Below are 54825 nucleotides of genomic sequence, written 5' to 3'. Positions count from 1 at the left end.
TATAACGTCGAGCCGGACGGCTCCTACCGCAAGGATCTTCCGATCTTCGGCGGCGAGGCGATCCTGACCCAAGAGGGCAAGGAAGGTCCGGCAAACGTCAGCAACATCAAGCAACTGGCCTATGCCGGTGCGCTGCTGGCCAAGGGCAAGATCAAGCATAGCTATCCCCATAGCTGGCGTTCCAAAGCGCCGGTGATCTATCGCAACACGCCCCAGTGGTTTGCCGCGATCGACAAGGATCTGAACGACGGCATGGATGCGCAGGGCAAGACCATCCGCGCCCGCGCGCTGTCCTCGATCGACGAGCTGGTGAAATGGACACCGCAGACCGGCCGCAACCGCATCCATTCGATGGTGGAAAACCGTCCCGACTGGGTGCTGTCGCGCCAACGCGCCTGGGGCGTGCCGCTGACCTGCTATGTCAAGAAAGGCGCCAAACACGACGCGCCCGATTTCCTGCTGCGCGACCAGCGCGTCAACGACCGCATCATCGCCGCTTTCGAGGCCGATGGCGCCGATGTCTGGTACACCGAGGGCTTCAAGGAGCGCATGCTTGACGGCATCGCGAACCCCGCCGACTACGACCAGATCATGGACGTGCTCGACGTCTGGTTCGACAGCGGCTCGACCCATGCTTTCGTGCTGCGCGACCGCGCCGACGGCGCGCCGGACGGAATCGCGGATCTCTATCTCGAAGGCACCGACCAGCACCGCGGCTGGTTCCAGTCGTCATTGCTGCAGGCCTGCGCGACCAAGGGCCGCGCGCCCTATCGCGGCGTGCTGACCCATGGTTTCACGCTGGACGAGAAGGGCATGAAAATGTCCAAATCGCTTGGCAACACCATCGTTCCGGCCGAAATCATCAAGGAATATGGTGCCGATATCCTGCGTCTGTGGGTGGCTCAGGCCGATTATACGGCCGACCAGCGCATCGGTAAGGAAATCCTCAAAGGCACCGCCGACAGCTATCGCCGCCTGCGCAACACCATGCGCTTCCTGCTGGGCAGCCTCGACGGTTTCGGCGATGCCGAAAAACTCGCGCCGGCCGAGATGCCCGAGCTGGAGCAATGGGTGCTGCACCGTCTTGCGCAGATCGACGCGCAGGTCCGCGAGGGCTATGACGCCTATGATTTCCAAGGCGTCTTCCAGACCCTCTTCCAGTTCGCGACGGTGGATCTCTCGGCCTATTACTTCGACATCCGCAAGGATGCGCTTTACTGCGACGCGCCCGCCAGCCTGCGCCGCCGCGCGGCGCGGACGGTGCTCGACATCCTCTTCCACCGTCTGACGGCCTGGCTCGCACCGATCCTGCCCTTCACGATGGAAGATGTCTGGCTGAGCCGTTTCCCCGGCGAGGACAGCTCGATCCACCTGCAGGACTTTGCCGAAACGCCCGCCGATTGGCTGAACGAGACGCTCGCCCAGAAATGGGAAACCGTGCGCCGCGCCCGCCGTGTCGTGACGGCCGCGCTGGAGATCAAGCGCACCGACAAGACGATCGGTGCCAGCCTCGAGGCCGCGCCCGTGGTCCATGTCGAGGATCAGGCGACACTGACCGCGCTGCAAACCAGCGATTTCGAGGATGTCTGCATCACTTCGGCCCTGACCCTGACCGCGGCAACCGCACCGGCCGACGCCTTCCGTTTGCCGGAAATCCAAGGGCTTGCCGTCGTCTTTGAACTGGCCGAAGGTGAGAAATGCGGGCGTTGCTGGAAGATCCTTCCCGACGTCGGTACGCATTTCCATCCGGGCACCTGCGCCCGCTGCAACGAGGTTCTTGGATAATGGCCCAACGTCCCCAAGCGAAGCCGCAAGTGCAATGGCGACCCGATCCCGAACGTCACGATCGGATGGTCTACCGGCGCTGCGGCCGCTCGGGGCTGATGCTGCCGGCCGTCTCGCTCGGCCTGTGGCACAATTTCGGCGAGGATACGCCCCATCAGGTCAAGCGCGCCATTTGCCGTGCCGCGCTTGACCAGGGCATCACCCATTTCGATCTGGCCAACAACTACGGCCCGCCTCCGGGCAGCGCCGAAGAGGCGTTCGGCCAGATCCTCGCCACCGATTTCGCGGGTCTGCGCGATCAGCTGATCATCAGCTCGAAAGCCGGCTACCGCATGTGGGAAGGCCCCTATGGCGAATGGGGCAGCCGCAAATATCTGATCGCGTCCTGTGACGCCTCGCTCAAGCGCATGGGGCTCGATTACGTCGATATCTTCTATTCGCACCGCTTCGATCCCGACACGCCGCTGGAAGAAACCATGGGCGCGCTGGATCATATCGTGCGCTCGGGCCGTGCGCTTTATGTCGGCATTTCGAGCTATAATACCCACCGCATGGCCGAGGCCGTGGCGATCCTCAAGGATCTGGGCACGCCCTGCATCATTCACCAGCCGAGCTACAATATGCTCAACCGTTGGGTCGAACGCGACGGGCTGCTCGATGCTCTTACCGAACGCGGCATCGGCTCGATCGCCTTCACGCCTTTGGCGCAGGGTATGCTGAGCGCGAAGTACCTCAAGGGCATCCCCGAGGGAAGCCGCGCCGCACAGGGGAAATCCATGTTCCCCGAATGGCTGACCGACGAGACGCTGGCGGCTTTGCGCGGGCTCAACGATCTGGCGGGCGCACGCGGGCAGACGCTGGCGCAAATGGCGGTGGCCTGGGTTTTGCGCAAAGGCGGCGTCACCTCGGCGCTGATCGGCGCATCCAAGCCCGAGCAGGTCGTCGATTGCGCGGGCGCGGTGCGCAACCTCGACTTCTCCGAGGCGGAGCTTGCGCGCATCGACGCTTTGGTCGCCCGTACCAGCAGCATCAACCTCTGGGCACAATCCTCGGAGGATGCGGGCGACTAAGCCCCGCAACCACGAACGGACATGAAAAAACCGCCAGCGCTTTGCGTCTGGCGGTTTTTTTCCGGTCCGGCGGGGCCTATTCGGCCATCCAGAGCTCGGCTTTTTTCAGGATATGGCGCACGGCCTTTTCCGCAAGCGGACGCCCGTCCGCGAACAGCGGCTTGATCTTGCTCCGCCCCTCTCCGCCGATCACGAAGCGCTGGAATGCCTTGTCCTTGACGAAAAGCGCCGCAATCTCGGGTCTGGTGGCGATAGCCTCGTAGGTCGCGATCGCCGCATCGGATTCGCAGGCATATAGCAACGCCAGACGCCGGTAGTGGCAAGTCATATCCCCGTCGAGCCCGTCCAGCTCCGGCCCGGGACGCCCGCCGCCAAGCGAATGGATCACCAAAGGCAACACCGCCTGATCCAGCCAAGGATCGAGGCTTTGGCAGGCCAGCGTCTCGCCCGGATCGTTGCGCACGCTCACCGCGGCATCAAGGAAGCGCTTGCCGAATTCGGCAGGATCGGCACCGAAGAACCAACCCGCGTTGAAATAGAGATAATGCTCCCAATGGTCGGCCGCGAAACTGTGATCGACCGAACCCGCGATCTTGAGACCGAAGCGGCTGTAAAGCGTGCCCCAGATATCGGCGAAATCGGGACCGTAGAGCGGCGGCTCGGGCCATGTTCCCTCGCGCTTCATCGAGGCCGAAGGACGGCGGAAGCGGAAGGCCACCTCGTCGATCGGGCCCAGCACCAGCGTATCGCTGTCGAAGAAGATGAAGGGCTGTTTGGCGGGCAAAATCGACAAAGCCTCGATCTTGTTGCCATAAGGATAGGCGCGGCCGAAGTGGCGGGCCGTGAAGGGGATGATCTCGGCGCCGTAGCCGGTCAGCAACGCGCGCTCGGCATCGGGGATGCGGGTATCCACACCGGCCCAAGCGCCTTCGGGCAAGGGCTCCGCGACGACCAGACGGCCCGCGAAATCGGGGGCGTTGCGGCGAAGGCTCGCCGCGAAGATCACCGCCTGCCGCGCAAGCCGTCCGGCCTGCGCCACGATCAGAATGGTGAAGGGCGGCACTTTGGCCGCGGCAGCTGGAGCTGGAGCCGGAGCTGGAGCCGGAGCCGGAGCCGGAGCGGCCTTTTCGCGCGGTGGCGCAAGCGCAACCGAATCGGTCAGAACGGGACGGCCGCCCTCTTTGGCAGGGCCCTTGGCGGGCGCAACTTGTGCCACGGGCGCGGCAGAAGCCGCTGCCGGCTTCCCTGCGGGCTTTGCGGCGACGGCTGCCGTCTTTTCGGGAGCTGCCTGACGTGCCACCGGCGCGCTGCCTGCCGAAGCCGCAGACGACGAAGCTGTCCAGGTCGGCGCGGGCTTGGACACACCCTGCCCCTTGCCCTCTTGGTCTTTCTGGCGGCCCTGCTGGCCGGTCTTGTCATTACCCTGCTGGCGCTGCGCCTTGCGCTCTTGCTGGCGTGCGAGGCGCTCTGCGGCTTTGCTGTCAGCGGTCGCGGGCCGACCTTCGGCCTGACGCTGCTTCCCCGCGCCCCGGGCTTTCGCCGCGCCGTCTCCGCCAACCTTTTTATCCGGATTCCCGCCGCCTTTACCCTCGGGCTTTCCTGCGGCATTGCCGCCCTGCTTTGCAGCCCCCTTGTCGGCGGGCTGGGCTTTGCGTTCGGCCTGACGGGCAGCCTTGCGCGCCTCGCGCTCGGCTATATTCGCGGCTTTGCGCGCAGCGCGCTCTTCGCTGCTCTTTCCTTTACCCGCTGCTTGCGCCTCGGGGGTCTTGTTCTTATCGCCTGCTGGCATCGCGCTTCTCCGCAAGAAACAATGGCCGTTGGCGTGACCCTAACGTCAAGGAAGGCCGAAAGGAACCGCGATTAGCAGCCGGACGCCATGTGAACGGGGGCAAGGAAGGGCAGAAAAATCAATGCGGTCGACGGCAAAAATTAATGCGACTTATTTTAATTAATCGGCATATTCGCGATTGGCATAGAGCGTCAAAAGCGCCCCTCTGGCCATTTCCGGCGTAACACGGCCTTCAACGCCCGAGCGGGTGATTGTTTCAAGCTTGGCCTGAATGGATTCGAGGCTCACGCTTTCTCCACGTTTTTGCAAAGCGAGCATCACCAACCCAATTGTGAAGGCGGCCATATCGGGATTTTTCATATGCGGCATATAATTTTCTCAACCTCGACGGGAAAGCGGAGACAGCCCCATTTCCCGAGAGCCTCCGTCCCAAACCCGAGGCTTTCATTGCGAAGGCCTAGCTTCAAGTGCAGATTATGATTGTTAAATTTTCGACATTTCTTCAGAGTTCTGCATTCGATTACAGCAACCGAGGGACGCCCGATGAAATCCGCCAGCACCGATCCCCTTTTGCTCGAAATTTTCCACCGCTCGGGATGGTTGTCCGAGCGCAAGGCCGGCTTTCGCGACGCCCTTTTGACCTCGGGCTATAGCCAGAGTTATCAGACCGGCCAATTCACCAATCATCTCGGCGATGAACTCGGCGGAATTTTCGGGGTTATTCAGGGGAGCTTCGGGGTTATCGGGCAAAGCCCATCGGTCGGCGTGGTGCTCGGCCATATTTACCGCAGCGCCGGCTGGTTCGGAGAGGGCCCGCTGATCACGCGCCGGCCGCGCATGCTGTCTTTCAAGGCGATGGAGCCGTCGCTTGTCCATTACATCCCGCTCAACGAGCTCGACCACCTGCTCCGCCATTTCCCCGGAGCCGAGACCGAACTGATGTCGCTGGTCGCCTATAGTTCGCAGATCGCGGTGGATGCGATGGCGGATCTGTTGATTCGCCGCGCCGACCGCCGCATCGCCGCCGTGTTGTTGCGCGTGACCGATGCGCAAAGCGCCGTTCCGACCGGCAGTGGACAGAGCGGTCCCTCGGGCTGTTTCGTCACGCAATCCGATCTTGCCGAGATGGCCAATGTCTCGCGCCATACGATCAACGCTGTGCTGAAGAAGTTCGAGGCCGAAGGCTGGATCAAGACGGGTTACGGCCGGATTTCTGTCTGTAGCGCGGCCGATCTGCGCAATTTTCTGGTCGACGACGGCTGAAGTGACGAAACCCGCGCACGGTTTTTTGCCGTGCACGGGTTCCGGTGGATGCCACCAGCGGGCCGCAACGGCCCGAAGCGGATAGGAAAACAGCACCCCGCCCGATGCGTCGATGCGCGGGCTTGGGGCAACAGCCTTCGTGATGCGGATTACGCCGGAACGGCGCTTTCATCGCGCGGCTTGCTATGGTCGATCACGTCGTAGTCAGCGGCTTTCGCGGCTGCCGCGAAGGCGGCACGGGCCGCTTGGACCGGCGTCATACATTCCATGGCGCCGTTGATCATCGCCAAGGCACGTTCGCGCGCCTCGTCGACCACGGGCCACCGTTTGATCAACCAATATTTCGCTTGCTCGATGGTGGAGATTTTATGGAAATCGCCGCTTTCCGCGGCAACGAGTGTCAGGGGTTTTCCCCAAATTATTTCTATCATGGTATCTATCTGGGCATTCTAACAGGTTGTTTCAAGAAGGGGTTCGGCAGGATACGGGCCTGGATCTAGCGCTCGCGGATTAAAATATCATTAAAATCCATAGAGTTGTTTGCGCACCGATCGGTTCGGCCCTGCCCCGAAGTCCGGTTTCCGTCTCTTGTGCGATCCCTGCGATCGCCACCGGCAGACGGTCCCTTCCTGCGAAACTGACTTTTGTACAGCTATTCAAAACCTATACAAAGACAGTATTCTGACTGGGTAACGATTGTTCACTTGTTCAACATTGCCTTGGTATCGATTCGTTGCTTTCCTTCTGACCAGCCACCGAAAGCGCGCTCTCTGGCTGGTCAGCCAATAGCGAAGCAAAGTGACAAAGACATAACGCTCCAAAACGGCGAAGGTTTCCTGCACATCTTGGAGGGGCGGTTTTCAGCCGGTCCCCCTACGGCCGGAAGCTCCACGAAACGCTCACGCCACCGACAAACCGCAACAACAGGCGCATTCAGTCGTCTGAACGAGGGTTTCAGTCCCGCAGCCGCAAAAGCTCGCGCTCCAGCTGGTCCAGAGCCTCTGCAAAGGCTTCGCGCGGGTCACAGGCGTCTTCGCCCAACCCGTCGCGGCACAGACGATCGCGCGATTCGGCCAAAGCCCCGAAGATCCGCGACCAAGCGGGGTGGTCATCCGCAATCAGGCGCCCATCGAGATGGGCCACACCCAACGCATGCAGATAGACAGGCCGGTAGGACGGCCTGCGGATCGCCTCGTCGCGCATGTCGCGTAGTCGCTTGTGGATGGCGATCTTGGTCATGACGTCTATTTAGGAACGTTCGACGCGGTTCCAAGGGCTGCCACGACGTCCGCAGAGCCGATCATCGTAATCCGTGAAGCCGCAATTTCCGGTGCAGAACCCGCAGTCAAAATCTGGCGGAATTCCGGTTCATGACCATCGGATAAAGCATCGTTCAAGGGATGTTCGGGAAGGTCCGCTTGCGGTGATCCTTGCCCTTTCGGGCCACCACATCCTTGATTTCATTGAGAAAAGAAGGAAGTGGTGGGCGACCCTGGAATCGAACCAGGCATGGGTCTCCCCGGCGGAGTTACAGTCCGCTTTTTCCATTCACTCACAACCCCTAAGACACCCTAACTGACACCTAACTATCTGAGAAATATAGGACAGATCCGCGTTTCGACTACTACCAGCCCTCCCTACTTCTGATTACAGTGCTTACAAATTGCTTACATAGCGGGGTTGTTATGGCTGAAAACAGGATGAAGCTCACCAAGGCCAGCGTTGCGACCATCGAGGCCGACCCACTCCGGCAAGTTCTCGTTTGGGACACCGAAATCCGAGGCTTCGGCCTGCGTGTTTCACCTGGCGGAGCGAAGGCCTATGTCATGCAGCGGCGCGTTGGCAGAACCTCACGGCGTGTCACGATCGGTCGAGCCGACGATATGAGTGCAGAGGCCGCGCGCAAGAAAGCCACACTACTGGCCGCCGAGTTCGCCGAAGGCGTCGACCCGATCGCAGTCAAGAAAGAGCGCGCGCGGCGCGGCACAACCCTCAGGCAGGCTGTAGAAGCGTACATAGCTGCACCAAAGAAAAAGGGAGTGGGCAAAGGCGGCGAAAAGAAGGCCCGCACACAGCGCGATATTCGTCTCGTTATGGGCCGCAAATTCGGCGACTGGCTGGACCGGCCCGTTACCGACTTCACCGAGAGCATGGTGAAAGAGCGTCACGCCGCGCTCGCCAAGGAAAGCCCCGCCCAAGCCAACCTCGCCTTCCGCTACTTCCGGGCGACGATCAACCACTTGATCGCCGACACCGACGAAGGTGCAGCCCCCATCATCAAGTCCAATCCCGTGACCCGCCTCAACCGGACCAACCAATGGGCCGACGTGCGGCCGGCAAAAGGCCGGATCCCCGATCGCGGAATTCCCGAATGGGTGGCCGCCGTGAAGTCCGGCCTCGGCGAATTGACGCTGGGCTCGGAGATGCGAGACGCGCTGCTGTTCATGCTTCTGACCGGCGCCAGGGTCGGCGAGCTGTTTGGATCAGCCAAAGACGGCTACCCCGCCCTGCGGTGGTCCTCCGTAGATCTACGGCACGACAAAGTGACATTCCCCGACACAAAGAACCGCCTCGACCACGAGCTGCCCTTGCCGGTTCAGCTAAAGGCGCTGCTCCTCGACAGAAAGAAGCGCGCCGGGACCGAGTTCGTGTTTAGCGATGCGAGTGGGCGTCTGCCCTCCGACCTGCGCCCCGCGCTCCGGCGCCTCGAGGAGATCACCGGGATAGGCATTACGGCTCACGACCTGCGCCGCACCTTTGCAAGCGTTGCCAGCAAGTTGGACATATCCACTTACAAGGTGAAGCGCCTCACGAATCATATTAGCGGCAATGACGTGACCGCCGATTATGTCGATGTCGAGTTCGACGACCTGCGCGAGGCGATGCAACGAATCGAGAACCATATGCTGCGCACCGTGTGAAAAAATTCCCCAACTACAAAAAGGTTCATTCAAGAAATGAAGCTCCTTACGGAACCAGAAGTCGCAGAGCTTTTGCGCTGCTCGACAACAAAGATTAAGCGACTGCGCTTAAGCGGCGCGCTAGCTTACTACGTGGGACGGCCAACTTTAATCGCCGAGACCGATCTTCTGGCCTATTTGGAAACCATCAGGCGAAACGCTGAACCACCCCCACCCCCAACATCCGAACAGAAAGCGAGAGCAGACCTTCAGAGCGCCCGCGAGTGGGCAATAAAGGCGAAGCTCAAGCGGAGTTGGGGAACCAAGCGAGGGAGCGGCCCCAAAAAATAACGCGCTGCCTTTATCGGCCTCGATACGCGACCTCGCTTCGGTAAGGCGATCAGCACCGGCCGCAGCGCTGCAAGAAAAGGCGATATACAACTGACATACACACATTAACGTTTTTCAGCGCAATTAAGAACACTTAGCTTTACCTCGGCGCATCGACCGGAAAACACCCCGCTCCGGACAAGCGACATACAATAGACATACACTTTAAAATCAATCACTTAGATCAAAACAGCATTGACTAGAGGGCCCTCGACGGTGTAACGTAAACCTTAGTGGGGTTGCGAGTTTTTCAACTTTGCGCGGACTAGGTACACGGCTAACAGGATGCAACATGATTTAATTTACTCGCCGAAAAGCGAGTGACCGCACCGCCCCATCTAGAATATCCCGCCGCTTATCAGCGCATAGATGGAGCAAAGCCCGTGAACAAAACCCTCATCCCTGAAAACATGACAGTTGCAAGGCTTCTCACCCAGAAAGAAGTAGCCGAAATTCTTGGCGTTTCGGAAAAGTGGATCGAGCGCGACCGTTGGGTGGAACGACGTATTCCTTTTACCAAGATCGGCAGGTCTGTCCGGTATCGCGCCGCGGACCTTAACGCTTACATCGACGCCAACACGCGAATCTTCGATTAAAAAACACCGCCACTCCGGGACGGGAGCGGCGGCGCTATTAAATCTGGTGGTGACCTAGAAAAACAATAGCGACACACGCTCTTGCCCGCAAGTAAAGAGGCAAGAATGAAAAATCCTAACGCAGAGGCGCAAGCCAGATACCGCGCCAGAAGCACGCTGAAGTTGTCGTTTTTCGACCGCATGGATTCCCAACGGATTGCGCAGCTCCGGCTGACGTTTTCCGACGCGCCCGTCTCCACCGAGCAAAGCTTGATCCGCACCTATCTCGAAAATCATCCCTGCTGCTACGCCGGCATCGCTGACGTTTGGATGCCGGCCTCGCCTCTCGCGGCTGGCGAGCCGCGTCCGTGGATCGTCAGCTATGACGGCGACGAAGAGAACGGCCGCTTTTGCGCCGCCGTTGCTCTGGCCGCGCTGTCCAGCGTCACGAGCCTGCCTGTGGCGGCGCACGTCTCCGGGACGCCTCTTTCGGCTCCCGCGAAGCTCATGACCGCCGCCGACCCGCTTGTCGCGCAGGTGTCGGCCGAGATCGCCGACTTGAAGCGTCTCGGGCTTTGGGGGCGTCACGCATGACCTCCGTGACGTTTGAGAAAAAGGAAAACGCGCCGCCTTCGGCTGGGTATATTGGCGCCGAATTCTTGACATGGCTTGACCCCAGCGGGACCCACAATCTTGTAGCCATGGATCCGGAGGCCGGCCCTGTCGAAGCGCACACGTTCGTCAAGGCCGACCCTGTCGAATTGGCGCAGTGGATCGACGCCAGAGCGGGGCGTCTGAACATCTACTATACGGTGAATGAGGTCAGAGAGAGCCTCGGGTCTCGCAAGCCGACAAAAGCGGATATCATCGCTGTGCGCGCGCTGTGCGCGGATATCGACCCGGCTTCTGGCGTCGACCTCGACACAGAGCGCGCCCGCATTCTCGAGGGCTTGCAAGGCTCAACTGTGCCCTTTGGTGTCATCGTCGATAGCGGGGGAGGCTTCCAGGCGCTGGCCGTGCTGTCGAACAAAATGCCGATGACGCCCGACACGCAGGAATGGGCGGAGAGTCACGGCCGCGGTCTGGCGGTAGCGCTGGGCGGAGATAATGTGCAAAACGTTGATCGTCTTCTGCGACTGCCTGGCCCTGATAATATCCCTAGCCCAGCGAAGCGCGCTAAAGGGCGGCAACAGCGAAAGGCGCAGATCGCAATGCGGAGCGATCTGCGCGCCAGCGCTGCAGAAATCGAGGCCGCGATTCGGCCCGTGCAAAAGCCATCATCGGACAATGACGCATCTATAACCGCAGCCATTGCCGAAATTGAGTGCTCTGGGTTTGATCATGGCGACGAATACCTCGACCTCCCCAGCGAACTGCGTGAACGCTTCGAAGCAGATCAACAGGCAGACGGGCGTCTGGCGCGTCTTTGGAATAGCGGAGAGATCAATCACCATAACCCGTCTGGCTCGGAATACCGGATCAAACTCGCTGGCCTTCTCAAGGCTCAAGGGGGCTACAACGCCGAAGACTATGCGTCGTTGGCGCGAATTTGGCGCTTCGCGAACATGCACCGTTACGGCCGAGAAAAAGTCGTGCGCGAGCTTGGCCGCGATTGGGGCAAGGCAGAGTCGGCCGCCACTGTAATGGACCCGTCTGTCTGGTTCTCCGTTGTCGATAAGGCCGACGAGACGTTGGACGAGCCGGCTTCGGGACGGCGCCGCCTGTCTGTTATGACGTTTGCCGAAGCCGTAGCCTGCGCACTAGACGACAGCGTAGAGCCTTTGGTGGACGGATGGCTCGATGTCGGCGCGGTTTCGGTGTTCTACGGTCCAAGCAACGTGGGGAAAACCTTCGTGGTCCTGGATCTAGCGTTCTCCGTCGCGAACGGCTCGCCTTGGGCCGGAAACCAAACAAAGCGCAGTGGCGCGCTGTATGTTGCGGCGGAGGGAGGCAATGGAATTTTGAAGCGCCTCGCCGCCCTTGAAAAAACGCGCGGCAGGCTTCTGCCGAACAGAACGGCACCTTCGCCTAAGAAGATGCGCACGCGCAAAAGTTTTAGAAATCTCTGAATGAACTGTCGCAGGAGCGCCGACAGTAGTATTATGATACCTCAACGCTCCATTACTCATTTCAGGCTTAGCGGGACGCACAGTTGTGGCTATTCAAGGAAAACGCAGGACATCGCCGGTGACCATTGAGGCCGGCAGGCGGGCCCTTCGCGCTTACAACGCGCGTCGGCACCTCCTTCCCAAATGCGGCGCTACGACAAAGAGAGCCGGCCTCCCGTGCGCTCAGACAGCAATGGAAAACGGCCGCTGTCGCTATCACGGCGGGAAGACCCCGAAGGGCAAGGATTGGCACCGGATCACGAGGCCGGCGAACGCAGACAAGGCAACCGCGAAAATGGGAACGCTCGAAAGGCGCGCAAAGCAGCGCGCCCAGCGCCTCGCAAAGATGACGGCCGAGGAACAGGCGCAGTATCGAGCTTGGCGTCAGAGCCACACTCCTGGCCCGCCAGAGGCCCGAGAGGCGCGCAAGCAGCAGCGGAAGCAGAACGCCGAGATCCGGGCGCGAGGGGCCGCACACGCCCGCTCTGAGCCCTCTGCCGAAATGCGGGCGCTTCTCGACCGGATCACCGATCTAAAGGCCATGCAGAAAGAGTTGACGAAGCAAACCGAACAAATGGTCGAGGACGGCCGCGAGGAATGCGAGATTTTTAGATGACGAACGATCGAAACCCGCGCGACCGGATGATGGACGAGCTAGTTCCTCTTTCGATCGATGGACTGCGCAACATTCTGACCGATCCCAGCGCTAAAAATGCCGACAAGATCAGCGCGATAAAAGTCACGTTGTTGCACACGTTGGGCGCGGGAGCCGCGGGGGTCGTCAAGAACCCCGAAGACATGACGCGGCAAGAATTAGACGACCGCATCTTGGAGTTGCGCGCGAGGCAGGTTTATTTGGCGCAAGGGGCAAAGCTCGTCGAGCATATGCCCTCCGCGCTTCCCGACATTTTTGAATGAGGTCGCACATGGAAACCAAAGATTCCGCTCTGTCAAAAAGCATCGACACCTTGGAGCAGGTCCTTGTCGATGAAAACGCTACCAATGCGGAAAAGCTCAGAGCTGCCGAGGCGGTGTTACAGCTCACCTTGCTGTCTCCCTCCGAAATCCTCGAGCGATGCGCGCAAGAGCTGACAGACGGGGAAACAGTGGCGCTCATATCCAGGCTTCGTGGGCGCCTCGCCGAGACGGGGAACGGCCCCCGCCTAGCATCGGTCACAGCGGGGCAGACTTAAATCTCCGGCGGGCATCACCGCTCCCAAGCTTGCAATATCGCATCCGAAGCCGAGGGGTCGCCTTTGATGCGCCATATGACCGCGCGGGAGAGGCCGGTAGCTTTGGAGATTTCAGACAGCCCCGCCCCCGAGCTGATCATATCGAGAACCGTGTCGAACTGTGACCGGTTAAAACTTGGCTTGCGGCCTCGGTACTTCTGTTTTGCGTCCGGCTGCGCCTTCGCATGGCCCCCGGCGCGGCCGGCGTGCGTCGCTAACGCAATACGGCAGCGGTCGGCGACTTCATCCGGAACTTGGTGCCTGACGGCGACGGCGCGACTTTCCTGTCCTCGGTCCGCAATGCAGCTAACGACGCGATCGACACCGCACAGACAGCGGCGCGCACTGCGCGAGGTCGGCTGGACGAAGCCCTCGACATCGTGCGCCCGCGCATGCAGCCGGTCGACCGCGGCCAGCAGATCCGCGATGATCTTGGCGCGCTGTTTGAGGATCGCTCTGCCGAGTACCGTCGAGCTTATGACGCGAGAGACGCGGCCATGGCGGGCGACCGCATCGAAGCGGGGGCGCCTCATGAAGCCTTGCAGAAGAAAGCGGCCGAGCTGACGACCTACGAACGCGAAGCCTATGTCCCCGCCGACATTATGGACAGCGCGCGCAAATTGGCGCCGGAGACGGCCTCCGCGCCCCAAGAAACGGGGTTGGTGGATATGTTCGGCGCCCCCATCCTGCGCCCCCAAGATGCCCCGCCGACCGAGATCCCGCTATCCGAGGCACTGGCGTTGCGGCACGGCCTCACGACCCGCCAGCGCGAAGCCCTGGCCGCCGGCCGCGCGCCCGAGCACCGCACGCTGTCGCAACTGTCCGACGAGCTTCGCAGCACGATCGACGACGCAATGTCTCCCGAAACGCGGGCGTTGGACGCTCAGGCCCGCGAACTGCGGCGCGGAGTGGCGGCCGATTTCGAGGACGGCAACCTGCCGTCGCGCATCCTTGGCACAACCGCCCGCGGGCGCGACCGGCTTCCGGCCGAGACGATCGGCCCGCGCGTCACCGGAGGCGAGACACCCTATCGCGACACGATGCGGTTGGTCGGCGACCGCGAAGGAACCCGCGCCGCCGTGCGCGACCAGATATTGGCCGATGCCCAGAACGCTGGCGCGATGCGAAATCAAGATTCTCTTAACCGCTTCTTTGCCGATCGGGCCTATGCTGTGGGTGATTTTCCGGACGTACGCGCCGGGCTGGAGGCCGCCGGCGCCAGCAAGACAGCATTGGATCAAGCCGAGGACTTTGCCCGTGTGCAGAAGGCGCGCTACGGGCAAGGCACCAATACGCCGGTGGGTAAGTTCACCCGTCATGATGACACCGGCGTCGCGGATGCGATGCGCGGCGTCTGGAAATCGGCGCGCCCCGGCGACGACATCAAAGAAATTCTCGATACCGCGGGCCGATCGCCCGAGAACCTTCGGAATGCGCGCGCCGCGTTCTTTGAGGACTTGGCACGCACAACGACGAACAGCGCGCACGACGCCGCCGGCAACACCGTGTGGAATGGCCGCGTGCTCGACGGCTTCCTGACGAACAAGAAAGTTCAATCGGTGATGGACGAACTATGGTCCGGTCCCAAGCAGAGGGAGCACCTAGAGCAACTGCGCGAAATCGGCGCGGCGCTGATAGACAGTGAAAGTGCGCTGCGGGCAAAGCCGCCGGCGTCCTCCGGAACCGCGTCTATCAGCTTGCAGGGCAAAACCGATCCGGCATTGACCGCCACGTCTGTCGCCTCGACGCTGCGCAGCGTGTCGCGGGGGCAGATCTCCAAGCCGATCGCGGGAATCCATCTTCTCTCGGGCTGGATCCGGGGCCGGTCCTCGAAGGTTCAAGCCGCGGCAGTCAACGAGCTGATGACCAAGGCCATGGACGACCCCTCCTTGGCCGCTAGCCTGCTGCGCAAATACAACCCGCGGGACGCCGAGCTTATGGGCCGCCGACTGCTCCGGAAATGGGGTTTGCGAATTCCGCATCTGGCCAACATCGTCAACGAGCAAATCGGCGGCTACGGGGACGCGGAACAAGCTTTCGACAACTTCATAGAAGCTGATTGAAGGTACCCTACTGGCGGGGATCCAGGTCCTTAAAGAGGGACTTCACTACGATGAAGGCCAGACCAATAATTTGGCCGAGGTTTTGGACAAGAAGAATGGGGAGCAACCATTGGTATTCAGTAAAATCCCAAGCCCCAGCGCCCACTCTCCAGAGCAGAATCCATTGGAACACAATCATTCCGCCAAGAACCCGCATAAGAAACTTGGACCAAGTGCCCTTGTATCTGTAATGGTCTTGCAGGCCTTTAAGGTGCGCCCAAGCTCGCTCAGAATCTGCCGCGCGAACCTCAAAATCGTTCGCATAAGCTGCCTCATCTTCCCATCTGTCCTTAACCTCGTCAGGGGTTGCGTGCTCAAACTGCTTAAGCAGCTCGTCAAGCGTCGGAAGCTTCACGTCGAAATGAGAATCTGCACCAAGAGAGTCGAAGTCTATCACGTTGTCAGAGGCCGCCGTGGACGGCTCGCTGTGCTGGCTAGTCTCGTGCTCGTTAGACATTCCTGATGCGGTATCCCATCATGGTTGGGGAGACCCCAAACGCTCGAGCTAGATCTTGAACGGGAGCTTTCTTGATCGGCGCAAGCAGTCTTTCCGGCACCAGTAGGTTGGCCGCAAAACAGTTGGCTTCTTTTTCATACACGTTGTCGCGATCTGGGTGAGCGAACCTTGGAAGCACGGGGTAACGCGCCGGGTCTGTTAGGAAAAGTTCCTTGTGCAGCAACCAATGTCCGAGCTCGTGGGCGATCGTAAACTGCTGCCTCTCGGACCGATCGTCGCGATTGACGTAGAGCTTCGCGTTCTCAAAATCACAAAAGCCGGCGACAGTCGCCGCATGGGGGCCGAAGTCTGCAAACACAACATCGACGCCGGATTGCTCGGCGATCTGATAAACGGGAACAGGCGGAGACTTCAGCTTACCCGTTAGATTATTTGCCGTTTCAGCTGCCAACTGCCACCGCGGGCGGGCAGCGCGCTCCTCAACCATGAACCCCCTCCTTGTTGGCTCGAGACGATCGCAGACGGTTTCGATCGAGTAAATCCATGCTAGCGCGCAAATGCTAGCAAAATATGAATGTGTCAAGACGCGAGCTTGCGAAGTGCAGACGGCTTGCCTCTAGTGAACCGCGATCAGCTCCGTGATGACGTGAAAAACGCGAGTTTCACACGGAGCCATACGGCTAGGCCGCCGCCAGTCCCGCTCAAGCGTCCAACTGAGCTTCTATCTACGGTGGTTACTTATTGCTTACACGTCGGGACTTCACGCTCCCCTTGAGCTTGAAGATCACCAGCTAACCTATTGAAAGGAAAGTGGTGGGCGACCCTGGAATCGAACCAGGCATGGGTCTCCCCGGCGGAGTTACAGTCCGCTGCCGCACCTTGCAGCACGTCGCCCGACGCTGGGGGGTAAGTAGCCGCAGCCACTGGGGGGGTCAAGGGCCGAATTCCATTTTTAGTTGCGAACTTTGCCCCTTCGTCGCAGGAAGGGGCAAAGTGTAAGGAATATTGCCATGAGCCACCCCCCGCAGAAGGCGAAAAAGCCGACCTGGGTCATTGATAAGGAGCGCGCAAAGCGTGCCGCAGCCGCCGAAACGGTCTGGTTGTTCGGTCTGCATGCGGTTCGGGACGCTTTGGCGAATCCCAAGCGCGAAAAGATTCGCCTCGTCGTGACGCAAAATGCGCTCGACCGTCTGGGAGAGATCCCTGCCGAAGCGGCCGCTGCCGTCTCGCCCGAGATCGTCGATGCCCGCACCTTCGACAAACATGTCCCCCTGCCGCCCGAAAGCGTGCATCAGGGCGCCGCGCTCGAGGTCAAGCCGCTCAAATGGGGCTCCTTGGCCGATCTGGCGCTCGAGGGTGCAGGCAAGCCGCTGCTGGTCGCGCTGGACCGCGTGACCGATCCCCATAACATCGGGGCGATTCTGCGCTCGGCCGAGGTTTTCGGCGCGCGGGCCGTCATCGCACCTGCCCGTCACTCCGCGCCCGAAACCGGCGCTCTGGCCAAAACCGCCTCGGGCGCGCTCGAGCGCCAGCCCTATCTGCGCGTGGTCAACCTTGCCGATGCGCTGATCGAACTGCAGGGCATGGGCTATATCGTCATCGGCCTCGACGGTACCGCGACCGAAGACCTCTCGGAGGTGCTGGAGCCGATCAAGGGCCGCGCCATCTGTCTGGTACTGGGCGCCGAAGGCCCCGGCCTGCGCGAACGCACGCTCGAGACCTGCGACAAGCTGGCGCGCATTCCCTATGCCAGCGATTTCGGCTCGCTCAACGTCTCGAATGCGGCGGCAATCGCGCTTTATTCCGCATCACGCGGCTGAGGCCGATTGTCACTTCAACGGCATTGGCAGGCCGCGCGTGTTGAGAATCGCCGCGCGGCATGCCACTTGCGTGAAAGCGGGAGAGCGGCGCCGACGGCGCGGCCTCCCCTCCCCTTCTAGTGGTCCACCCAAGCTCCGACGCTATAGCCCGTCCAAGGATTGCCATGATTCGTCGTCGTCGTTTCGCGATTCCCCTTGCCGCCGCATCCTGCCTGCTGCCCGTGACGGCATCGGCGCAGGATTGGGCGCTCAACGGCATGGATCCGGTCGCCTACCGCGCCAAAGGCGAGGCCGTGCCCGGTCAGGGCAATATCGTCACGCTATGGCACGGCATGGCCTGGCACTTTTCGTCGGAAGAGAATCGCGCCTCATTCGAGGCCGATCCGCGCGCCTATGCGCCTGCCCTCGACGGCAATTGCGTCATCGCCATGGCCGAAGGACGCGCCGAACCGGGGGATCCGCGTTTCTTCGTCATCATCGAACAGCGCACCTATCTGACGCGTTCGGCGGCTGCCCGCGACCGGCTGCGCCGCGATCCCAAACAGCTCTTGCGGGCTGCGGAAGCAACCTATGCTGGTGAATCGCGATAAATTCTCACTTTCTCGCGAGTGCTATGGAACTTTTACGCAACAGTTCTAATTTAATTAGTGAGCATGACCACGGAACGGTCTTGCTCTGATCACTGTCCCTCGTTCCGCGACTGCGCCCGGCGATTTACTCGACCGGGCGCTTTTTCTATGCGACAGAGCGTCCACCAGAAATGGGAGGAGATCTTATGAGCGACCCAAACAGCGATGCGGATATCGCAAGCGTGCTGAAGCAGGCGCGCACCATTGCCATTGTCGGCATGTCACCCAAGGAGGACCGGCCGAGCTGGGGCGTCGCACGTTTCCTCAAATCACAGGGCTACCGAATCATCCCGATCAACCCCGGCCATGCCGGAACGACGATGCTCGACGAGCCGGTCTATGCCGATCTCAAATCGATTCCCGCGGAAATTTCGGTTGATATGGTGGATATTTTCCGCCGCGCCGAGGCTGTGCCTGCGGTGGTCGACGAGGCCCTGACGCATTTGCCGGGCCTCCATTCGATCTGGATGCAGCTCGGCATTACCCATGCCGAAGCCGCCGCCAAAGCGCGCAAGGCGGGGCTCAAGGTGATCGAGGACCGTTGTCCCAAGATCGAGCTGCCCCGCCTCGGCAATACGCCTCAATCGGCGTGATAAAGGCCTTCGTAGATCGGGCCGAGGGTCTCTAGCTCGAAGAGCGAGCTGACCGAAGTGCCGTTCCAGATATTGAGGATGGCCTGGGCAAACATCGGGGCGGTGGGGACGATGCGGATATTGCGCGCATTCTTCACCGCTTCGGTCGGCTCGATCGAATCGGTGATCACCAGCGATTTCATCACAGAGGATTCGACGCGCTGGATTGCCGGGCCCGACAGAACGCCGTGAGTGATATAGGCGTGAACCTCGGTCGCGCCGCCGTCGATCAGGGTCTGGGCGGCTTTGCACAGCGTCCCTGCCGTGTCGCAGATGTCGTCGACGATAATGCAGGTCTTGCCGGTCACGTCGCCGATCACGGTCATCTCGGCGACTTCACCGGCTTTCTCGCGGCGTTTGTCGACGATCGCGAGCGGCGCGCCGATGCGCTGCGCGATCTCGCGGGCGCGGGCCACACCGCCGACGTCGGGCGAAACCACCATGACGTCGTTCAGCTTGTCGCGGAAGTGGTGGAGGATATCGAGCGAGAAGATCGGCGCGGCGTAAAGGTTGTCCACCGGAATATCGAAGAAGCCCTGAATCTGGGCTGCGTGCAGATCCAGCGTCAGAACGCGGTCGACACCGGCTTCGGTCAGCAGGTTCGCGACCAGCTTGGCCGAGATCGGCGTACGGGCTTTGGCGCGGCGGTCCTGACGGGCATAGCCGAAATAGGGGATGACGGCGGTGATGCGGGCAGCCGACGAACGCTTGAGCGCGTCGGTCATGATCAGCAGCTCCATCAGGTTGTCGTTGGCCGGATTCGAGGTCGACTGGATGATGTACATATCCTCGCCGCGAACGTTCTCGTAGACCTCGACGAAGATCTCCTGATCGTTGAACCGTTCGACCCGAGCTTCGATCGGCGCGACATTCATGCCGCGATGCATCGACATGCGACGGGAGATGGAATTGGCAAGCGATCGGTTGGCATTGCCCGCGATCAGCTTGGGTTCGGTCATAGCCGGCATGGCAGACTCCGTTGGGTTTGGCGCGATTGCGCTCCGCTTATCACCCGAGTAGCTTGCCCGCAAACCCTGGAGGCCTGAGAATGCCGCATATCGACTATTACTTCGCTGTCCATAGCCCCTGGAGCTACCTCGCCGGACGCCGCCTCGACGAAATCGCGGCAAAACACGGCGCGAGCGTGACCTACAAGCCCCTCGATATCGCGCAGCTCTTCGACCGGACCGGCGGCACGCGCCGCGAGAATCGGGTTGCGGCACGGCTGGAATACGGCGTGCAGAACCTCAAACGCTGGAGCGAGCGGCTCGGCGTGCCGATGCTGGGATCCCCGCTCTTTCGCGGCGCCAACATGGCGCCGGCCTCCTATGCGATCATCGCGGCGCAGCTTGCGGGCGGCGGGGACCTTGCGGGGCTGGTGGACGGATTCATGTCCGCGATCTGGGTCGAGGACCGCGACATCAGCGACGACGCCACCATCCGCGACATTCTGGGCAAGCACGGCTTTGATCCCGAGCTCGCCAACAGCGGCCTGCTGACCGGCGCCGAAGTCTATAGCCGCAACCTCCAGCAGGCCGTCGATGCAGGCGTCTTCGGCTCGCCCTTCTATATCGTGACAGAGACCGACCAGCGTTTCTGGGGGCAGGACCACCTGTCTTTCCTCGACGACCACCTCGCGACCCTCGCATGAGCCAGGAGACGGCAAACTCCTCCCTGCCCCTGCGGCATTGGGAGGGCGATCCCGACCGGCCCGCGCTGGCGCTCCATTGCATGATGGGCACCGGCTCTTACTGGGGGCCGATCGCGCGGCAACTGGGCGGGCAGATCGATCTGCGCGCGCCTGATTTTGCCGGTCACGGCCGTGCAGCCGACTGGGTGGCCGAGGGACTGGATTACCACACCGCCGCCACGCGTGAGGTGGCGCGGCTGATCGACCGGCCGCTGGATCTGATCGGGCATAGTTTCGGCGCAACCGTCGCCCTGCGCATCGCGGTCGGCGCCCCCGAGGCGGTTCGCAGCCTGACCCTGATCGAGCCGGTCCTTTTCGCCGCAGCCCCCGATGACGAGCAGCTGGCGCTGTTTTCGCGGATGAACGACGCCGTTGCCGCTGGCGCGCCACAGGATGCTTTGGCCGATTTTCTGGCGGTTTGGGGCATGCCGAGCGACAGCGGCCCCTCCACCCTGCCCGATCCGTCCCTCGACGCGCGCCGCCTGCGCCAGCTCTCGATCGCCATGGCGGTCAATGATGTGCTGGTCCATGATTCGGCCAACATCCTGCGCGCCGGCGGGCTCGAAGGGATCGATGCGCCGGTGCTGATCGTCATGGGAGAGAAATCGCCCGTAGCCATCGGCAAGATCGCGGATGCTCTGGCCGAACGGATGCAGGATGTCGGACGCGCCAGCGTGCCGGATGCCGGCCATATGCTGCCGATCACCCATCCCGCCGAAGTCGCGGGGCTGATCGCCGTCAATCTCGAGCGCGCCTGAGCACAGGCGCGCCTCATGACGCGCTGGGGCCGGACAAAGGCCCGCGCGCGGGCTTTGCTCTGCAAAGGAACGCGTCAGGCCACGTCCCAGTTGTCGTGATAAGGCACCCCGCCCACCGCCATCCATGAAGCGCGGATCCGCGCGACCCGCGTATCGCCCCATGTACGGAACTGGATGTCGAAACCCTCGTTTCTGACATTCACCGCCTGGATATCGGCACGCTGGTTGGCCGAGCCCTCCATATCCCACATCGAGATCGAAACATGGACCGCTGGTGGCTGGAGGAAGCGTTCGTCGAAAGAGACATGCTGGACGACGACGCGCGGGCCCTCGCCCGTCCACATCTCGCTTCCGTCCTCGAAGGCCGAGAACATCAGCGCCATCCCCGTCTGGACGCCGACAGCAGCATCGCTAATCCGTTTCACCACATACTCCCACAGTCAGGCTTATTGATAGAACGAGGATCCACCGAACGAAAAAGGGCCCCGGCAATCCGGAGCCCCTTTATAGATTAATTTTCTCCGGTTCAATCCGGGATTGTGGCCTGGTTCGGATCAAGTCCGATATGTGTGCCCAAAGCTTCCATGTCGCCCAAGAGCTTGACCGCTGCGGTGACGAATTCTTCGCCCGCAGTCATGCGCTTGCCCTCGGCCGCTTTCACCTTGCGGTAGGCGGCAACCATCATATCGTCGAAGATGCCTTGCGTGACTTCCGAACACGGCATGCCGCGTTCCGCCAGCAGGGTGACACCCTCGTTGTTGATCTCGACGAAACCGCCGGTGACGGCGAATTCGGTTTCAGCCCCATCCGCCGCGATCACGGTGACCACGCCGGGGCGAAGGTTGACGATGGCCGGCGCGTGGCCGGGCATCGCCGTCAGGTCGCCTTCGCTGCCCGGCAGGCGAACCTCGCGCACGGCGACGGACATGAGGTTCCGTTCCGGCGAGACGAGGTCGAACTGCATCGTGTCAGCCATGCCTGACCTCCTTACGCTGCTTCAGCAGCGAGACGCTGTGCTTTGGCTTTCACTTCCTCGATGCCGCCAACCATGTAGAAGGCTGCTTCGGGGAGGTGGTCATATTCGCCGGCGACAACCGCTTTGAACGACGAGATCGTGTCTTCCAGCGGAACCTGCTTGCCGTCCGCGCCGGTGAAGACTTTCGCCACGTCGAAGGGCTGCGACAGGAAGCGCTGGATCTTGCGAGCGCGCGACACCGTCAGTTTGTCTTCTTCCGACAGTTCGTCCATGCCGAGAATGGCGATGATGTCCTGCAGCGACTTGTACTTCTGCAAGATACCCTGAACGTCGCGGGCAACCTGGTAGTGCTCTTCGCCGACAACCGCCGGATCGAGGATGCGGCTGTTGGAGTCGAGCGGGTCGACGGCCGGATAGATCCCGAGTTCCGAAATCGCACGCGACAGAACCGTGGTTGCGTCGAGGTGGGCGAAGGTCGTTGCCGGTGCCGGGTCGGTAAGGTCGTCGGCCGGAACGTAGACGGCCTGGATCGAGGTGATCGAGCCGTTCTTCGTCGAGGTGATGCGCTCCTGCATCGCGCCCATGTCGGTGGCCAGCGTCGGCTGGTAACCCACTGCGGACGGGATACGACCCAGAAGTGCGGACACTTCCGAACCGGCCTGCGTGAAGCGGAAGATGTTGTCGACGAAGAACAGAACGTCGGTGCCGGTCGAATCACGGAACTGTTCCGCCAGCGTCAGGCCGGTCAGAGCAACGCGCATACGCGCTCCCGGAGGCTCGTTCATCTGGCCGTAAACAAGGGCCACTTTCGAGTTTTCCAGGTTGTCCGGCGTGATAACGCCCGATTCGATCATTTCGTAGTAAAGGTCGTTGCCTTCACGGGTCCGTTCGCCAACGCCCGCGAACACCGAGTAACCCGAGTGCACTTTCGCGATGTTGTTGATCAGTTCCATGATCAGAACGGTCTTGCCGACGCCTGCACCACCGAAGAGACCGATCTTGCCGCCCTTCGAATAGGGTGCGAGCAGGTCGATAACCTTGATGCCGGTCACCAGAATGTCCGAGCTGGTCGCCTGTTGGGCGAAGTCCGGAGCGGGCTGGTGGATGGCGCGGGTGTCGCTCGATGCGACCGGACCACGCTCGTCGACGGGCTCGCCGACGACGTTCAGGATGCGGCCGAGCGTCGCGTCGCCGACCGGAACCGAGATCGGTGCGCCGGTGTCGGACACGCCGGTGCCACGGACCAGACCTTCGGTCGCGTCCATAGCAATCGTGCGCACAGTGTTTTCGCCGAGGTGCTGGGCAACTTCCAGAACCAGGCGTTTGCCGTTGTTTTCGGTCTCAAGCGCGTTGAGAATCGCAGGAAGCGTGCCGTCGAACTGAACGTCGACAACAGCGCCGATCACCTGCGTGATTTTACCTTTGGCCTCTGCCATGTGACTACCCCTACCGGTCAGAGCGCCTCGGCGCCCGAGATAATTTCAATCAGTTCCTTGGTGATCGCAGCCTGACGCGAGCGGTTGTACTCGGTGGTCAGACGGTCGATCATATCGCCCGCGTTCCGCGTTGCGTTGTCCATGGCGCTCATACGCGCGCCCTGTTCCGAAGCACCATTCTCGAGCAGCGCGGCAAAGATTTGCGTTGCGATCGAACGCGGCAGAAGCTCGGCAAGAATGCCCTCTTCGCCCGGTTCGTACTCGTAAAGGGCCGATGCGGCACTATCGACCGAATCGTTTTCTTCCACAACAGCCGGGATGATCTGGCGGGCCGTCGGGATCTGGCTGATAACCGACTGGAAGCGGTTATAGAACAGAGTCGCGACGTCGAAACCGTCGAGATCGAAACGGTCGAGGATCTCGTCCGCAATCTCACGCGCGTTTTCGTAGCCGATCCGCTTCACTTCGCTCAGATCCACATGGTGGATCATCAGCGAGCCGTAATCGCGGCGCAGCTGCTCGCGGCCTTTTTTGCCGACGGTCAGGATCGAAACGTCCTTCCCCTGGGCTTGAAGCTCGATCAGATGCTGGCGCGCGAGCTTGACGATGGAGGAGTTGAAGCCCCCTGCAAGACCGCGTTCCGAGGTCAGCACGACCAGCAAATGGCGTTTGTCGCTACCGGTGCCGGCGAGCAGCTTGGGGGCCGAAGAGGACCCCGCTGCTGCTGCCGTCAGGCCGGTCATGACTGCTGCCATGCGGTCGGCATAAGGACGTGCAGCCTCTGCCGCATCCTGCGCACGGCGCAATTTGGCGGCAGCGACCATTTGCATCGCCTTTGTGATCTTCCGCGTGTTTTTAACGCTTCCGATCCTGTTTTTTAAGTCCTTGAGGCTGGGCATCTATCCCTCCCTCAGGCGTAAGTCTTGGCGTAACCGTCCAGCGCCGACTTGATCGCTGCTTCCAGATCACCAGCGATCTTGCGGTCGTTCTTGGTCATATCGTCCAGAAGATCGGCCTTTTGGGTGCGCAGGAACTGCAGCAGACCGGCCTCCCAAGCGGTGACTTCCTTGACCGGAACAGCGTCCAGATAGCCTTTGGTGCCGGCATAGATGACGATCACGATTTCGGCGGTGGTCAGCGGCGAGTACTGCGGCTGTTTCATCAGCTCGGTCAGACGCGCACCACGGTTCAGCAGGCGCTGGGTCGCGGCGTCGAGGTCCGAACCGAACTGCGCGAAGGCAGCCATTTCGCGGTACTGTGCGAGTTCCAGTTTGACCGGACCGGCGACGGATTTCATCGCTTTGGTCTGTGCGGCCGAACCAACGCGCGACACCGACAGACCGGTGTTCACGGCGGGGCGGATGCCCTGGAAGAACAGTTCCGTTTCAAGGAAGATCTGGCCGTCGGTGATCGAGATCACGTTGGTCGGAATATAGGCCGAAACGTCGCCTGCCTGGGTTTCGATGATCGGCAGAGCGGTCAGCGAGCCCGAACCATGATCCGCATTCAGCTTTGCCGAACGCTCGAGCAGGCGCGAGTGCAGGTAGAAAACGTCGCCCGGGTAAGCTTCGCGTCCCGGCGGACGGCGCAGCAGCAGCGACATCTGGCGGTAAGCGACAGCCTGTTTGGACAGGTCGTCATAGATGATCAGCGCGTCCATGCCGTTGTCACGGAAGTATTCGCCGATTGCGGTTGCCGAGTAAGGTGCGAGGTACTGCATCGGAGCCGGGTCCGAAGCGGTTGCCGCGACGACGGTGGTGTAAGCCATCGCGCCGGTTTCCTCGAGCTTTTTCACCAGCTGCGCAACGGTCGAGCGCTTCTGGCCGATCGCGACGTAGATGCAGTGCAGCGTCTTCATGCCGTCCGCTTCGCGGCCGTTGTAGCTCAGCTGGTTGAGGATGGTGTCCAGAGCCAGAGCGGTCTTGCCGGTCTGACGGTCGCCAATGATCAGCTCGCGCTGGCCACGGCCGACGGGGATCATCGCGTCAACCGACTTCACGCCGGTTGCCATCGGCTCGTGGACCGACTGGCGCGGCATGATGCCCGGAGCCTTGACGTCTGCGACGCGGGTCTGGGTCGCGTTGATCGGACCTTTGCCGTCGATCGGGTTGCCCAGACCGTCGACAACGCGGCCGAGCAGCTCTTTGCCGACCGGAACTTCCACGATCGAGCGGGTGCGCTTGACGGTGTCGCCTTCTTTGATCTGACGGTCGTCGCCGAAGATCACGATACCGACGTTGTCGGTCTCGAGGTTCAGAACCATCCCGCGGACGCCGCCGGGGAATTCGACCATCTCGCCGGCCTGAACTTTGTCGAGGCCGTAGACGCGGGCGATACCGTCACCGACGGACAGCACCTGGCCGACTTCGGCCACTTCGGCGTCCTGGCCGAAGTTTTTGATCTGATCCTTGAGGATCGCCGAAATTTCGGCTGCCTGGATTCCCATTATCCGACCTCTTTCATGGAATTCTGAAGGGATGCGAGCTTGGAGCGGATCGAGCTGTCGATCATCTGCGATCCCAGCTTGACGATCATCCCGCCGATGAGCCCTTCATCGACGCGAGTGTTCAATTTGACCGTCTTGCCCGATTTCTCGGCAAGCGTGTCGGTCAGACGCTTCTTCTGCTCTGCCGAAAGCTCCTGCGCGCTGACGACATCGGCGGTGACTTCACCCCGGGCCTCAGCGATCAGGGCCTGCAGACGGGCTGCAAGCTGCGGCAGGGTGAACAGACGGCGGTTCTGCGCCATCAGGCGCAGCGTGTGGACGAAAGCGGGTGCGAAACCCATCTTTTCGCCAAGGGCGGCAATCGCGCCCTCCTGCTGTTCACGGGTATAGATCGGCGATACGATCAGGTCACGCAACTCGGCGCTCTCCTTGAGCGCGGCCGCGAGACCTTCCACCTGAGACGACAATGCATCGATCCCGCCCGACTCTTTGACGAGATCGAACAGTGCCTGCGCATAGCGTCCGGCGATATCAGCGGAAATCGAAGCGGAATTTGCCACGGTCATCCTTCCGGTTGCGCAAGCTCCGCGACGGGCCACCCCTCGCGGGTGGTCTGTGGCAGAGCCGGTTCACGGGGTCGGCTTCGTCCTTCCCCTAAATCATGCGCGTCTCTAGCAGCAGATCAGGCACCCCGCAACCGACTTGAGCACGGAAAATTGTCTGTCTGCGCCCTAAGTTTGGCCTATCGCGGGGGTAAGGCGCGTCCGGTGGCGCTAACGGGTGAGGCATCTTGTCGCAACGCCCCCTCCCGCACAGGTTTGGGACGCCCGATCCCTTCGAGAACGCCGAGCGGATTGGGCATGCGCAGCCGCTTGCCCTTGCCGATCGGTGCGGGCACCTGTTTGGAAAACTCCGCGACCACGACGCCCGCGACCAGAAGCCGCGAGATCCGCGCCCCTGCCCTCTCCCACATCTGCGCGCTTTTGAGCCAGAAACGCCGGTCCGACGGCGGAATGTAGAGGGCGGCACCCGATTGCTCGGGCACAAAGCCCGCCGAACGCGCCTGCGCCTCGAGCTGGCCCAGAGTGAAGCTGCGGCCATAGCCGAAAGGCGTGGCCTCGGAACGCGCCCAGAGTCCGGTGCGGTTGGTCGCCATGACGAGCATCCGCCCGCCGGGACCGAGCACCCGCCAGGCCTCCTCCAAAAGCGCGGGCGGATAATCGGCAACCTCGATCGCATGGAGCATGACCAGCCGGTCGACGCTGCCGGTATCGAGGGGCCAGGCCCCCTCGTCGCAAAGCACGCTGTGATTCGGCAGGCCCGCGGGCCAGGCCATGACGCCCTGAGGCCCCGGCATCAGCGCCGTGACCCGCCGCGCCGGCGCGACATAGGGCCGAAGCAGCGGTGCCGCGAATCCATAGCCCGCCACCGTCATCCCCGCGACCTGCTCGGCCGGCCAATGCTGGAGCATGCGGTCGCGCAGGATCCGCTGCACAACCCGCCCGAGAGCACGGGAGTAATAAAACCCTTTCAGGTCGATGACATCTTGATGCATCGCGCCCCTTGCAACCTGCGGCAATCACCGTGAACGTTGCACCGTGCCGTTCAGGGAAGCCACCCCGATTTGTGCGCCATGGAAAAGGATTTGCCAATGCCGCTGGAACTCGTGCCCGTCCGCTGCCTGACCGACAACTTCGCGTGGATCCTCCACGGCAACGGCCGGACCGCGCTGATCGATGCCCCCGAGGCCGCACCCGTTCTGGCCGAGCTCGCCGCGCGCGGCTGGGGCCTCGACCTGCTCGTTCTGACCCATCACCACCCCGATCACGTACAGGCCACTGCCGAGATCGTCGCAGCCACAGGGGCGCGTGTCGCGGGCAATCCCGCCGATGCCCACCGCCTGCCGCCGCTCGATCTTGCGGCCAGCCCCGGCGCGCCCCTTGAAATCTGCGGCGAGCATGCCGAAATCATCGATGTTCCCGGCCATACCATCGGCCATATCGCCATCCATCTGCCGCAATCCGCGCTGGCCTTTACCGCCGACAGCCTGATGGGGATCGGTTGCGGCCGCCTCTTCGAGGGGACCGCAGAGATGATGTGGGGCAGCCTCTCGCGTCTCGATGCCCTGCCGGCAGAGACGCTGATCTGTTCGGGACATGACTATTGCCGCGGCAATGGTGCTTTCGCCCTCTCGGTTGATCCCGGGAATGATGCCCTCAAACAAAGGCTGGCCGATACGGTCGCCGGAAACCAGCTTTGCGCCGCGGCCACTCTGGCCCAGGAGCGGGCGACAAATCCCTTCTTGCGTGTGACCCAATTGCGCCAGAGCCTCGGGATGGAAAATGCCGAAGATGTCGCGGTTTTCGCCCGCCTCAGACAGATGAAGGACGACTTCTGAACGACTTGAGCGCCAGCCCCAATGACGCCACTCTGGGGTCAGGACGATCACTTCTCGCTCATCGGATACGAATTTGGAACTTCACGGCCCCGATATCACTTGAATTCCCAAGAATTCCACCAATTCTTAACATTACGATGACAGTCTGGACAGGTGGCCCGAACACGGGTCCATACCCGCCAGCCGACTGACAGGAGCAAAAGTCGTGCCCTCTTTTTCGACCTCGCTTGAACAAGCCATTCATGCCGCCCTCGCGCTGGCAAATGAAAACCATCACGAGCTGGCAACCCTCGAACACCTTCTGCTTGCGCTGACCGACGAACCCGATGCGGTCAAGGTCATGCAGGCCTGCAATGTCGATCTGACCGAACTGCGCCGGATGCTCGTCGAATTCATCGACGACGACCTGTCGACGCTGGTCACCGATGTCGAAGGCTCGGAGGCTGTGCCGACTGCGGCCTTCCAGCGCGTGATCCAGCGCGCGGCCATCCATGTCCAAAGCTCGGGGCGGACCGAGGTGACGGGGGCCAACGTGCTCGTCGCCATCTTCGCCGAGCGTGAATCCAACGCCGCCTTCTTCCTGCAGGAGATGGATATGACCCGTTACGACGCGGTCAATTTCATCGCCCATGGCGTCGCCAAAAACCCCGATTTCTCGGAGACCCGCTCCATTCAGGGGGCCGAGGATTCCACCGAACAGGAACAGGTCGAGGCGAGCAGCAACAAGGAAGAAACCGCGCTTGCGAAATACTGCGTCGATCTGAACAAGAAAGCCGTCAAAGGCGATGTCGATCCGCTGATCGGCCGCGCCGACGAGGTGGACCGCTGCATTCAGGTCCTGTCGCGCCGCCGCAAGAACAACCCGCTTCTGGTGGGCGATCCCGGCGTGGGCAAAACCGCGATTGCGGAAGGCCTCGCGCTGAAAATCACCCGCGGCGAAATCCCCGAGGTGCTCTCGAAGTCGACGATCTACTCGCTCGATATGGGCGCGCTGCTGGCCGGCACCCGCTATCGCGGCGACTTCGAGGAGCGGCTGAAAGCCGTCGTCAAGGAATTGGAAGAGCATCCCGATGCCATCCTCTTTATCGACGAAATCCACACCGTGATCGGTGCGGGCGCGACCTCTGGCGGCGCGATGGATGCCTCGAACCTGCTCAAACCCGCCTTGTCGGGCGGCAAGCTGCGTTGCATGGGCTCGACCACCTATAAAGAGTTCCGCCAGCACTTCGAAAAGGACCGCGCCCTCGCCCGTCGCTTCCAGAAGATCGACGTGAACGAGCCTTCGGTTCCGGACGCGATCAAGATCCTGATGGGGCTTAAAACCAGCTTCGAACAGCACCACGACCTGCGTTATACCAATGACGCGATCAAAACTGCCGTCGAGCTGGCCGCACGCTACATCAACGACCGCAAGCTGCCCGACAGCGCGATCGACGTGATCGACGAGGCCGGTGCCGCCCAGCATCTGGTCTCGGAAAGCAAGCGCCGCAAAACCATCGGCACCAAAGAGATCGAGGCGGTCGTCGCCAAGATCGCCCGCATTCCTCCGAAGAATGTCTCGAAGGATGATGCGGCGGTGCTGAAAGATCTGGAGAAAACCCTCAAACGGGTGGTCTTTGGTCAGGATGCGGCGCTCGACGCTTTGTCCTCGGCGATCAAACTGGCGCGGGCCGGTCTGCGCGAGCCCGAAAAGCCGATCGGCAACTACCTCTTCGCTGGCCCCACCGGCGTCGGCAAGACCGAGGTGGCGCGTCAATTGGCCGATGCTCTGGGCGTGGAGCTTCTGCGTTTCGACATGTCGGAATATATGGAGAAACACGCGGTCAGCCGTCTGATCGGTGCCCCTCCGGGCTATGTCGGCTTCGATCAGGGCGGCATGCTGACCGATGGCGTCGACCAGCACCCGCATTGCGTGCTGCTGCTTGACGAGATCGAAAAGGCGCATCCCGATGTCTTCAACATCCTGCTGCAGGTTATGGACCACGGGAAACTCACCGACCACAACGGTCGTCAGGTGGATTTCCGCAACGTGATCCTGATCATGACCTCGAACGCCGGGGCATCGGATATGCAGAAAGCCGCGATCGGTTTCGGCCGCGACAAACGCGAGGGCGAGGATACGGCCGCGATCGAGCGGACCTTCACGCCGGAGTTCCGCAACCGTCTGGACGCGATCATCTCCTTCGCGGCCCTGTCGCGCGAGGTCATCATCAAGGTGGTGGACAAGTTCATCCTCCAGCTGGAAGCCCAGCTGATCGACCGCAACGTCCATATCGACCTCACCCCCGAGGCGGCCGACTGGCTGGCCGAAAAGGGTTACGACGACAAAATGGGTGCGCGTCCGCTTGGCCGCGTGATCCAGGAGCATATCAAGAAGCCTCTGGCCGAAGAGCTCCTGTTCGGTCGTCTGACCAAAGGCGGCGTGGTCCGCGTCCGGATCGAGAACGACAAGCCGGTCCTCGACATCGCCGGCCCCGAGGCACCGAAACTGACGAAAACCCCGCCGCCGCTGATGATCGCGGATTGATCGCGAAAGCAGCGCGGAGCGGAATGGAAAGGGCGGCCCTCGGGTCGCCCTTTGTCTTTTGCAGCATCATGTTGGGTCTGCATCCGGCACTGCGCCCGAGTGATGCCCTCCCCCGCGTCGGGGCAAAGAAAAAGGCGCCGTAAAAACAGCGCCTTTTTTAATCGTCTCGCTGGCCGGTCCGGCTCAGAACGGGATTTCGTCGTCGAAATCCGGACGGCTCGAACCGCCGCCCGAGCTTTGGCCGCCCGAGCTTTGCCCGCCATAGCCGCCACCGTCATAGCCCGAGTTGTCGTAATCACGACCGCCGCCGCCAAAATTGCCGCCCGAGCCACCGGCTCCGCCGCCGCCGCCCGCACCACCGCGGCCGTCAAGCATATGCAGCTCGCTGCGGAAGGGGCGCAGCGCGATCTCGGTCGAATAACGGTCGTTACCCTGTTGGTCCTGCCATTTGCGGGTCTCGAGCTGGCCCTCGACATAGACTTTGGAGCCTTTGCGCAGGAACTGCTCGGCGACGCGCACCAGCGGCTCGGAATAGATCGCGACCGTATGCCATTCGGTACGCTCGCGGCGTTCGCCCGAATTGCGGTCCTTCCAGGTTTCGCTCGTAGCGATACGCAGGTTGGCGACCTTGCCGCCGTTGGGGAAGTTCCGGACCTCCGGATCCTGACCGAGGTTCCCGACCAGAATTACCTTGTTTACACTGCCTGCCATTCTGTCGGTCCTCTGATATCCACGCGAATTGCTGGCGATTATGTAGCCCGCGCGCGGGGCCTCCGGCAAGTGCTAGCGACCCGTTCCGAGGCGGCAATCGCGATCCGTCTAGCCTTTTCGCCGCGGATCATATAGGCGGGATATTGCCGATATGTCGCTGCCTTCACCAGCGCGTGCATGGCGTCGAAGAACAGAGCGGGTATAGTCTCTGAAAAAAGTAAAGCGTGAGAGGGGCGGTCACATGCATCTCGGCAAGACAGGACTCATGGGCCGTTTGTTGCGTGCCGGTGTTGTTTCAACGGTTCTGATTGGTCTGGCGGTGCCGGCCTCGGCCGAAGGGCTTCGCTTGGCGAACAAGGGCGGCAAGTCGCGCGCCTCGCAGTTCGAGCGCCAAACCAAGCTGATGGATTCGCGCCTCTCGGGGCAATATAACCGGTCCTCGCGCCTGCGTCCGGCCTCGACCTCGACCAAATCGGGCGGCGAGCTGGAATTTGCCGGCGTGGTTCCTGCCTACAAGGGCAACCGCCGCAGCCAATACCTGCCGCATGCGCGGGCCATGGCGCGCAAACACGGTGTCCCCGAGGATATTTTCCTGCGTCTCGTCCAGCAGGAATCCGGTTGGAACCCGAATGCGCGCTCGCATAAAGGGGCGCAGGGCCTGGCGCAGCTTATGCCCGGCACCGCGGCCAAACTGGGCGTAAACCCCAGTGTTCCCGAAGAAAATCTCGAAGGCGGCGCGCGCTATCTGCGCATGATGTACAACAGTTTCGGCAGCTGGAAACTGGCGCTTGCGGCCTATAATGCCGGTCCGGGTGCAGTGACCAAATACGGCGGCATCCCGCCCTATCGCGAAACCACCAATTACGTGCGCATCGTTCACGGCGGCTGATACGCTGCGAACCAACCAGCGACAGAGCAGAAAAAGGCGGACCCGAGGGCCCGCCTTTTTCTTGTCCGGCTTCGCCCGCCTCAGAAGGTCGAGGGGATCACGCGGGTGTATTTCGTACCGGCGATCGAGGCCCCCGCCATCAGGCCCGACTGGCCGAAGATCATCGCCACGACCGGCTGCTGCGCGGTGATCGTATCCGCGCCGACCGCGAGGCCGCGCGCGGGCAACGCATAATAGGCACCCGCCTCGGCAACCCAGCCCGGCGCCGAACGGAAATTGGCAAGTGCCTGATCGGTCTGAAAAATCAGCACATGCGCATATTGTTGCGCGCCGATCTGGAAGCCGACACTGGCCTGCGTCGCCGAGTAGTAATCGACGGTCGCATTGTTGATGCGCAACGCGCCCTGCCCGTAAGCGCCGCCGATCCCGAAGCCCGCTTCGGTCATCAGCGGCATATAGAGAACGCCCTTGGCCCCCTGAATCAGGCCCGCCGCCCCAGGATAGGTCTGCAAAAGATAGTCGCGGGTCGTGTTCACGCGCCCGTCCAGACGCGCGGCGGCGTTTTCGCCGACGCCATTCGCGCATCCCGCAAGCAGGGCGGCAGCCGCGCCACCCACAAAGAGCGAGCGGCGAGAAATCCGGTTGTCGTCAAGCATGCCTGGCCTCATATCGTGATTGCTGCAAAACTGCAGATTTCGCCAAAGAATAGGGCGATCAGCCCTTTTGCGCCAGCAGTTCGGCGACCTGCGGGGCGAAATATGTCAGGATTCCGTCACAGCCCGCGCGACGGAAGCCGATCAGGCTTTCCATCACGACATCGCGCGACAGCCAGCCCTGACGGATCGCCCCCTCGATCATCGCATATTCGCCCGAGACCTGATAAGCGAAGGTCGGAACCTCGAAACGGTCGCGCACTTCGCGGCAGAGATCGAGATAGGGCATGCCCGGCTTGACCATGACCATATCCGCACCCTCCGCGAGGTCGCGCGCCACGCAGCGCAGGGCCTCTTCGCGGTTGGCGGGATTGACCTGATAGGTCTTTTTGTCGCCGACCAGACGCCCCGAAGCGCCGACCGCATCGCGGAACGGGCCGTAAAAGCCGCTCGCGAATTTTGCGGCATAGGACAGGATCGCCATATCCTTGTGGCCGTTCGCCTCCATCGCCGCGCGCAAAGCGGCAATCCGGCCGTCCATCATATCGGAGGGGCCGAGGATGTCCGCGCCCGCTTCGGCCTGTGTCAAAGCCATGCGCACGAGGGCCTCGACCGTCTCGTCATTGAGGATGATCCCGTCGCGCACCAGCCCGTCATGGCCGTTGATATTATAGGGGTCGAGCGCGATATCGGTCATCACCGCCAGCTCCGGCGCGACCTCCTTGATGGCGCGGATGGCGCGGTTTCCGATATTTTCGGGGTCCCATGCACGCTCGCAGCCCTCGGTCTTCAGATCGGGATCGGAATGGGGGAAAACGCAGATCGAGGGGATGCCGAGCCGCATCGCGGTCTCGGCGGCGCGCTTGGCCCCGTCCAACGTGAGCCGCTCGACCCCCGGCATCGAGGCGATCTCGCCCTCCCCGCCCGCGATTTCGGTAACGAAAACCGGCCAGATCAGATTGCTTGCCGACAGCGTCACCTCGGTCGTCAGCGCGCGCAAGGCGGGCGTCCGGCGCAAACGGCGCAAGCGGGTGGCGGGGAAAGGCGGAATGATCGGCATGGAGGACATGGAATGCTCGTTCTGTGATCGTCGGAGGACCGGCGCGGCCCGATGCGGGCGCGTCGAAAGCGCGACGAATGTGCACCCCCACGGCATCAGGTGCAACCCTTGTGCCGCCGCGTCCCCCTTTGGAGGTTTTCCCGAGCGCCGCGACTGACTACTGTGTGCTTGAAATCAAACGCAACTTGCAGGCGCAACAGTGGCAGTACTTCAGGCTCTTCTGGTCATTCTCGAAAGCCGGTCGTTCAATTCGATCTGGTTCTGGCTGATGCTCGCCACCTGCTGGAGCCTCGCCGGACGCAACGCCTTGGGCGTGCCGCCCGATGTCATCCACAAGGCGCTCAACCGCAAGCTCGGGGCGGCCGAGCAGGAAAAGGCGGCTGTCACTTTGCTCGACTGGCTCTCGCTGATGCTGCCGCGCTGGCGCGTCGATCCGGGCGAAGGGCCGTGGCTTTTCGGCGTGGCGATCTTTTTGCTGGTGAGCCTCGCGGCGCTCGGCTTCGTCTACGGGCTGGAGATGGCGCAAGCCCTGTTTTTGCTCCTCGCGCCCTTGGGCATTCTGGTGATCCTGCGCATCCGGCTGGCCAAGAGCCTGTCGCGGATTGTCGAACGCGCCCGCAGCGCCGAGATTACGGTGCAAGAGGCAGCAAGTCTCGCCGCCCCGTCCATGCGCAGGCACCGCCTGTTCACTTCGGCCATGTCGATCGTGACCGTGGCACTCGCGGCCTATTGGGCGGCATTGACGCTTTTGTCCAATCCTTTCGGCTTCTAATATCCCGTCACACGCTTCCGGCTGTACCGAGGAACGTGACATTTCCTGCCAAGACAATTAGGTCATGCGCATGCCCGATCAAATCATTCTTTCCGGTGCGCCCGAAGGCTACGACGCGGCTTTGATCGCGCGCGAGCTGGAACGCGGCAATCCTGTCATCCATATCGCCCGCGACGACCGCCGCATGGCGGCAATGCGCGGCGCTTTGGGCTTTTTCGCGCCCAAAGCCGTGGTGCTCGAATTTCCGGCCTGGGATACGACGCCCTATGACCGCATTTCGCCCGCGCCCGCGATCATGGCGGCCCGAATGGCGGTGCTGACGCTCCTTGCGCACAAGGCCCTGCGCGGCCCCTTCATCCTGCTCACGACGCTCAGCGCGGCAATGCAGCGCGTGCCCGCGCGCGCAGTCGTGCGCGAGGCCGGTTTTTCGGCGGCCGTCGGCGACCGCATGGACGAGACGGCGTTGCGTGCCTTTCTCGTGCGGATGGGCTTCACGCTCGCGCCGACCGTGACCGAACCCGGTGATTATGCGCTGCGCGGCGGGATCATCGACATCTATCCGCCGGGCGAAAGCGGGCCGATCCGGCTTGATCTTTTCGGCGATGTTCTGGACGGCGCGCGCCGTTTCGACCCCGAGACCCAGCGCACCACCGAAAAGCTGGACCGTGTCGAGCTTGCCCCGATGTCCGAAGTCATCCTCGACGAGCCCGCCATCACGCGCTTTCGCCAGAACTACCGCATGGAATACGGCGGCGGCGCGAATGATCCGCTTTACGAAAGCGTCAGCGCCGGCCGCAAACTCGCGGGGATGGAACATTGGCTGCCGTGGTTTCACGACGGGCTGGAGAACCTGTTCGACTACCTGCCCGAAGCGAGCATCGTCAGCGACGATCGTCTCGATCAGGTGCGTGACGCCCGCTGGCATACGATTTCCGAACAATTTGATGCGCGCCGCGAGGCGCTCAACCGGCGCGTCTCGGACAGCCTTTACCGTCCGGTCCCGCCCGAGACGCTCTTTCCCGACGAGGCCGAATGGCAGGGCTGGCTTGCCGGCCAGCGCCATCTGCGTCTCTCGACCCTGCGCCAACCGCCCGGTCCGGGAGTGCTGGATGCCGGAGGCCGCGTCGGCCGCAATTTCGCGCCCGAAAGGCAAGACGAGAACAAGAACCTGTTCCATGCCTTGGCCGACCACATCCGCAAGCAGCGGGCCGGTGGCCGCGTCGTGCTCGCGAGCTTTTCAGAAGGTGCGCGCGAGCGTCTGGCGGGGCTGATCGCCGACGAGGGCATCGAAGGCGCGAGCCTGATAGGCGACATCCGCGACTTGCGGGCCGACAAGGCCGCTCTGGGTCTGGCGATCTGGCCGCTCGACGAAGGTTTTGTCGTCGAGCGTGACGGCGAATTGCCCCTGACCATCATCTCGGAACAGGACGTTCTGGGCGACCGGCTGGTGCGCGGCGCCAAAAAGAAACGCCGCGCCGAGAACTTCCTGCGCGACACCCAAAGTCTGACGCCGGGCGATCTGGTGGTCCATGTCGAGCACGGGATCGGCCGCTATACCGGCCTCGAAACCGTCAAGGCGCTCGGGGTGCCGCATGATTGCATCGCGCTGGAATATGCGGGCGGCGACAGGCTCTATCTGCCGGTCGAAAACATCGAGCTTCTGACGCGCTACGGCCATGAGGAAGGTCTTCTGGACCGCCTCGGCGGCGGCGCATGGCAGGCGCGCAAGGCCAAGCTCAAAGAGCGCATCAAGCTGATCGCCGACCGTCTGATGCGGGTCGCGGCCGAGCGGCTTTTGCGCACCGCGCCCGTGCTCGAGCCGGAATTTCACGAGATCGAAAGCTTCGCCGCGCGCTTCCCCTATACCGAGACCGACGACCAGGCGCAGGCGATCGCGGATGTCGCGGCAGATCTCGCGGCCGGTCGCCCGATGGACCGGCTCGTGGTGGGCGATGTCGGCTTCGGCAAGACCGAGGTCGCGATCCGCGCCGCCTTCATCACCGCCTCGCAGGGGATGCAGGTTGCGGTCATCGCGCCGACAACATTGCTCGCGCGCCAGCATTTCAAGAGCTTCGCCGAGCGTTTCCGCGGCACCGCGATCAATGTCCGCCCGCTCTCGCGTTTCGTTTCGGCCAAAGATGCCGCCGAGACCCGTAAAGGGCTGGCCGAAGGCAGCGTCGATATCGTCATCGGCACCCATGCGGTTCTGGCCAAACAGGTCAAATTCAAGAACCTCGGCCTGCTTGTTGTCGACGAGGAGCAGCATTTTGGCGTCGGCCATAAAGAGCGCCTCAAAGAGCTGCGCAGCGATATCCATGTGCTGACGCTCACGGCGACCCCGATCCCGCGAACGCTGCAACTTTCGCTGAGCGGGGTACGCGATCTCTCGGTAATCGGGACGCCACCGGTCGACCGCCTCTCGATCCGAACCTATGTCAGCGAATTCGATACGGTCACCATTCGCGAGGCGCTTTTGCGCGAAAAGTACCGCGGCGGCCAAAGCTTTTTCGTGGTGCCGCGTCTGTCCGACCTGCCCGAGGTCGAGGATTGGCTCAAGGAAAACGTGCCGGAAGTCAGCAGCATAACGGCACATGGACAGCTGGCTGCGGGCGATCTCGACCAGCGGATGAACGCATTTTACGACGGCAGCCATGATGTGCTTCTGGCGACGACGATCGTGGAAAGCGGCCTCGACATTCCGACCGCGAATACGATGGTCATCTGGCGCTCGGACATGTTCGGCCTCTCGCAGCTCTACCAGATCCGCGGACGGGTCGGCCGCTCAAAGGCGCGCGCCTATTGCTATCTGACCACGAAGCCGCGCGTTCCGTTGACCCCGCAGGCGATCCGGAGATTGAAGTTTCTGGGCTCGATCGACAGCCTTGGCGCGGGCTTCAACCTCGCCTCGCAGGACCTCGACCAGCGCGGTGCGGGCAACCTTCTGGGCGAAGAGCAATCCGGCCACATCCGCGAAGTCGGCTTCGAACTCTACCAACAGATGCTGGAGGAAACGATTGCCAAGCTGAAATCGGGCGAAATCGAGGGCACGCCCGACGACGAATGGGCACCCCAGCTGAACCTGGGCGTGCCGGTGACCATTCCGGAAAGCTACATTGCGGATCTCGATGTCCGTCTGGGCCTTTACCGCCGCCTTTCCGAGCTTTCGACCAAGGTCGAGCTCGAAGGCTTTGCGGCCGAGCTCATCGACCGCTTCGGCCCGCTCCCGAGAGAGGTCAACACGCTTCTTCTGGTCATCCGCATCAAGGCCATGGCCAAGCGGGCCAATATCGCCAAGCTCGATGCCGGTCCCAAAGGTGCGACGATCCAGTTCCATCAGGACAAATTCCCCAATCCGCAAGGGCTGGTTGCGTTCCTCACCGAGCAGCACGGTCATGCCAAAGTCACCGACAACAAAATCGTTGTTCTGCGCGACTGGGCGACAGACGGCGACCGGATAAAGGGCGCCTTCGGAATCGCACGCGATCTGGCAGCCAAGATCAAGGAAGGCAAAGCAGCAACCGACGCGACGAAACGCCGGCAATGATCGCCAATGAAGGCGCATGGGCGAGAACTGCGGGCGAAGTTCCTTCGCTCACACGACCGCCCCTGCCCCTAACCGCTTTCACGCGACATCTCCTCCCAAGTGGATGCGCCCACGGTTTGATGGTGCACTCCTTTTCTTTGGAATTGAAGGATGGCCTATGGGGCAATTTCGTCACTGCAGCGCCACGACCACGCACGCCGCCAGAGCGGCAATACGGCGACCGCAAGCTTCGTTCGCGCAGCTAAGTCGGGAGCTGGGGCAATCCCAACACCGTTTCGAAGAGGCGCAAGCACGCGACGGTTGAGGATATGTAGACCGGGCTCCGAGCCTTGGGTAATCCGCCCCGTTTTAACGGGGTGCCGAAGTAGACTTCAGGCAGCCATCTTCAGTTTCTGGGCGGGTGTGATGTCGCCGACGCCCGCGCTCATTGGTCTCGAGCCAATGGCGACACAATTCGCGCTGGGGCGCTCATTATTGTAAGTCCATAGCCAGTCGGTTGCGATCTCCTGCGCCTCCTCGATGGTTTCAAAGATGTAGTGGTCCTGACCTGCCACGGAATTTTTTCTCCGCCGTTGATTGGAGTCCGATCCAATTTGAGGACGGACAATGAAGCGAACGAGTTTCACGGACGAACAGATCACCGGCATCTTGGCCGAGCACGAAGCAGGCGCGAAGTGCGCGGACCTGTGCCGCAAGCACGTCATGTCGGAAGGCACCTTCTATAATTGGAAGGCCAAATTCGGCGGCATGACGTTGTCGGGGGCGAAGCGGCTGAAGGCGCTTGAGGATGAGAACGCGAAGCTGAAGAAGCTGCTGGCCGAACAGATGCTCGATCTCTCCGCGATGACGGAACTGGTTTCAAAAAAGTGGCGACGCCTGCAGTGAAGCCCGAGGCGGTCGCGCATCTGAGGTCCCTACGCGGGCTCTCGGAAGGGCGGGCGTGCCGGATTGCCGGGGCGGACCGCAAGATGGTCCGCTACCGAGCACAGCGCGAGCCGGACACGGTGCTGCGTGGGCGGTTGCGGGAGCTGGCCAACGAGCGCCGACGGTTCGGCTATCGGCGGATCTTCGTGCTGCTGCGGCGCAAGGGAGAGCCTTCCGGGATTAACCGGATCTATCGGCTCTGCCGCGAGGAAGGGCTGACGGTGCGCAAGCGAAAGGCCCGGCGCAAGGCTATCGGGACGCGAGCCCCGATCCTGGTGGAGGCGCGGCCCAATGCGCGCTGGTCTCTGGATTTCGCTTCGCGGACCTTCGGTTCGTCCATGACCAATTCGCCAAAGGGCAGCGCTTTCGGGTGCTCAACGTCGTCGACGACGTCACCCGGAAATGCCTCGCGGCGATCCCGTTCGCCATGGGCCTCGGACCAGTGGCGGCTTCATGGCTCACCCTCAAGCTCGGGGCGCCGAGTGGCGCGTTAACTGACGGCCCTAATCGAGCGCCGCGGCAAACCCGGAATGATTGTCAGCGATAATGGGACGGAGCTGACCAGTAACGCAATCCTGCGGCGGTGTGCCGAGCACCGGATCGAATGGCACTACATTGCGCCGGGCAAGGCCTATGTCACGCGCACCACCGAGGATATGTGGCCGACCACGATCTACACGGCCGACGGCAAGACCTTCGACGCGGAAATCGCGGATCCGGTGACGAAACGCGCCATCCGGCCGGAAATTACCACGGTCCTTGACGTGGTCACCCGCAAGATCGTCGGGATCGCGCTGTCGCGCTCGGAGAACCAGAAAGCCGTCGCCGAGGCCCTTCGTAACTCCTGCTGCGGCTCTGGCATCCCCGCCGTTTTCTACGTCGATCGTGGCCCCGGCTATCGCAACAAGGCGATGGACGCGGATGTCGGGGGCCTCATGGGGCGGCTCGGCATCACCAAGATGCATGCCGCGCCTTATGACTCGCAGGCGAAGGGTCGGATCGAGCGCCCGAACGCCACGGTTTGGGATACCCTCGCGAAAAGGCTCCCGACCTATATCGGCAAGGATCGCGACAAGGAGGCTGGTGACAAGGTCCACAAGATCACCCGCAAGCAGCTTAAAGAGTTCGGCGAATCCCGTCTTCTGCCGAGCTGGGAGGATTTTGTTCGCCTCTGCGAAGCTATGGTCGCAGAGTACAACGACCTGCCTCATCGCGGCCTGCCGAAGTTTCAGGATCCTGACACCGGCAAAACCCGCCACATGACCCCCAACGAATGCTGGGCTGCCCATGTGTCGAACGGGTTCGAGGCTGTCGAGGTTGACCCCGGCGAAGCCGATGACCTGTTCCGGCCTTACGAAATTCGCACCGCCCGCCGCGCCCAGGTGCAGTGGAACGGCAACTTCTACTTCGACCAGGACCTGGAAGCCTATCACGAAGAGAAGGTCATGGTCGGTTACGATTACCATCAGGCCGACAAGGTCTGGGTGCGCGAATTCGACGCTGAATCGGGTCAGCCCGGTCGCCTGATCTGTGTCGCCCGCTTCGGCGGCAATAGCGAACGCTACATCCCGCTCAGCTACGAACAGAAATCGATCGAAGATCGCGCCAAGGGTCGGCTGCGCCGCCTCGACGACAAGCGCATCGAAGTCGAAGCCGAGCGCGACGGGCTTTTGCAGATCGAGGCCCAGCGCGACGAGGTCGCCGATTTCATCGACCTGTCACCAATCCAACCCGAAACGGTCGAGGCCTTTGCCCCGATCGAACTCCCCGCACCCAAGCCGCGCCGTCAGGTTTTCACCTCGGATGAGGAACTGGCCGCGTGGGCGCTGGAGAACCCGAACGACCTTTCGCCGAACCAGATCGCGGTTTTGCGGAAATGCCTGAGCCGCCCCATCGGTCAGGAAAACCTGAGAGCCAATGGCATCGACACGGAGGCGCTTCGAACCCTCCTCCGTGCCGTCGCCTAACGAAAAAACGTCAGAAACGAGGAGAGCATATCATGAAAAACGCTTTTGTTGAAACGTCCAATTACCGCCGCTTCACGTCGGCATTGACCCGCCTTGATGATCGCGGCGCGGAGGAAGCCTGCATGGTCGTGGTCGACGGCAAGCCGGGCTTGGGCAAGACCGCCACCATGTCGCGCTGGACGACCCAAACGGGCAGCATCTATCTGCGCGCCCAGAAGGGCTGGGATTACAGCTGGTTCATTCAGGAAATCTTGGCCGAGCTGTCGATCACCAACGTCCCGAACCGCAAGCGAGACCGCTTCCGTCTGGTCATCGAACGCCTCGACGATCTCGGCACCTCGGCCGCGCTCGAAGGGCGCCCGTTCAGCCTCGTAATCGACGAGGCCGACCTGATCTCCTCGAAACCCGAGGTCATGGAGGGCATTCGCGGCATCTCCGATCTGAAGTTCCTGCCCACCATCCTCGTCGGCATGGGCAAACTGCGCGATCACTTGCGCCGCTTCCCCCAGATCGAGAGCCGCGCCCCGAACAAGGTCGAGTTCCTGCCCGCCACGCTCGATGATGCGCGCGACCTGATCACCGGCCTCTGCCAGGTCCCCGTCGCCCCTGGTCGACGAATGCCTGAACGAATGGTCGGCAGACTCGCGCCCAGAGATCCGCGCCCTCGTCACCAAGGCGTTCAACACCGACAAGGAAGGCAAGATCAACCGTTCGGAGATCTTCACCCTGCTGCGCCTCGACATCGTGGACGAGCGCTGGCAGCGCGCGATGCAGGCTATCCGTGATGCGATCCGCGTGACCGGTTCCAAAAGCTATATCCGCTTCTGGATGCGCGAGGGCATCGATGCGCCGCGCCAAGCCATCACCATCGATCTGGCGAGCGCTTGATATGCTGCAGACCCAAACAATCCGCCCCACAGTTCCCTTCTGGACCCTTCAGGGTACGGTCGATCTTGCGAACCTTCGCCCCGAAGACACCACGGCGGAAATCCTTGCCGACGCCATGGCCAAGATCAATCGCTTCTCCGGGCGAACGCCGCAGCCTTGGCCGGTCGCCTCGCATTCGGTTCTGGTAGAACGCCTCGTCGCTCCCGAGCTGGGCCCGTGGGCTTTGCTTCACGACGCCCATGAGGTCTTCCTCGGTGATCTGACCATGCCGGCCGTCGAACTGATCTGCAAAGGATTCGACGGCGGCATGGTTGAGGAAGCAATCCGCGAGGCGAAAGGGCGGCTGGATCGCATGATTGCAGCCGCCTGGCATCTGCCCGTCCGCTCGCTCATGGCTTTGCGCAAGCGCGACAAAGACGACATCGCCGAGGAGGCATCGATCCTCGATATGTATTGTGCAGCGTTGGGGATGGCGTGATGGAACAGTTCATCCTCCTCATCCGCACCATTTTCGGCTGGATCTTCAAGGGCGGGTTTGCCGCGATTTCTGCCGCACATGCCGCCAAGGCCGGCTTGACCGACCGGCCGCGCCGCAATCGTCGCATGGATGCCACCGCGCTGAATGATCGTCGCGGCTCCGGCATGCGCTGCCGTGGTTTCCTCGGCTCACCCTGCCCTGATCTTCACCCCGCAAAAGCTCAGGGGGTGTGCAGGCGCAGGTCTGGCAGTTCTTCGCGAGCAAGGGGATGGCCCCGCACCAGATCGCGGGGATCATGGGCAATATTCAGGCCGAAAGCGGATTTGATCCGCTCGCAGTCGGCGATGCGGGCCAAGCCTTTGGCCTCTTCCAGTGGAACGACCGCAAGCAGAACCTTTTCGATTTCATCGGAGGCAAACAGAACCTTGGCGATATCCAGAAACAGTTGGAGTTCGCCTGGCACGAGCTGATGACCACGGAGCGCCCCTCCTACAACCGGCTGATGGGCCAGTCCGATGTTCGCGGCTCGACCGATGCTTTCCTCGGGTTCGAGCGTCCCAAGAACTATTCGCTGTCAAACCCTTCCGCATCGCATGGCTACGACACCCGCCAAGCGGCGGCCGCAACAGCCTATTCCCAGATGAACCAAGCCGCGCTCGATGCCGCTGCCCAGATCGGCCAGCTCGGCACCGACGCCACGCGCGCCGGCACCGGCATGGAAAACCTCGGTGCCGGCATGGGCCAGTTCGGTGGCCAGCTCGGCCAGATGCTTTCGGGTCTCGCGGGCGCGGTCGGCGGCAAGACCGGTGGCATTTTGCAATTCGTTCTCGGGATCGGCAGCCAGCTCGCGGGCGGGGCCAAGCTTTTCCGAAACGGCGGCTTTACCGGCGCGGGGGATCCCGATCAGGCGGCGGGGATCGTCCATGCCGGGGAATATGTTTTCGACGCCGAGGCAACCCGCCGCATCGGCATCGCCAATCTCGAAGGCATCCGCAGGGGCGGCATGCGCGGCTTTCGCGACGGCGGTTTCGTCGGCACCGCGCCCATGCTCGGGCGGGCCGCCAATAGCGCTGCACCGGTGCAGAGCGGTGGCGAGAATGGACGCCCGGTCTTCCAGATCAACGTCAACGGCGCGCGTGGCAATGCCGAGATCAGCGAGATGGTCCAGAACGGCGTCCAGAGCGCGCTCGAAACCTATGACCGCCTTGTCATGCCCCGTCGGGTGCAGGGCGTGATCAATGATGCAAGGGATGTCGGCTGATGGCGGCTCTGACCTTTCCGCTATCGCGTGCGGCGTTCTTCGACCTTCTGCCGATCCGCAAGATCACCCTCGATATTCCCGAGGTCGTGGCCCATTCGCGCACGCGCGGCGGGGAGATCATCGCCTCCGACAATGGCGCGCGGCTCTGGCAGGCAGAGATCACTCTCGGCCGCACTTTGCGCGAAGAGTTTGCCCAGGTCCGCCCGCTTCTGAACCTGCTGCGCGGCGCAGCCGGCTCGTTCATGATGTGCGATCCGACCCGACCCTTCCCGCAATGGGACCCGACCGGCTCCAAGCTCGGATCGGCCGGCCCGGTGATTTCCGCGCTCCCCAACGCGCGCGAGATCTCGATCAGCGGTCTGCCGGCCAATTATCGCCTGATGCGCGACGATCTGATCGGCTTCACCTATGGGACCAACCCCCAGCGCTTCGCTCTTCATGAGGTCGTGACGCCAAGAAACGCCAATGCCTCGGGCGCGCTCACGCTCCTCGAGGTCAACCCGCCCCTGCGCCCCGGTGCGGCCGTCGGCGCGGCGATCACGCTCATCCGTCCGGTCTGCAAGGCGATGATCGTGCCCGGATCCTTCAAGCCCGGCGGGTTCGACGCGACCCTCTCCGAAGGCACCACCTTCAGCGTCATCCAGACCTTGAGGTAACATGCTCACGCTCGACCCCGCCGTCAGCGCCCATCTCGCGGCGCGCAAGCCGATCAAATCGCGCCGTTTGCTTTGGGTCTCTGCCCAGAACCGCACAACCGGCGCGGTCGAGACCATGGGTCTGTGGACCGGCGACGACCATCAGGACTTCATCATCAAGGGCGAGAACCGCACCTATTATGGCGCAGGCTCGGTTCTGGAAATCGAGGGCATCCGGCGCGCGGCCGGCCTCGATGTCCGGACGCTTCAGGTCAAGGTCTCGGCGATCAGCCCCGAGGTCGAGATGCTCATTCGCGGCTATGACGCGCGGCTCGCGCCGGTCGAGATCCACCGCGTCTATTTCGACCCTGCGACCGATCAGCCCTTGGCCGCACCGCACCGCATTTTCAAAGGCTGGATCGACGAGATCGATCTGCCGACGCCGGCCGAGGGTCAGGTCGCGGCCGCCAAGATCAAGCTGGCCAGCAACGCCCGCGCCGGAACGCGCGGTCTCACCCTGAAAAAATCCGATGAAAGCCAGAAACTGCGCCGCTTGGCCGGCGGCGCGGCCGATCGCTTTTACCAATACACCGATGTGTCCGGTGCCGTTCCTGTCCGTTGGGGGGAAAAATGAGGCTCTTTGACTGGGAGGCCCGCCTCTCGACCTATATCGGCGCGGTCGCCCGCGAGGGCTTCGCCTATGGCAGGCATGATTGCGCGCTCTTTGCGGCCGGCGGCGTTCAGGCGCTGACCGGCACGGATCCGGCCGCATCGTGGCGCGGGCGCTATTCCACCGAACTCGGCGGTCTGCGCCACCTGCGCCGCGCGGGCTTTTGCGCTCGCACCAAGTGCGGCGCAGAACGCCTCGCTCGGCCCGATCGGCATCCTGCCGCTCAGCGCCGACAAGGTGTACCGCATCACCATGCGCTTCTGGTCGGCATCGGGCTCTCGCGGGCGGCTCCATTTCGTCTACCTCGATGCGGCCGGCAACCGCATCATCAACACCAACCATGTCTTCCGCCCCGCCGGTAACCTGTTCCCGGCAGGCGAGATCATCACCCATACCGTGACGCTCGGGGCCAATGCCGGCGGTCTGGTCGACCTGCAGGTCACCAATGCCAACTGGCAAACGGCTGCCCAGATCCGCTTCGCGCTCGACACCGCCGTCGTGCAGTCCGAGCCGTTCAAGCTCTACGAGTTCCGGATCGAAGACGTCACCGAAGCCGATGCGGCCGCGCGCCATGCCAAGCTTTCGGCCGATGCCGCCACTGCCTCGGCCACTTCGGCAACACAGGCCGCAGCCTCCGAGACCGCTGCAGGCCAATCGGCCGGCGCTGCCGCCAATGCCAAGATCGAGGCGGAAACCGCGCGCGGACAGGCGCAGGTCGCCTCTGGTCAGGCGGCACAATCGTCGACCGATGCAGCGGGATCCGCCTCGCAAGCCCAGAGCCATGCCGCGCTTGCGGCCATCGCCAAGGATGATGCCGGCAACTCGGCATCCGCAGCCGCAGCCTCCTCGGTCACCGCGACCACGAAAGCCACGGAAGCAGGGCAAAGCGCCTCGCTCGCGTCCAGCCATGCCGGCACGGCACAAACGCAGGCCGGCATCGCCACATCGAAAGCGGCCGAAGCACTGACCTCGGCGAGCGGCGCGGCCGGATCGGCCATCGAGGCCAAATCCTTCTCGCAGCTCGCCGCGCTCGCCCTCTCGGGCGGCAGCGCCAAAAACCCGACCTTCCTTGATTGGAGCGGGGTCTTTCCGCCCCATATCGGGGTGGTCGCTGGCTCCAGCGGCACGATCGGCAAAGCTGTCGGGAAGTATGGCTATGCTTTCGAGCTGGTCACGACCTCGGTCGCGACGGTCGGCCCCTATGTCTTTCACGACAAAACCACCCTGAACGGTGTCACCAATCCGCAAAAGCTCCTGATCACGATCGAGGCCGAGCCGCTTAGCGGCTCGCTCGCCGGCATGGTCCTGCAATGCGGTTGGCATGACGCGCCAACCAACAGCTGGGGCTGGGCGGCTGTCAGGATCGGGCCGAACCTGACGGTCGGCGGCGGCATCCAGACCTATCAGGCCGTGCTGGAACGCCCCGCAGCATGGGCGGCCGGCAAGACGATCGATGATGTCTCGATCCGCTTCATGCCCAGCTATACGACCGCAGGCGCAACGGCGGCGATCAACCGCGTCAAGCTCCACCGCTTCGATGCGCAGGTCATTCTCGCCGATTCCTATATCGACCAGCAGCTCAAGACCAAAGCCACGCTCGACGGCATCGCCGAGACCTCCTACGTCATGCGGGTGAAGGCCGGCGGGGCATCGGCCGGTCTGGAGATGGTCGCGGCCTCGAACCCCAACGGTCCCGCATCCGCGATCCGCATGTCGGCCGACGAGATCCTGCTCGACGGCACGATCAAAGGCCCAATGATGGAGATCGGCGCGATCGGGGCCAGAGAGATCGCGGCGCGCTCGATTGTGGCATCCGCACTTGCGATCATGGATCTGACAAACCTTGTCCCTGATGACCAGCTCCAAGACGATGTGTCCTGGATCAAGGGGATTGCCTTCCGGCTGCGCCCGATCACCGCCAGGGGCGATGTAAAGTCGGTTGGCGACCTCTATTACACGCACGCAGACAACGTGAATGCGAACGTTCAATACGCTTATTCCCGCAACTTTTTCCCGGTCACGCCGGGGGATGAGCTCTTTGTCTCCGGTCAGGTCATCAGGGCTGCCGGAACGATGATGAACGCGCGGATCCAGCTGCAGTTCTTCGACAAGTCCGATACCCCGATCCCGTCGGGGGATGTCGCCAATATCGTCACGATCAACGGTACGGCCAATACGGCCGCGCCTTACGAGGGCTCGACCGTGGTTCCGGCAGGTGCGCTGCAAGCGCGCTTCCGCTTCGCCGCAATTCATGCAGGGACCGACAGCAATATTGCCTTCGGCGCTCCGACAGTCAGGATCAAGGGCACGGGCAAACTCCTCGTTGACGGCTCGGTCCATGCCGACAAGCTGATCGTGGGAACCGTGCATGGCGGATTGATGGCCGCGACCGGCATCATCACGAAAGTCGGTCAGATCGATAATGCGGTGATCAGGCGCGCCCATATCGGGTTGGGCGAGATCGACGAGCTGCGCATCAAGGGCAATGCCTTCTTCGTTCCCTATCGCTTCACCGCAGCCAACGTGCAAATCCCGACGGCGAACCATATTGCCAACCAGCGCCTCCTGCTCGACAGGTCCATCACCGGATTGGGTGACGGCGGCTTCTTGGTCACAGTCAACGCCTATATGGCGACCACCACCCACTATGACTGCTTCGGCGGGCTGGTCCTGACGACGACGATCGATGGTGTGATCACGGGAACGGCTTCCGGCCTCCAAAGGTTCGGCATCCGCACCACCGGCGGCGACACCGGCTTCCGCATCCCGATCGCGATGTCAGCTTCCGCCTTTGGCGGCGCGACAGTCAGGTTCCAGCTCTACGGCTACAACGGCCATTGGACGGGCGACTTCGAGCGCATCAATGCCGAGACCGGGCAATATGTGAACCCCCGCTCCTCCAACCCCTTCAACATCGAGGGCATCACCCTCTCTGTTTCCGCGAGCCGCCGATGATCTTCGTCTTTCTCGACCCCGACACCAACCTCATGACCACCGCAAGCCTCGAACCGGAGGGCATCGACGCGATCGAGGTGGATGATGAGTTCTTCGACATCAACAGCGTCTACATCTCGGAAGGCCGTCTCCTGCCGGTTCCACCGGCACCGAGCGCTTTCCATTGGTTCGACCCGTCGACCGGCATCTGGGTCGACGACCGCAGCCCTGCCGATGCCCTCGCAGCTGCGCGGGCCGCAGCGAGCATGAGCCGGTCCGACTTTGTCCTTGCGATCAAGAACTCCGGTCTTGTCGACATGTCGCTCACCGAGGCGGGTCAGGCCGCGCGCGGGGAAATTCCCGCGCCGTTCGAGACGATCATCGCATCATTGCCCGCCGGCATGCAGCTCGAAGCCGTTGTCCGGTGGAGCGGAGCCACCATGATCGAGCGCAGCAATCCGATACTGGCCGTCTTGGCCGGGGCCCTGTCGATCACCGACGCCCAGCTCGACGCGCTCTTCGATATTGCCCCACCCACCGATCAACCACAGGAGACCCAACCATGACCCTTGATCCCCGCCTCGATACCGCCCCGCTCGAAGCCCTGCGGGAGGAAGCCCTGACCGTGGCCGACGAGGTCGACGGCATCTCCATGCTCGACGTCAAGCGCGAGGCCGACTTCAAACTCGCGCAAGCCATCAACGCCGTGAAGGTTTTGCGCAAGCTCTCGGCATGAACGAAAAAATCCGGCCTCGTATAAGGGGGCCGGATTTATTGGGCGGGGTGTTAGAAAATTTTTTATGGCCTCGCATTCCTGACAGACCAGACAGCTGTTTTCGAATCGAACAGGAAAGACGAGCATGACGCTGATATCTTTTAGGCAGCTTATTCACATGATCGAACTTAATAGTCAGTACACCGTGGCTGCCATGAGCTTCCTGTCCGGCCAGTCGGGCGAATGGAAGGTCATGATCCAATTGCTGGCACGGCAAACGATCGGACCATTCTCCCCCCCCGTGGAAATGAAAGCCCATTTTATAAGGAGCTGTAAAAACCTTCTGGCCGCATCCCAGGCCCTTGGACTGAAAGCCTCCGAAGCAGCGGCAAACCGTGCAGTGAAAGAGAGCCTCGAACTCCTCGCACACCCCTATCTGGATGCCCATATCCTTGGCCGTCTCGTGAGCCTGGCAGACCATCTCGTTCAAACATTTGGTGATGAGATCGAAGGGCGATCTTTCTTCGTTATGCCCGCTGCTCACTCGAAATACTTCAGCAGTGATCAAGCCTTCGGTGCTGATGTCGAAGACGCCTTCCCATCTGCGTCATTCGATATCTCCGAGGCGGCAAAGTGTCGTGCTTTCGGGCGCTGGACCGCCAGCGTTATGCATCTCATGCGAGTGATGGAGGTCGGCCTCTCATCGTTGGCCAAGCACTACGACGTGGTTCACGATGCCAACTGGAATCAAGTCATCAATCAGATTGAGGCGCGCACGAGGGAAGTCGGGAAGCGCAGCCACGGTGCCGAGGCAGAGCAATGGGCAGCTGAAGCAGCAACACACCTTCGCTTCGTGAAAAATGCGTGGCGCAACCACGCTATGCACCCGCTAGAAAAATATGATGAGGACCGCGCCGTCCTGATCTTCGAAAACTGTCGGTCATTCATGCAGCATCTCGCAGGTAAACTGGCCGAATTCGACTGATCAATATGGCAGTTGCACCTGTCAGGATCTCGAGCAAGCGCGGCTTCCTGACAGCTGCAGCCGCTCGCCCCACACCCAGATGCTCGATCAAAGTGAAAAAACTACGTCACGAAGCTAGCGCGCGGCGACAGCAACAAACAGGACAAGCGGAATGAACTACCCTATCAACCTCTGGCCAGACGGCAGCGTTGTGACTGAAGACGGAGAAGTGATCGGAACCCATGACCTAATCGATGGTGCCATCTGGACTTTTACCCCTGCCGACGGGAGCGAGAGCATCCTCAGCGACGCATTCATGAGCTCATTTTGTGAGAAGGTTCACATGTGGTGGAAGGCCAAGTGCGCCTAAGCATCTTTAGGGGTGTGACTTAACGAACCGCCCGCCTCACGCTCCGGTGCTCGATCAAGGTGAAAAATTGTCGTCGCGAAGCTAGTTCACTTTTGTCGCAAAGCTAGTGCGCCGCAACAGCAACACGCAACAGAAACTCTTCGCGAAGTCGACCACTACACCAAGTCGGCCGACCGTCGCCGCGCGGTTCGAGGAACGGACCAAGGTCAGAACGTTGGAAAATTCCCTGACACAGGTGGAAAACCCGTAAATTTCCAAATAAATTCAATCACTTAAAAGAGGGGTGGCGGACAGTGAGGGATTCGAACCCTCGAGACGGTTCCCCGCCTACACACTTTCCAGGCGTGCGCCTTCGACCACTCGGCCAACTGTCCGTTGCCAGTCGTCTAGCCCGTGACAGAGCCAGACGCAAGCACTCTTCAGAGCTTTGAAATCCGTTTCTGAAGTTCGGCGAGCTGGCGGCGGATTTCGGACATGTCGTCGCCCGATCCATCCGCGGTTTTGCCGTCGCCGTTGTCCTCGTCGCGCTCGGGGCCGCTGCTCGTGGGCCAGCCGGAGGACATCGCCTTGAGGAACATCTCCTGCTGGCGGCGCAGTGCCTCGAAGCCCGGCATCGAGGACATCGGATTGGGAAAGGTCGAGAGGTTTTCCATGACTTTCGACTGGCCCTCGCGCAGCATTTCAAAGCTCGCGGCCAGAAACTGCGGCACGACCGATTGCGCCTGCGTCGTGTAGCTGCGCACTAGATCGGTGAGCACGTCGAGCGGCAGGACATTCTCGCCACGGCTTTCGTGTTCGGCGATGATCTGCAGCAGATATTGGCGCGTCAGATCGTCGCCGGACTTCAGATCCACGATCTGCACCTGACGCCCCGAGCGGATGAAGCCGGAAATATCGTCGAGCGTGACGTAGTCGCTGGTCTCGGTATTGTAGAGACGGCGGCTGGCGTAGCGCTTGATCAACAGCGGCTTGGTGTTATCGGCCTCGGACATCGTCATCTCCAGGTATTGCAATTGCAGCATGATGGAAAAACGACCGGCAAATTGCAAAGAAAAACAGCAACCCGCAGCGTGGTTTGCGGAGAGTGCCGCATCCTGCCCGATGATGTGAAAAAAGGGACGGATCACCCGCCCCTTTTCTTCGATCTCGACTGTCCGGCTGCGGGGATGACCCCGCGCCGCGATCCCGATCAGGCTTTCGGTGCGCCAGCCGTTGCGGTCGCTGCGGCTTTCTTGACAGCTGCCTGCGTGTCGCGGGCGGCTTTTTCGGCCACTTTCTGGGTTTCCGAAGCGATATCCTTGCCTGCGGTCAGCATCAGATCGACGGTGTCCATCTGAACCTGCTTGGCGACTTCGGCGAAGGAAGCCATATGCTCTGCAGCGGCTTCAGCAGCAGCCGAAGCGAAATCGCTGGTGGCTTTGGCGTAATCGGTGACGTCTTCTTTCGACGAAGCCAGCTCGCCGAAACGGGCGATGGTGTCTTTCGCCCACTGGGCCGAAATCTCGGTCGAACGCTCGGCAGCGGCCAGCGAGATTTTCGCCAGTTTTTCGCTCAGTGCGGTCTGCGATTTGAAGGCTTCCTGGAAGGACGACGTGTCGACCGGGAATTTGCCGATGATGTCCTGGAAGGCTTTGGTGAAGTCAGGGGTCTTGGCCATTTGTGCTACTCCGATGAGGCGCTCAAGCGGTAGAGCTGCCGTTACAACTTTTCCTTGACCGTTAGATACATTCTGCACCGCAGCATTTCAAGACATTTATTGCTGCGGTGCAGAAATTATTCGCCAAAACCGTTCAAGTCGCTGTTTTCCCGATCGGATCAGGCGCGCTCATGGACGAATTCACCCGGTGCAGGTCCGAAACCCTCGCCCGGATCGCGCGGTTCGACCAGCCCGCCCGAGCGTTTCGCCAACCATTCTCCCCAGCCGTTCCACCAGCTGCCCTCGTGATATTGGCCCTGCTTCAGCCAGTCTTCGCTCTCGCCGCCGAAACCGGCATCCGAAGTGTAATGGCCGTATTTCTTCTTGCTCGGCGGATTGATGATCCCTGCGATATGGCCCGATTCAGAAAGAACGAACGTCCGGTCGGTCGAGGCCATCTGCGCAATGCCGCGCCAGCTGTCGCGCCAAGGCGCGATATGGTCGGTCTCGCAGGCGATGGCGCAAAGCGGCAGCGTCACATCCGAGATCCGCACCCGCTCGCCCAGAACGTCATAGCCTTCGCCGACAAAGGCGTTCTTCTGGCAAAGGCCGCGCAGATATTCGACCGCCATCCGGCCCGGCAGGTTGGTGCCGTCGCCGTTCCAGAACAGCAGATCGAAGGCGGGCGGTGTCTCTCCCAGCATATAGCTGCGCACCGCCGGCCCCCAGACGAGATCGTTCGCACGCAGGAAGCTGAAGGTCCGCGTCATCAGCGAGGCGGGCAGAATGCCGTTATCCTTGACCTCGCCCTCGATCCCGTCGACGAAATCATCCTGCAGATAGGTCGTGAATTCGCCCTGATCGGCAAAATCGGTCAAGGTGGTAAAGAAGGTCGCCGAGTTCACGCGGTCATCGCCGCGCTTTTTCAGCAGCGCCAAGGTGAGCGCCAGTGTCGTGCCCGCGATGCAATAGCCGACCGCATTGACCTTTTGCTCGCCGGTGAGGTCCTGAATGCGGTCCATGACCTCGAGATAGGCCAGCACATAATCGTCCATGCCGGTATCGGCATAGCTCACATCGGGGTTTTTCCAGGCCACGACGTAAAGCGTGAAACCTTGATCGACGATCCATTTGATCAGGCTGTTTTGCGGCTTGAGATCGAGGATGTAGTATTTGTTGATCCAGGGCGGAAACATCACCACCGGAACGGCATGAACCTGCGGCGTCGAGGGTTTGTACTGGATCAGCTCGTAAAGATGGGTGCGCGCGACGACCGTGCCTTCGGTGGTGCCGATATTCTCGCCCACGGTAAAGGCATTGCGGTCGGCCAGCGAGACGACGATCTCGCCGCCGTTCTGCTCGACATCGCGCACGAGGTTTTCAAGCCCCTGCACAAGGCTTTCCCCCTCGGTCGCGACGGCTTTCTCCAAAGCGTCGGGGTTGGTCGCAAGGAAGTTCGTCGGTGCCATCATGTCGATGATCTGGCGGGTGAACCATTCGACGCGGCGCCGCTCGATCACATCGTCGATCTCGAGATCGTAGGCGGCTTTCTCCATCGCATCGGCATTGATGAAGTACTGCCGGCGCACGAAGCTGAAGAAAGGATGGCTTTCCCAAAGCGGGTTCGAGAAGCGGCGGTCCTTCGGCAGGTCCTGTGGCGGCGGGGTGAACTGGCCGCGCGCCATCGCCTGCTGGGTTTCCGCGAAATGGCGCAGGGTCTCGCCCCAATAGCTGACCTGCTGCCCAAGAATGCGGGCGGGCTGCTCGGCCAGAAGCTTGAGCCATGCGGTCGTCGCGGTGGCATAAAAATCGGCACCCGGCCCTTCGACACCGGGATTGACCGGGCGGCGCAGCGAAAGCGCGGCCATCAGCCTTTGGGTCAGCCCCTCGATGCGCTCGATATTCTGGACGAGCTGGCCGGGAAGGCTGCTGTTGGGACCAAAGGCGGCCTCGACGAAGGCGGCGGTCGGGTTGGTGGCAGCGGCCTCGCCCGTCGCATCGCCGGACTTTTGCGCTGCGGCATTCGCCGCAGCCTGCTGCCCGGCGGGGGCCGGTGAGGGGGCAGGTGCGCGGGACTGGGCGGGGGCTGCGGGCGTCGATGCTGCAGGCCGCTCTTTGGGCGCGGCGACGGCTTCCGAGGCTACGGCGACGGGTCGCGCGGCGGCAGGCTTTTTGCGCGTGGTGGTGCGGGTATCGCTGCGTGTGGTCGCGCGGGCCCTGCTGGCCGCCGCACGCGGTTTATCGGCATCGCTTTTGGGGGCGGCCGCTTTGCGCGCCCCTGCCCCCTCTTTTCCGGCTGCGTCACCCTTGTTCTCGGCCTTGCCGGATAGGGCTGCGGCTTTACCGGAAACAGCAGGTGCCTTGCGCTTGGCGGCCGCGCTTTTGGCCGACGCGATTCGCGAGGAAGAAACCGGCGCTTTTGCCGTCAGATTGGACGAATCTGTTGCCGTCTTGCCCGAGTCGGAGGAGTTTGTACTGGTTTCAGACAGTTCCGGCGGAAGCTCAGGCTTGTCCTCTCTGCTTGTCATAAATTTAAATCCTCCCTACTTATAACAGACATTATGCCTAGCGCGGACCGCAGGTAAAGGCGCACATGGTCGTGCGATGATTACATCAGAGAAAGTAAACGCCTCATGAAGTACAAAGGCCTGCGGGGGATCATCTCTTACGACGCGCTGGAAGCGATCCGGAACACCAACGAGTGGATGGGCGCGAGCGCCCGCGCCATCGCCTCCTACCCGCAATTCGCGCTGATGCCGAACCCGATGTTC

Annotated in this window: 56 protein-coding genes, 3 tRNA genes and 2 pseudogenes (2 of these 61 only partly in view); 37 read left to right on the top strand and 24 right to left on the bottom strand. The window is 61.9% G+C overall.

The features are described from left to right. A protein-coding gene (gene ileS / locus ACFFUC_RS04990) for an isoleucine--tRNA ligase (RefSeq protein WP_377684101.1) crosses the window boundary here: on the top strand, window positions 1–1785 show its 3' portion. The gene continues 1128 nt to the left of window position 1, outside the view; 1785 of the gene's 2913 nt are visible here — the last part of the coding sequence; its start codon lies off the left edge, out of view; the stop codon is at window positions 1783–1785. After that, on the top strand, window positions 1785–2855 hold the full coding sequence (gene mgrA, locus ACFFUC_RS04985) for an L-glyceraldehyde 3-phosphate reductase (RefSeq protein ID WP_377684100.1): 1071 nt from the start codon (window positions 1785–1787) through the stop codon (window positions 2853–2855). Before ileS ends, mgrA begins: the two co-directional genes overlap by 1 nt. A gap of 76 nt (window positions 2856–2931) precedes the next feature. Here mgrA and ACFFUC_RS04980 read toward each other — a convergent pair whose 3' ends face one another. Continuing rightward, window positions 2932–4644: a GT-B fold glycosyltransferase domain-containing protein gene (locus tag ACFFUC_RS04980; RefSeq protein ID WP_377684098.1), complete on the bottom strand. Its 1713-nt coding sequence runs from the start codon at window positions 4642–4644 to the stop codon at window positions 2932–2934. A gap of 159 nt (window positions 4645–4803) precedes the next feature. After that, window positions 4804–5013 (bottom strand): hypothetical protein, encoded by a 210-nt coding sequence (locus tag ACFFUC_RS04975; protein ID WP_377684096.1) that lies wholly within the window; start codon window positions 5011–5013, stop codon window positions 4804–4806. Between the two features lie 174 nt (window positions 5014–5187). On the opposite strand from ACFFUC_RS04975, the gene ACFFUC_RS04970 reads away from it, so the two are divergent. After that, window positions 5188–5907 carry a Crp/Fnr family transcriptional regulator gene (locus ACFFUC_RS04970; protein WP_377684094.1) on the top strand — a complete coding sequence of 240 codons (720 nt, stop codon included), beginning with the start codon at window positions 5188–5190 and terminating at the stop codon, window positions 5905–5907. A 149-nt stretch (window positions 5908–6056) separates the two neighbouring features. On the opposite strand, the gene ACFFUC_RS04965 is transcribed toward ACFFUC_RS04970, so the two are convergent. The 3 genes from ACFFUC_RS04965 to ACFFUC_RS04955 all read right to left on the bottom strand — a co-directional run bounded on the left by ACFFUC_RS04965 (window position 6057) and on the right by ACFFUC_RS04955 (window position 7468). Beyond that, window positions 6057–6338 (bottom strand): DUF982 domain-containing protein, encoded by a 282-nt coding sequence (locus ACFFUC_RS04965; RefSeq protein ID WP_377684092.1) that lies wholly within the window; start codon window positions 6336–6338, stop codon window positions 6057–6059. Between the two features lie 523 nt (window positions 6339–6861). Beyond that, window positions 6862–7146 carry a hypothetical protein gene (locus ACFFUC_RS04960; RefSeq protein ID WP_377684090.1) on the bottom strand — a complete coding sequence of 95 codons (285 nt, stop codon included), beginning with the start codon at window positions 7144–7146 and terminating at the stop codon, window positions 6862–6864. Window positions 7147–7387: 241 nt separating this feature from the next. Continuing rightward, window positions 7388–7468: transfer RNA gene (locus ACFFUC_RS04955), tRNA-OTHER, on the bottom strand. A 139-nt stretch (window positions 7469–7607) separates the two neighbouring features. On the opposite strand from ACFFUC_RS04955, the gene ACFFUC_RS04950 reads away from it, so the two are divergent. The 9 genes from ACFFUC_RS04950 to ACFFUC_RS04910 all read left to right on the top strand — a co-directional run bounded on the left by ACFFUC_RS04950 (window position 7608) and on the right by ACFFUC_RS04910 (window position 15175). Continuing rightward, on the top strand, window positions 7608–8828 hold the full coding sequence (locus ACFFUC_RS04950) for a tyrosine-type recombinase/integrase (protein WP_377684088.1): 1221 nt from the start codon (window positions 7608–7610) through the stop codon (window positions 8826–8828). A 36-nt stretch (window positions 8829–8864) separates the two neighbouring features. Continuing rightward, complete coding sequence (locus tag ACFFUC_RS04945) at window positions 8865–9158, top strand: helix-turn-helix domain-containing protein (protein ID WP_377684086.1); 294 nt, start codon at window positions 8865–8867, stop codon at window positions 9156–9158. Between the two features lie 422 nt (window positions 9159–9580). Continuing rightward, on the top strand, window positions 9581–9793 hold the full coding sequence (locus tag ACFFUC_RS04940; protein ID WP_377684084.1) for a helix-turn-helix domain-containing protein: 213 nt from the start codon (window positions 9581–9583) through the stop codon (window positions 9791–9793). 105 nt (window positions 9794–9898) lie between these two features. Continuing rightward, complete coding sequence (locus tag ACFFUC_RS04935; protein WP_377684082.1) at window positions 9899–10366, top strand: hypothetical protein; 468 nt, start codon at window positions 9899–9901, stop codon at window positions 10364–10366. Then, on the top strand, window positions 10363–11841 hold the full coding sequence (locus ACFFUC_RS04930) for an AAA family ATPase (RefSeq protein ID WP_377684080.1): 1479 nt from the start codon (window positions 10363–10365) through the stop codon (window positions 11839–11841). The genes ACFFUC_RS04935 and ACFFUC_RS04930 overlap by 4 nt, the downstream gene beginning before the upstream one ends. Window positions 11842–12175: 334 nt before the next feature. Next, window positions 12176–12496 carry a hypothetical protein gene (locus tag ACFFUC_RS04925; RefSeq protein ID WP_377684078.1) on the top strand — a complete coding sequence of 107 codons (321 nt, stop codon included), beginning with the start codon at window positions 12176–12178 and terminating at the stop codon, window positions 12494–12496. Continuing rightward, the gene (locus ACFFUC_RS04920; RefSeq protein WP_377684076.1) at window positions 12493–12798 is read left to right on the top strand and encodes a hypothetical protein; all 306 of its coding nucleotides are present in this window, start codon (window positions 12493–12495) and stop codon (window positions 12796–12798) included. The genes ACFFUC_RS04925 and ACFFUC_RS04920 overlap by 4 nt, the downstream gene beginning before the upstream one ends. Before the next feature lie 8 nt (window positions 12799–12806). After that, window positions 12807–13073, top strand: a complete 267-nt coding sequence (locus tag ACFFUC_RS04915; RefSeq protein WP_377684074.1) for a hypothetical protein — start codon at window positions 12807–12809, stop codon at window positions 13071–13073. 296 nt (window positions 13074–13369) lie between these two features. Further along, entirely contained in the window at window positions 13370–15175 is a 1806-nt protein-coding gene (locus tag ACFFUC_RS04910; protein WP_377684073.1) for a hypothetical protein, read from the top strand. A 7-nt stretch (window positions 15176–15182) separates the two neighbouring features. Here the strand turns inward: ACFFUC_RS04910 and ACFFUC_RS04905 are convergent, their stop codons facing one another. The 3 genes from ACFFUC_RS04905 to ACFFUC_RS04895 form a co-directional block, all read right to left on the bottom strand. Further along, entirely contained in the window at window positions 15183–15671 is a 489-nt protein-coding gene (locus tag ACFFUC_RS04905; RefSeq protein ID WP_377684071.1) for a hypothetical protein, read from the bottom strand. Beyond that, window positions 15664–16158 carry an ImmA/IrrE family metallo-endopeptidase gene (locus ACFFUC_RS04900; protein ID WP_377684069.1) on the bottom strand — a complete coding sequence of 165 codons (495 nt, stop codon included), beginning with the start codon at window positions 16156–16158 and terminating at the stop codon, window positions 15664–15666. The genes ACFFUC_RS04905 and ACFFUC_RS04900 overlap by 8 nt, the downstream gene beginning before the upstream one ends. A gap of 324 nt (window positions 16159–16482) precedes the next feature. Continuing rightward, a tRNA-Tyr gene (locus ACFFUC_RS04895) sits at window positions 16483–16566 on the bottom strand. 115 nt (window positions 16567–16681) lie between these two features. Between ACFFUC_RS04895 and rlmB the strand changes: the two genes are divergently transcribed. From rlmB to ACFFUC_RS04880, 3 genes are all read left to right on the top strand, one after another. Beyond that, a complete protein-coding gene (rlmB, locus tag ACFFUC_RS04890) occupies window positions 16682–17491 on the top strand; it encodes a 23S rRNA (guanosine(2251)-2'-O)-methyltransferase RlmB (protein ID WP_377684067.1) in 810 nt (269 codons plus the stop codon). 164 nt (window positions 17492–17655) lie between these two features. Beyond that, complete coding sequence (locus ACFFUC_RS04885) at window positions 17656–18081, top strand: YHS domain-containing (seleno)protein (RefSeq protein WP_377684065.1); 426 nt, start codon at window positions 17656–17658, stop codon at window positions 18079–18081. A 185-nt stretch (window positions 18082–18266) separates the two neighbouring features. Further along, window positions 18267–18713 (top strand): CoA-binding protein, encoded by a 447-nt coding sequence (locus ACFFUC_RS04880; RefSeq protein ID WP_377684063.1) that lies wholly within the window; start codon window positions 18267–18269, stop codon window positions 18711–18713. Here the strand turns inward: ACFFUC_RS04880 and ACFFUC_RS04875 are convergent. Further along, entirely contained in the window at window positions 18701–19720 is a 1020-nt protein-coding gene (locus ACFFUC_RS04875) for a ribose-phosphate pyrophosphokinase (RefSeq protein ID WP_377684061.1), read from the bottom strand. The genes ACFFUC_RS04880 and ACFFUC_RS04875 overlap by 13 nt on opposite strands. 80 nt (window positions 19721–19800) lie before the next feature. Between ACFFUC_RS04875 and ACFFUC_RS04870 the strand changes: the two genes are divergently transcribed. Then, window positions 19801–20403, top strand: a complete 603-nt coding sequence (locus ACFFUC_RS04870; RefSeq protein WP_377684059.1) for a 2-hydroxychromene-2-carboxylate isomerase — start codon at window positions 19801–19803, stop codon at window positions 20401–20403. Beyond that, complete coding sequence (locus ACFFUC_RS04865; RefSeq protein WP_377684057.1) at window positions 20400–21200, top strand: alpha/beta fold hydrolase; 801 nt, start codon at window positions 20400–20402, stop codon at window positions 21198–21200. The genes ACFFUC_RS04870 and ACFFUC_RS04865 overlap by 4 nt, the downstream gene beginning before the upstream one ends. A gap of 74 nt (window positions 21201–21274) precedes the next feature. Here ACFFUC_RS04865 and ACFFUC_RS04860 read toward each other — a convergent pair whose 3' ends face one another. The 7 genes from ACFFUC_RS04860 to ACFFUC_RS04830 form a co-directional block, all read right to left on the bottom strand. Continuing rightward, a complete protein-coding gene (locus tag ACFFUC_RS04860; protein WP_377684055.1) occupies window positions 21275–21625 on the bottom strand; it encodes an H-type lectin domain-containing protein in 351 nt (116 codons plus the stop codon). Window positions 21626–21726: 101 nt separating this feature from the next. Then, the gene (locus ACFFUC_RS04855) at window positions 21727–22176 is read right to left on the bottom strand and encodes a F0F1 ATP synthase subunit epsilon (RefSeq protein WP_377684053.1); all 450 of its coding nucleotides are present in this window, start codon (window positions 22174–22176) and stop codon (window positions 21727–21729) included. Between the two features lie 11 nt (window positions 22177–22187). Beyond that, a complete protein-coding gene (gene atpD / locus ACFFUC_RS04850) occupies window positions 22188–23612 on the bottom strand; it encodes a F0F1 ATP synthase subunit beta (RefSeq protein WP_377684051.1) in 1425 nt (474 codons plus the stop codon). 17 nt (window positions 23613–23629) lie between these two features. Continuing rightward, window positions 23630–24511 carry a F0F1 ATP synthase subunit gamma gene (locus tag ACFFUC_RS04845; protein WP_377684049.1) on the bottom strand — a complete coding sequence of 294 codons (882 nt, stop codon included), beginning with the start codon at window positions 24509–24511 and terminating at the stop codon, window positions 23630–23632. An 11-nt stretch (window positions 24512–24522) separates the two neighbouring features. After that, entirely contained in the window at window positions 24523–26058 is a 1536-nt protein-coding gene (gene atpA, locus ACFFUC_RS04840) for a F0F1 ATP synthase subunit alpha (RefSeq protein WP_377684047.1), read from the bottom strand. Next, a complete protein-coding gene (locus ACFFUC_RS04835; RefSeq protein ID WP_377684046.1) occupies window positions 26058–26618 on the bottom strand; it encodes a F0F1 ATP synthase subunit delta in 561 nt (186 codons plus the stop codon). The genes atpA and ACFFUC_RS04835 overlap by 1 nt, the downstream gene beginning before the upstream one ends. Before the next feature lie 182 nt (window positions 26619–26800). Next, on the bottom strand, window positions 26801–27613 hold the full coding sequence (locus ACFFUC_RS04830; RefSeq protein WP_377684044.1) for a class I SAM-dependent methyltransferase: 813 nt from the start codon (window positions 27611–27613) through the stop codon (window positions 26801–26803). Window positions 27614–27709: 96 nt separating this feature from the next. On the opposite strand from ACFFUC_RS04830, the gene gloB reads away from it, so the two are divergent. Next, a complete protein-coding gene (gloB, locus tag ACFFUC_RS04825; protein ID WP_377684042.1) occupies window positions 27710–28456 on the top strand; it encodes a hydroxyacylglutathione hydrolase in 747 nt (248 codons plus the stop codon). 205 nt (window positions 28457–28661) lie between these two features. After that, complete coding sequence (clpA, locus tag ACFFUC_RS04820) at window positions 28662–30983, top strand: ATP-dependent Clp protease ATP-binding subunit ClpA (RefSeq protein ID WP_377684041.1); 2322 nt, start codon at window positions 28662–28664, stop codon at window positions 30981–30983. Window positions 30984–31166: 183 nt separating this feature from the next. On the opposite strand, the gene ssb is transcribed toward clpA, so the two are convergent. Then, a complete protein-coding gene (ssb, locus tag ACFFUC_RS04815) occupies window positions 31167–31694 on the bottom strand; it encodes a single-stranded DNA-binding protein (protein ID WP_377684039.1) in 528 nt (175 codons plus the stop codon). 265 nt (window positions 31695–31959) lie between these two features. On the opposite strand from ssb, the gene ACFFUC_RS04810 reads away from it, so the two are divergent. Next, the gene (locus tag ACFFUC_RS04810; RefSeq protein WP_377684038.1) at window positions 31960–32583 is read left to right on the top strand and encodes a lytic transglycosylase domain-containing protein; all 624 of its coding nucleotides are present in this window, start codon (window positions 31960–31962) and stop codon (window positions 32581–32583) included. Between the two features lie 80 nt (window positions 32584–32663). Here ACFFUC_RS04810 and ACFFUC_RS04805 read toward each other — a convergent pair whose 3' ends face one another. Together ACFFUC_RS04805 and hemB are read right to left on the bottom strand one after the other, a co-directional pair. Next, window positions 32664–33239, bottom strand: coding sequence for a lipid-binding SYLF domain-containing protein (locus ACFFUC_RS04805; protein ID WP_377684036.1), 576 nt, complete (start codon window positions 33237–33239; stop codon window positions 32664–32666). 58 nt (window positions 33240–33297) lie between these two features. Further along, window positions 33298–34305, bottom strand: a complete 1008-nt coding sequence (gene hemB, locus ACFFUC_RS04800; RefSeq protein ID WP_377684034.1) for a porphobilinogen synthase — start codon at window positions 34303–34305, stop codon at window positions 33298–33300. A 190-nt stretch (window positions 34306–34495) separates the two neighbouring features. On the opposite strand from hemB, the gene ACFFUC_RS04795 reads away from it, so the two are divergent. Together ACFFUC_RS04795 and mfd are read left to right on the top strand one after the other, a co-directional pair. Next, the gene (locus ACFFUC_RS04795) at window positions 34496–35068 is read left to right on the top strand and encodes a hypothetical protein (protein ID WP_377684032.1); all 573 of its coding nucleotides are present in this window, start codon (window positions 34496–34498) and stop codon (window positions 35066–35068) included. A gap of 64 nt (window positions 35069–35132) precedes the next feature. Further along, complete coding sequence (gene mfd, locus ACFFUC_RS04790) at window positions 35133–38612, top strand: transcription-repair coupling factor (protein WP_377684030.1); 3480 nt, start codon at window positions 35133–35135, stop codon at window positions 38610–38612. A gap of 371 nt (window positions 38613–38983) precedes the next feature. On the opposite strand, the gene ACFFUC_RS04785 is transcribed toward mfd, so the two are convergent. After that, window positions 38984–39166, bottom strand: coding sequence for a hypothetical protein (locus tag ACFFUC_RS04785; protein WP_377684168.1), 183 nt, complete (start codon window positions 39164–39166; stop codon window positions 38984–38986). 52 nt (window positions 39167–39218) lie between these two features. Here ACFFUC_RS04785 and ACFFUC_RS04780 point away from each other — a divergent pair. The 14 genes and pseudogenes from ACFFUC_RS04780 to ACFFUC_RS04715 all read left to right on the top strand — a co-directional run. Continuing rightward, window positions 39219–40165, top strand: a pseudogene (locus ACFFUC_RS04780) (IS3 family transposase); the annotation flags it as partial. A gap of 27 nt (window positions 40166–40192) precedes the next feature. Next, window positions 40193–41503 carry a Mu transposase C-terminal domain-containing protein gene (locus ACFFUC_RS04775; protein ID WP_377684162.1) on the top strand — a complete coding sequence of 437 codons (1311 nt, stop codon included), beginning with the start codon at window positions 40193–40195 and terminating at the stop codon, window positions 41501–41503. Beyond that, window positions 41413–41979, top strand: a pseudogene (locus tag ACFFUC_RS04770) (AAA family ATPase); the annotation flags it as partial. The gene ACFFUC_RS04775 and the pseudogene ACFFUC_RS04770, both read left to right, overlap by 91 nt. A gap of 130 nt (window positions 41980–42109) precedes the next feature. Then, window positions 42110–42391 (top strand): DUF3164 family protein, encoded by a 282-nt coding sequence (locus ACFFUC_RS04765; protein ID WP_377684160.1) that lies wholly within the window; start codon window positions 42110–42112, stop codon window positions 42389–42391. Continuing rightward, a complete protein-coding gene (locus ACFFUC_RS04760) occupies window positions 42348–42869 on the top strand; it encodes a GapR family DNA-binding domain-containing protein (RefSeq protein ID WP_377684028.1) in 522 nt (173 codons plus the stop codon). The genes ACFFUC_RS04765 and ACFFUC_RS04760 overlap by 44 nt, the downstream gene beginning before the upstream one ends. A gap of 229 nt (window positions 42870–43098) precedes the next feature. Continuing rightward, window positions 43099–44130 (top strand): phage tail tip lysozyme, encoded by a 1032-nt coding sequence (locus ACFFUC_RS04755; RefSeq protein ID WP_377684026.1) that lies wholly within the window; start codon window positions 43099–43101, stop codon window positions 44128–44130. After that, complete coding sequence (locus ACFFUC_RS04750; protein WP_377684024.1) at window positions 44130–44786, top strand: hypothetical protein; 657 nt, start codon at window positions 44130–44132, stop codon at window positions 44784–44786. The genes ACFFUC_RS04755 and ACFFUC_RS04750 overlap by 1 nt, the downstream gene beginning before the upstream one ends. Before the next feature lies 1 nt (window position 44787). Beyond that, entirely contained in the window at window positions 44788–45399 is a 612-nt protein-coding gene (locus ACFFUC_RS04745; RefSeq protein WP_377684022.1) for a hypothetical protein, read from the top strand. Then, window positions 45396–45797: a DUF6950 family protein gene (locus ACFFUC_RS04740; protein WP_377684021.1), complete on the top strand. Its 402-nt coding sequence runs from the start codon at window positions 45396–45398 to the stop codon at window positions 45795–45797. The genes ACFFUC_RS04745 and ACFFUC_RS04740 overlap by 4 nt, the downstream gene beginning before the upstream one ends. Next, window positions 45688–48390, top strand: coding sequence for a hypothetical protein (locus ACFFUC_RS04735; protein WP_377684019.1), 2703 nt, complete (start codon window positions 45688–45690; stop codon window positions 48388–48390). The genes ACFFUC_RS04740 and ACFFUC_RS04735 overlap by 110 nt, the downstream gene beginning before the upstream one ends. Then, the gene (locus ACFFUC_RS04730) at window positions 48387–48935 is read left to right on the top strand and encodes a hypothetical protein (protein ID WP_377684018.1); all 549 of its coding nucleotides are present in this window, start codon (window positions 48387–48389) and stop codon (window positions 48933–48935) included. Before ACFFUC_RS04735 ends, ACFFUC_RS04730 begins: the two co-directional genes overlap by 4 nt. Then, window positions 48932–49105, top strand: a complete 174-nt coding sequence (locus ACFFUC_RS04725) for a hypothetical protein (RefSeq protein WP_377684017.1) — start codon at window positions 48932–48934, stop codon at window positions 49103–49105. The genes ACFFUC_RS04730 and ACFFUC_RS04725 overlap by 4 nt, the downstream gene beginning before the upstream one ends. 124 nt (window positions 49106–49229) lie before the next feature. Beyond that, on the top strand, window positions 49230–50069 hold the full coding sequence (locus tag ACFFUC_RS04720) for a hypothetical protein (RefSeq protein ID WP_377684016.1): 840 nt from the start codon (window positions 49230–49232) through the stop codon (window positions 50067–50069). Window positions 50070–50220: 151 nt separating this feature from the next. Further along, on the top strand, window positions 50221–50418 hold the full coding sequence (locus ACFFUC_RS04715) for a hypothetical protein (protein WP_377684015.1): 198 nt from the start codon (window positions 50221–50223) through the stop codon (window positions 50416–50418). A 284-nt stretch (window positions 50419–50702) separates the two neighbouring features. Here the strand turns inward: ACFFUC_RS04715 and ACFFUC_RS04710 are convergent. The 4 genes from ACFFUC_RS04710 to phaC all read right to left on the bottom strand — a co-directional run bounded on the left by ACFFUC_RS04710 (window position 50703) and on the right by phaC (window position 54582). Continuing rightward, a tRNA-Ser gene (locus tag ACFFUC_RS04710) sits at window positions 50703–50792 on the bottom strand. A gap of 45 nt (window positions 50793–50837) precedes the next feature. Next, a complete protein-coding gene (gene phaR / locus ACFFUC_RS04705; protein ID WP_377684013.1) occupies window positions 50838–51410 on the bottom strand; it encodes a polyhydroxyalkanoate synthesis repressor PhaR in 573 nt (190 codons plus the stop codon). A gap of 197 nt (window positions 51411–51607) precedes the next feature. Then, window positions 51608–52075 carry a phasin family protein gene (locus tag ACFFUC_RS04700; protein WP_377684011.1) on the bottom strand — a complete coding sequence of 156 codons (468 nt, stop codon included), beginning with the start codon at window positions 52073–52075 and terminating at the stop codon, window positions 51608–51610. Window positions 52076–52233: 158 nt separating this feature from the next. Further along, window positions 52234–54582: a class I poly(R)-hydroxyalkanoic acid synthase gene (gene phaC / locus ACFFUC_RS04695; RefSeq protein ID WP_377684009.1), complete on the bottom strand. Its 2349-nt coding sequence runs from the start codon at window positions 54580–54582 to the stop codon at window positions 52234–52236. Window positions 54583–54687: 105 nt separating this feature from the next. Between phaC and phaZ the strand changes: the two genes are divergently transcribed. After that, window positions 54688–54825, top strand: partial view of a polyhydroxyalkanoate depolymerase gene (gene phaZ / locus ACFFUC_RS04690; RefSeq protein ID WP_377684007.1) — the start only. It continues 1215 nt past the right edge of the window; the window shows 138 of its 1353 coding nt (coding positions 1–138); its start codon is at window positions 54688–54690; its stop codon lies off the right edge, out of view.

Source organism: Paracoccus cavernae (assembly GCF_042430175.1).
Classification (GTDB): Bacteria; Pseudomonadota; Alphaproteobacteria; order Rhodobacterales; family Rhodobacteraceae; genus Paracoccus; species Paracoccus cavernae.
This window is presented reverse-complemented; position numbering and strand designations above follow the sequence as displayed.

What these genes read in the sequence shown, in the direction of transcription:
- mgrA (WP_377684100.1), top strand. Translation starts at nt 1,785, where the DNA reads ATGGCCCAACGTCCCCAAGCGAAGCCGCAAGTGCAATGGCGACCCGAT.
- ACFFUC_RS04980 (WP_377684098.1), bottom strand. Translation starts at nt 4,644, where the DNA reads ATGCCAGCAGGCGATAAGAACAAGACCCCCGAGGCGCAAGCAGCGGGT.
- ACFFUC_RS04975 (WP_377684096.1), bottom strand. Translation starts at nt 5,013, where the DNA reads ATGCCGCATATGAAAAATCCCGATATGGCCGCCTTCACAATTGGGTTG.
- ACFFUC_RS04970 (WP_377684094.1), top strand. Translation starts at nt 5,188, where the DNA reads ATGAAATCCGCCAGCACCGATCCCCTTTTGCTCGAAATTTTCCACCGC.
- ACFFUC_RS04965 (WP_377684092.1), bottom strand. Translation starts at nt 6,338, where the DNA reads ATGATAGAAATAATTTGGGGAAAACCCCTGACACTCGTTGCCGCGGAA.
- ACFFUC_RS04960 (WP_377684090.1), bottom strand. Translation starts at nt 7,146, where the DNA reads ATGACCAAGATCGCCATCCACAAGCGACTACGCGACATGCGCGACGAG.
- ACFFUC_RS04950 (WP_377684088.1), top strand. Translation starts at nt 7,608, where the DNA reads ATGAAGCTCACCAAGGCCAGCGTTGCGACCATCGAGGCCGACCCACTC.
- ACFFUC_RS04945 (WP_377684086.1), top strand. Translation starts at nt 8,865, where the DNA reads ATGAAGCTCCTTACGGAACCAGAAGTCGCAGAGCTTTTGCGCTGCTCG.
- ACFFUC_RS04935 (WP_377684082.1), top strand. Translation starts at nt 9,899, where the DNA reads ATGAAAAATCCTAACGCAGAGGCGCAAGCCAGATACCGCGCCAGAAGC.
- ACFFUC_RS04930 (WP_377684080.1), top strand. Translation starts at nt 10,363, where the DNA reads ATGACCTCCGTGACGTTTGAGAAAAAGGAAAACGCGCCGCCTTCGGCT.
- ACFFUC_RS04925 (WP_377684078.1), top strand. Translation starts at nt 12,176, where the DNA reads ATGGGAACGCTCGAAAGGCGCGCAAAGCAGCGCGCCCAGCGCCTCGCA.
- ACFFUC_RS04920 (WP_377684076.1), top strand. Translation starts at nt 12,493, where the DNA reads ATGACGAACGATCGAAACCCGCGCGACCGGATGATGGACGAGCTAGTT.
- ACFFUC_RS04915 (WP_377684074.1), top strand. Translation starts at nt 12,807, where the DNA reads ATGGAAACCAAAGATTCCGCTCTGTCAAAAAGCATCGACACCTTGGAG.
- ACFFUC_RS04905 (WP_377684071.1), bottom strand. Translation starts at nt 15,671, where the DNA reads ATGTCTAACGAGCACGAGACTAGCCAGCACAGCGAGCCGTCCACGGCG.
- ACFFUC_RS04900 (WP_377684069.1), bottom strand. Translation starts at nt 16,158, where the DNA reads ATGGTTGAGGAGCGCGCTGCCCGCCCGCGGTGGCAGTTGGCAGCTGAA.
- rlmB (WP_377684067.1), top strand. Translation starts at nt 16,682, where the DNA reads ATGAGCCACCCCCCGCAGAAGGCGAAAAAGCCGACCTGGGTCATTGAT.
- ACFFUC_RS04885 (WP_377684065.1), top strand. Translation starts at nt 17,656, where the DNA reads ATGATTCGTCGTCGTCGTTTCGCGATTCCCCTTGCCGCCGCATCCTGC.
- ACFFUC_RS04880 (WP_377684063.1), top strand. Translation starts at nt 18,267, where the DNA reads ATGAGCGACCCAAACAGCGATGCGGATATCGCAAGCGTGCTGAAGCAG.
- ACFFUC_RS04875 (WP_377684061.1), bottom strand. Translation starts at nt 19,720, where the DNA reads ATGCCGGCTATGACCGAACCCAAGCTGATCGCGGGCAATGCCAACCGA.
- ACFFUC_RS04870 (WP_377684059.1), top strand. Translation starts at nt 19,801, where the DNA reads ATGCCGCATATCGACTATTACTTCGCTGTCCATAGCCCCTGGAGCTAC.
- ACFFUC_RS04865 (WP_377684057.1), top strand. Translation starts at nt 20,400, where the DNA reads ATGAGCCAGGAGACGGCAAACTCCTCCCTGCCCCTGCGGCATTGGGAG.
- ACFFUC_RS04855 (WP_377684053.1), bottom strand. Translation starts at nt 22,176, where the DNA reads ATGGCTGACACGATGCAGTTCGACCTCGTCTCGCCGGAACGGAACCTC.
- atpD (WP_377684051.1), bottom strand. Translation starts at nt 23,612, where the DNA reads ATGGCAGAGGCCAAAGGTAAAATCACGCAGGTGATCGGCGCTGTTGTC.
- ACFFUC_RS04845 (WP_377684049.1), bottom strand. Translation starts at nt 24,511, where the DNA reads ATGCCCAGCCTCAAGGACTTAAAAAACAGGATCGGAAGCGTTAAAAAC.
- atpA (WP_377684047.1), bottom strand. Translation starts at nt 26,058, where the DNA reads ATGGGAATCCAGGCAGCCGAAATTTCGGCGATCCTCAAGGATCAGATC.
- ACFFUC_RS04830 (WP_377684044.1), bottom strand. Translation starts at nt 27,613, where the DNA reads ATGCATCAAGATGTCATCGACCTGAAAGGGTTTTATTACTCCCGTGCT.
- gloB (WP_377684042.1), top strand. Translation starts at nt 27,710, where the DNA reads ATGCCGCTGGAACTCGTGCCCGTCCGCTGCCTGACCGACAACTTCGCG.
- ssb (WP_377684039.1), bottom strand. Translation starts at nt 31,694, where the DNA reads ATGGCAGGCAGTGTAAACAAGGTAATTCTGGTCGGGAACCTCGGTCAG.
- ACFFUC_RS04810 (WP_377684038.1), top strand. Translation starts at nt 31,960, where the DNA reads ATGGGCCGTTTGTTGCGTGCCGGTGTTGTTTCAACGGTTCTGATTGGT.
- ACFFUC_RS04805 (WP_377684036.1), bottom strand. Translation starts at nt 33,239, where the DNA reads ATGCTTGACGACAACCGGATTTCTCGCCGCTCGCTCTTTGTGGGTGGC.
- hemB (WP_377684034.1), bottom strand. Translation starts at nt 34,305, where the DNA reads ATGTCCTCCATGCCGATCATTCCGCCTTTCCCCGCCACCCGCTTGCGC.
- mfd (WP_377684030.1), top strand. Translation starts at nt 35,133, where the DNA reads ATGCGCATGCCCGATCAAATCATTCTTTCCGGTGCGCCCGAAGGCTAC.
- ACFFUC_RS04775 (WP_377684162.1), top strand. Translation starts at nt 40,193, where the DNA reads ATGTGGCCGACCACGATCTACACGGCCGACGGCAAGACCTTCGACGCG.
- ACFFUC_RS04760 (WP_377684028.1), top strand. Translation starts at nt 42,348, where the DNA reads ATGCGCCGCGCCAAGCCATCACCATCGATCTGGCGAGCGCTTGATATG.
- ACFFUC_RS04750 (WP_377684024.1), top strand. Translation starts at nt 44,130, where the DNA reads ATGGCGGCTCTGACCTTTCCGCTATCGCGTGCGGCGTTCTTCGACCTT.
- ACFFUC_RS04745 (WP_377684022.1), top strand. Translation starts at nt 44,788, where the DNA reads ATGCTCACGCTCGACCCCGCCGTCAGCGCCCATCTCGCGGCGCGCAAG.
- ACFFUC_RS04740 (WP_377684021.1), top strand. Translation starts at nt 45,396, where the DNA reads ATGAGGCTCTTTGACTGGGAGGCCCGCCTCTCGACCTATATCGGCGCG.
- ACFFUC_RS04735 (WP_377684019.1), top strand. Translation starts at nt 45,688, where the DNA reads ATGCGCTTCTGGTCGGCATCGGGCTCTCGCGGGCGGCTCCATTTCGTC.
- ACFFUC_RS04730 (WP_377684018.1), top strand. Translation starts at nt 48,387, where the DNA reads ATGATCTTCGTCTTTCTCGACCCCGACACCAACCTCATGACCACCGCA.
- ACFFUC_RS04725 (WP_377684017.1), top strand. Translation starts at nt 48,932, where the DNA reads ATGACCCTTGATCCCCGCCTCGATACCGCCCCGCTCGAAGCCCTGCGG.
- ACFFUC_RS04720 (WP_377684016.1), top strand. Translation starts at nt 49,230, where the DNA reads ATGACGCTGATATCTTTTAGGCAGCTTATTCACATGATCGAACTTAAT.
- ACFFUC_RS04715 (WP_377684015.1), top strand. Translation starts at nt 50,221, where the DNA reads ATGAACTACCCTATCAACCTCTGGCCAGACGGCAGCGTTGTGACTGAA.
- phaR (WP_377684013.1), bottom strand. Translation starts at nt 51,410, where the DNA reads ATGTCCGAGGCCGATAACACCAAGCCGCTGTTGATCAAGCGCTACGCC.
- ACFFUC_RS04700 (WP_377684011.1), bottom strand. Translation starts at nt 52,075, where the DNA reads ATGGCCAAGACCCCTGACTTCACCAAAGCCTTCCAGGACATCATCGGC.
- phaC (WP_377684009.1), bottom strand. Translation starts at nt 54,582, where the DNA reads ATGACAAGCAGAGAGGACAAGCCTGAGCTTCCGCCGGAACTGTCTGAA.